This window comes from uncultured Rossellomorea sp., from assembly GCF_947488365.1.
Lineage (GTDB): Bacteria > Bacillota > Bacilli > Bacillales > Bacillaceae_B > Rossellomorea.
In genome coordinates, this window is sequence record NZ_CANKZT010000012.1 from 1 (window position 1) to 53,621 (window position 53,621).

Sequence of the window (53,621 nt, forward strand, 5' to 3'; positions counted from 1 at the left end):
TTGAATAGCTCTTTAAAAATAAATCTAGAATTAACGTTGACGTATTGTCTTGTTTTGTTCAGTTTTCAAGGTTCAATAATAAGGTTGAATTGGAGCGGGTGAAGGGAATCGAACCCTCATCATCAGCTTGGAAGGCTGAGGTTTTACCACTAAACTACACCCGCATATAAAATTATGATGGTCGGGAAGACAGGATTCGAACCTGCGACCCCTTGGTCCCAAACCAAGTGCTCTACCAAGCTGAGCTACTTCCCGCTAGAAAAGCATATGTATTACTTTGAGTATAAAAGACTCGCTTGTAGAAACAAGATGGCGCGCCCGAGAGGAGTCGAACCCCTAACCTTTTGATCCGTAGTCAAACGCTCTATCCAATTGAGCTACGGGCGCAATATATTTCAAAACTTTTTTTGGTGCGGCCGAGAGGACTTGAACCTCCACGGGGTCGCCCCCACTAGGCCCTCAACCTAGCGCGTCTGCCATTCCGCCACGACCGCGTTTTAAGCGACAAACATTATTATAACGAGGATGATCTATTGTGTCAATACTTTTTTAAAAGTTTCTTTTAGATGACTTTTAAAGTGCGGGTGAAGGGACTTGAACCCCCACGCCTTGCGGCGCCAGATCCTAAGTCTGGTGCGTCTGCCAATTCCGCCACACCCGCATGTATGATTGATATTTTGCTAATGCAAAATGGTAAGATATTTTGCTTCCGCAAAAATCTTTGGTGAGCCATGAAGGACTCGAACCTTCGACCCTCTGATTAAAAGTCAGATGCTCTACCAACTGAGCTAATGGCTCTTAAGTGGCTGGGCTAGCTGGATTCGAACCAACGCATGTCGCAGTCAAAGTGCGATGCCTTACCGCTTGGCTATAGCCCAATGTTTCGTCAAAAAGTGACGAGGTTTATATGATAACATGTCCAAAACATTAAAGTCAATAACTTTTAGAAGAAATAATCTGGCGGTCCGGACGGGACTCGAACCCGCGACCTCCTGCGTGACAGGCAGGCATTCTAACCAACTGAACTACCGGACCAGAGTTTTTCGCGTCAACAAAATAACTTTCATTACCTTGCGACAACAAAATGAGTTTCAAATACTAACAAAAATGACCCATACGGGATTCGAACCCGTGTTACCGCCGTGAAAGGGCGGTGTCTTAACCGCTTGACCAATGGGCCATGTTCTAAAAGTAATGGCGGAGAAGGAGGGATTTGAACCCTCGCGCCGGTTGCCCGACCTACACCCTTAGCAGGGGCGCCTCTTCAGCCACTTGAGTACTTCCCCATAAAAATGGCTCCGCAGGCAAGATTCGAACTTGCGACCGATCGGTTAACAGCCGATAGCTCTACCACTGAGCTACTGCGGAACGTAAAGTATTCTTTCGCTTAACTCGTCTTATCGACTCTTTAGATTATAATGACTCAGCTATTTATTGTCAACTACTTTCAGGCACTTTTTTTCAGAGTAAGATGATCATGATCGGGTGAATACCCACTCACGATTTGTCTTCCTTCATAATGACTTCCTTCACTAATTTAAGCTTCCCTTTACAACGTCCGCACACGTACTTTCTAGTATTGACCTTCCTTCTTCTTTTAAAATCCAACCCGCACTTCGAGCACACATAAACTAAAAATCTCTTCCTATTATTCACACTCGTTAATGTGGAACAATGTCTTGGACCTCCAACTTTATTAAGAAGTCTTTTAAAGTCTTCATCACCATGCTTATATCCCTTCCCTTCAATATGCAAGTGATAATGACACAACTCATGTTTAATGATTCCTATTAATTCATCCATACCATGCTCGTCTAAATATTTTCGATTAATATCGATATTATGACTACCTAACATATACCTTCCTCCGGTGGTTCTTAGTCTTGGGTTGAAATATGCCTTATGAAGAAATGGCTTATGGAAGGATTGAATTGAAATTTTCTCAACAAGAATTTGCAGCTCATCATTCGTCATATAAATCCTTCTTTCTTTTTAGAACATGACAACCTATTATAGCATAAACTAGATATCACCCTTACTGTTCAATCATGACAAACTACTCCAAGGAAGGTCATCTCATCGGTTTAGCTGGCACTTTCTTAGAGATAAGGAGGTTACCCCATTGCCTAACTGGCTTGTGAATCAATTGAGGAGAGCCTATTTTGAGAAGGATCGATATCAAATAAAACTCCTTAATCAATGCTGGTATTTCTACCGAAAGAAGAATTGCTCGTAAATATGGACATTTATAACACCCCTCATCATATATGGCAAAAAAAGAGCTGACCCAGGTAGCATTCACTACCCTACAGTCAGCTCTTCCTTGCTTATTGAATCATCGTCAATGCTACCCTGCCTTTTTGAACATCCACGCTATCAACCCAAACGGTCACGACGTCCCCTACAGACACCACATCTAATGGATGCTTAACGAATCCATTTTTCAGTTTTGAAATGTGGACAAGCCCATCTTGTTTTACACCTATATCAATAAATGCTCCGAAGTCCACTACATTTCTTACTGTCCCTTGCAATTCCATACCTTGTGTTAAATCTTCAAGTTTCAAGACATCCTTCTTAAGAAGAGGTTTAGGGAACTCATCCCGCGGATCCCGACCAGGTCGAATTAACGAATCTACAATATCTTTAAGCGTTAATTTCCCTATTCCCAACTCCTCAGAAACCTCTTCTAAGTTTAATTGGTTCAAAGACTGTTTCAGTTCCTCTGATCCAATGTCATTAACACTCAGCCCAACTTTAGCAAGAAGCTTTTTCACATCATTATAATTGTCTGGATGAATAGAGGTTCGATCAAGTACCTCTTTCCCATCCATTATCCTTAGGAATCCGATACATTGCTCGTACGTTTTCGCGCCAAGTCTTGGGATTTTCTTTAATTGGGACCTGGAAACAAACTTGCCTTCTTCCTCTCTCTTTTTCACAATATTAGTAGCCACCGTTTTCGAGAGTCCCGCTACATATTGCAATAGTGATGAGGAGGCAGTATTCACATTTACACCAACTTGGTTAACAGCCGTTTCCACTACAAAGGTTAGTGATTCATTTAGCTTCTTTTGTGAGACATCATGCTGGTATTGCCCAACTCCAACAGATTTAGGATCGATTTTAACTAATTCAGCTAACGGATCCTGCAATCTTCTTGCGATGGAGACGGCACTTCTTTCTTCAACCTGAAGGTCAGGGAACTCTTCTCTCGCCACATCTGATGCTGAATAAACACTTGCTCCGGCTTCGTTGACGATTAAATAGAAGATTGCTTCATCCATATCTTTTAAAACATTCACAACGAATTGTTCGGTTTCTCTGGATGCCGTTCCATTCCCAATCGCTACAACCTCAATCGAATATTTTGTCATAATCGCTTTGATTACTTCTTCCGCTTTAGAAAGTTGAGATTGGGATGAGTGTGGATAGATTACATTTATATCAAGAGTTTTTCCTGTTTCATCAATGACCGCCAGTTTGCAGCCTGTTCGGAAAGCTGGATCGACACCCAAGACCATCTTCCCTTTCATCGGAGGCTGAAGCAATAACTTCCTCAGGTTTTCAGAGAAGATATGAATGGCTTGATCCTCTGCTTTCTCTGTTAATTCATTGCGAATTTCTCTTTCCACCGATGGTTGTATGAGCCTTTTATAGCTATCCTCCACTGCTTCTTTTACAAGAGGCACGGAGATGGAGTGAACATTTTTAATGACCTGCTTTTGTAAATAGTTCACAATCCCTTCTGCATCAGCCTGAATATTCACCTTCAAAACATCTTCTTTTTCCCCACGGTTCATTGCTAAAACACGATGAGGGACTACTTTATGAATGGGTTCTTGATATGAGTAGTACATTTCAAAGACCTTTTTTTCGTCTCCCTCTTCTTTTTTCACCTTTGATTCAATTAACCCTTTTCGGAACGTATAACTTCTTATGTATTCTCGGTAAGAGGCTTCATCAGAAATGTACTCTGCAATAATATCTTTCGCTCCGTTCAAAGCCTCCTCGGTTGTCATTACTTCTTTTTCTTTAGATACGAAGTGAGACGCTTTTTCTTCAATGTCTCCTGATGTCGGGAATGTAAGGATCCATTCTGCCAGTGGTTCCAACCCTTTTTCTTTCGCTACGGTCGCTTTCGTTCTTCTTTTTTGCTTATATGGGCGGTACAAATCTTCTACCTTTTGCAGCTTATCCGCATTTTTAATGGCTTGGGTTAACTCTTCGGTCAGTTTCCCTTGTTCGTCGATTAGTCGGATAACTTCTTCTTTTCTTTGCTCTAGATTTTGCAGGTAATTCCATTTGTCCATAATATTACGAATCTGTACTTCGTCCAGTGCTCCAGTCTGTTCTTTCCGATACCGCGCGATGAAAGGGACTGTATTCCCTTCCTCCAGGAGTGAAATGACGTTTTTTACATTTTTTATTGATAGGTTTAATTCTTTTGATACTCTGTTAAGTAAAGGTTCTTGATTTGTTAATGTTGCTGTCAATTGTATTACCTCCATTGAAAGGTTTCTTGTTTATTTTACCATAACTGTCTTTGAGGATTGGAAAGGTGGATTAACATAAAGGAATAATCTGAAATTAAGCATTTGCCATCGCAATTCATTCTGCGAACATACCGTGGACCGTTCCTTTCCGCTTCAGGCACAACATTCCCCTGGAGGAAGTCGAGCCTCCTCGGGCTTATGCCCTGTGGGGTCTCGATCTTTCCTCTATTTCCCGCAGGAGTTAAGAGCCTTCCACTACAATCCACTATGTGCTACTATACCATTCAGCACACACCGATTGACGGAGCTTATAAAAACATCAATCTTTGTGAAAGAACCTAAATAAAAAAACTTACCCTAAGACTATTAGAGTAAGTTTCCTATAATGTATGTTGTATCATCTGATGTACCGTCGACTAGAGATTGAATATCACCTAAAGCGCCATGAAGCGTCGGATACCTTTGAAGGATATTCTTTACTCCGGATATACTCAGTCCATCAGAGTGAATAAGAAATCTCGAGTTGGAATCGTAATGAAAACGTTGCGTCTTATATGTTTGCGGCCTTCCGGATAAATACCCGGTAACCGGTAAAGGATAAGTCATCTTTCCTTCAGGTGCATACATATAAAACCTGATATTTCCTACACAGCTATACACAAACTCTTTAGAATGGTAATACGCTTTTATGATCGCCACTGCTGCACCACGTTTTTTCTGAAGAGCCTTGTTACAAAGACACATGAGGGTTTCAACATCCTCGTGGTGATGCTCTTCAACTATATCGACGACAACATGTGATGATTCATAAGCAAACTTACCGCTACCTAAACCGTCGGCCAAAACACAGATAAAGTAATCGTTTGTAGAGGTATAGAAATAACTGTCCCCACAATAAGGATTTCCATTTTTCGATACTTGTTCTGCATAAAGCTCTATTTCATTTTGTTGAAGATAAGCCATTAATAATGACTCTCCGAATCGCTCATCTCTTCCTGAATGGCTTCCCTAAGCTTTTTAATGGCTCTTCTTTGTAAACGGGAAACATGCATTTGGGAAATACCGAGCTTCTCGCCAGCTTCTTTTTGGCTTAGATTTTCTAAATAAGTGTGTTGTATTATAGCCTTTTCCCTATCGGAAAGCACATGAAGCACTTTCTCAAGGACCAGTCGCTGATTAACTTTCTCGTAGCCCTCATCCTGATCTCCCACAATATCCAGTATCGTTACTGTACTCCCCTCTGAATCCGCTTCAATCGAGTGATCCACAGATAATGCTTGATAACTCCTACCCATTTCCATCGCTTCCAGAACTTCTTCTTCACTAACTTCCAGATATTCAGCAATTTCATGGACTTGTGGAGAACGTTCCAATTTATTCGTTAATTCTTCAACGGTAGATTTGATTTTTGGTCCCAGCTCTTTTATTCTTCGTGGAACATGTACGCTCCACGTTTTATCTCTTAGAAACCTTTTGATTTCTCCAATGATAGTCGGAATCGCAAAAGCCTCGAATGATCTACCGAAAGATTCATCGTACCTTCTGATTGCACCAAGCAATCCAATCATCCCCACTTGGATAATGTCCTCGTGGAAAGATCTTCCCTTTGAATATTTCCTCGCAATGGACTCTACAAGATTTTGGTAGTGTAAGATCAGTTGACTTTGCGCATCATCATCTTGTCTATCCTGATAGTCTTTAATCCATTGAAGTACTTTTTCTTTTTGGGCCTGCTGGTTAGGTTGAGATAGTTTTTTCATCCCTCTCCACCTGCTCCCCTGATAGGAATTTAGTCATAAAGACTGTCACTCCCTCCTTGTGATGCACTTTTACATCATCCATCAGGCTCTCAATAAGGTAAAGGCCTAACCCACCTTCTCTTAAGAACTCGACTGAATGATCGGCATGATAAGGACCAACAGCACTGCGAATTTCTTTGAAATCAAAACTTTCACCGTGATCTGCTACCATAACCTCAAGACGATCATCATATAGTGCGAATCCGACAACCACTTCTCCGTCATTGTCTTTATACGCATGCTGAACCGCATTTGTGATAGCTTCACTAGTAGCAATCTTCAAATCCTCAATTGCATCGTAGTCAAATCCCATACGACTTGCAATTCCTGAAAGCGTCAAACGAATAACCCCGACATATTCCGGCTTTGCGGGGATCTTCATTTCGATGTAATCAAAAGCTTGCATCATTCCACGCCACCTTCTACCTTGGAATTAATATTCATAATATCCCCTAAACCTGTAATATCAAACAATCTTTGTAACCGATCTGAAAGTCCGATAAGGTTCAGCTGTCCGCCACGAGCCTTTACTGTTTTAAAAAGACCAACAAACACACCTAATCCAGTACTATCCATATATGATACTTCTGAAAGATCTATTGTCATATCTTTGTTATCATCCTCAGCAGAAGGCTGAAGCGTTTCTTTAAGCTTTGGTGCTGTATATGCATCAATTTCACCGGCTACTTTAACGAGTAGCTCGTTCTCTTTTTCTTTCATATCTATTGATAAGTTCATAAAAAGACCACCTTTTTTAGCAACATTATAATAAGTCTCTACACATTTACCCTATTTGTTATAAGAATAAACTTTATTTATGAATTTCTTTTTATGATGATCAGAGTGAAATCGTCTCTAAGCTCAAAGTGCTGGAGTTTCTCAAGTTGTTTGTATACGTTATTGACAATCTCTTGGGGAGGCAGGTGTTTATAACGGCTTATCAATTGTACTAAGTCTTCCCTTTCGATAAAGCCTTCTTCTGAACGACACTCCGTTACTCCATCAGAGAGCAGGATGATCATGTCTCCGACCTCAACCCGCCTTTCGTATTGTCGGTATTTCGCTTTTTTATCTACACCTAATAGAAGACCTTTTGCATCAAGATCCTCAAATTCATTGGTTGCCGCTCTATAAAAAAAGCCAGGTTCATGCCCAGCTGATGAGTATGAAAATAGATGTTTCTCAGTATTATATACACCATAAAACATTGTAATGAACATACTTGCATCGACGTTTTGTTCCACAACTCTGTTTAAACTTTCCAAGACAGCATTGGGTTCATTCCGGTATTCCGGTAGACTGTCCATCGCATATTTTATCATGGACATACAAAGAGCTGCAGGGATACCCTTACCAATTACATCGGCAATGGCAACACTTACGCTATCATTTTCATCTTGAACAAAGTGATAGTAATCCCCATTCATCTTTTTGGCGGGTACACTTACAGCTCCGATATCCAAACCTTCTACGTTGGGAATAACCGTTCCAAGCAGAGTTTGTTGCATATTGGATGCTACATCTATTTCGTTGTTTAATTCTTGTTGTTTTGTACGCAGACTCTGATGCTCCCTATAAGCGAAACCATAGCCTATCATTACTTCAAGCAGAATATCGAAAGAGTGCAGTACTTGATGTGGTATGTCAGGCTCCATATCTAATATTACACTCTTATGGAGACTAATGATCTCCTCTGGCGAAACATGATGCTCAATTGATTTACGACTAAATTTCTGTCCCAAATAAAGAGCTTTTTCATCTTGTTCGTTAAGATAATGCTCGATAATTTCTCTATATTTAGAATCCATTAAATCTCTGAAATTCATTTAACTCCCCCTAGCGGAGCCACTTAGTCGCCCTGATATCTGTCCCTTCTCCCGGTACAGACTCAACGTAAAACTCGTCCATTAAACGCTTTACTCCAGGCAAACCTGCTCCTAATCCGCCTGATGTGGAATATCCATCTTCCATTACTTTTCTAATATCTGCAATACCAGGACCTTCATCCAATGCGATAATTCGCACACCTTTTTTCCCGGAATCGAATAACTTTTCTATACAAATCTGACCATAGCCAGCATATAAATATATGTTCCGTGCTAATTCGCTGATAGCCGTAGTGATACGAGCTTGGTCAACGGTCCCGAATCCGAGCTCTTTCGCTACATTCCTCCCTAACTGGCGGGCAGCAACGATGTCCCATTCATTCGTGATCTTCACGCAGGATTGGCTATCCATACCTAGTCCCCCAGTTCCAATTGTAATTTCTCCAGACCTTTTTCCAGATCCAGAGCGGTTAGGACGTCCTCTAACCTGATACCCAGCTCGATCAACGTTATCGCTACAGCAGGCTGGATGCCGGTGATGACTACTTTAGCACCCATTAACCTTGACATATTTATAACATCTCCAAGAACTTTAGCAATGAATGAATCTATAAAATCTATGGAAGTAATATCGATTACTACTCCCCTTGCACTCGTTTCATGGATCTTGTGCAGAAGATCTTCTTGAAATTGAAGGGCTGTTTGATCATCAAGCTCCCACTGAATGGAAATCAACAAACAATCATGCAGCTTTAAAATTGGTATTCTCACTCTAATCCCTCCGCCGAAACTATTTTTCGATTTGTCATTTCAAGAGCTTTTTCAATCCCTTTTCGTAGCGTACTATTCGTACTGAATTGATTTAAATCAATTCCTAAGTTTACAATCGTTTGCGCGATTTCAGGTCTTATCCCCACTAACATACATTTAGCCCCAACCAAACGAACTGCTTCTGCTGCCTGAATGATATGATGAGCTACCATTGTGTCCACTACTGGTACACCGGTAATATCGATCAACACAACTTCCGCTCTATGCTTCACTACACCGTTTAGTAGATTTTCCATGATTAATCGTGCCCGCTCTGTATCAATCGTTCCCACAAGCGGCATCACTGAAATTTTTTCGAAAACGGGTATCAATGGTGCAGACAACTCCTGCAATGCTATCTTTTGAAGAGAAACGGTTCTTTCCCAGGATTCTGTATAAGCACTGATTACTTTATTATTCATTGGAGTTAACCATTTATCGAACTTCTCAACCTGTGCCACATAGTTTTGGTCTGTAATGATACCTTCTTTCATCATACCTTCGTAGACCACTTTACCAAAAGTATTTAAAGCCGACGTCACAAAAGTCAGCGGCCATCCTAACCTGACAACCTTTTCAGCGAAATCTTCCAACCGGCTATTGAACTCATTGGAATCCCTTAAGTTAGAAGCAATCATTTCTACAAACTCATGGCTTGTCTTAGTAAAAACTTGATCTGAAACTACTTGAAGAAACTTCTCATCCGCTTCGTTCCTCATTCGTTCCATCCAAATACTAGTGATATCTGATTTATTATTCTGAATATAATCCGTGACTTCACTAAACATTTAGTTCTCTCCATTCTATCATATGAAATTTATACTTAGTATTCATGCTGAATGATGTAACTCAAATTTAAAGTAGTTTACAACAGTGAACTAAAAAATGACGTAATTACTTTAATAGTAACAAATAAAGACAAAAATGAAAAAAACTATGCCTTTTCGGGTATTTTTATTGCTTACTTTTCCCATTATAAATTGTTAACGGTATTTTGTCATAAAATTGACTATATTTCTATTTCCATATTCTTCTTTTGCGGTTAAATTCACTATACTTTTCCTGTCGAAATAGAAAAAAGACAAAACAAAAAGGCTTAATGATCAAATATATTGTTGATCAGCAAGCCTTCTGGTTTGCAGTTATATTATCCTTATTGTATAACGTGATAAAAAGGATTCACACGATGAAAAAAATCGGGTTAAAATTGGATCAGACCCACACTGATTTGCAGGGCGTCATCCACTTTTTCCATCATCTCATCATCCAAGTGTGTAATCTTATCGGTAAGACGTTGTTTATCAATCGTTCGAATCTGTTCAAGCAAGATAACGGAATCACGTTCAAAGCCATAACGTTTTGCATCAATTTCAACATGAGTAGGCAGTTTCGCTTTTTGAATTTGAGCGGTAATGGCAGCTACAATAATTGTGGGACTAAACCTGTTCCCTATATCATTTTGAATAACAAGTACCGGCCGAACTCCGCCTTGTTCTGATCCTACAACAGGAGAAAGGTCTGCAAAATATACGTCACCACGCTTTACAATCAAAGGATTAACCCCCGCTTACTAAGCGTTCGACTGTATGTTCTGCCTCATATTCTGCTTGAATCGCCTCTGAAGCGATTGCGAGATTAATCTTAGCCATTTCCATATAGCCGCGTCTCATAGATTCACGTAATTGTCTCTTCTTACGCTCTCTTAAATACATTTTGGTTGCACGATAAATAAACTCATTGCGATTCACATTTTCTTGATCTGCAAAGCCGTCTAATTCTGTAACGAGCTGTTGCGGTAGACGAATTAAGATTTCTGTTGTTGCGCTGGATTCAGACACAAACTACACCTCCACCAATCACTACATACCGTTTCTGTTCATTAACATATTTATCATACCATCAATTAAGGGGAATGAAAAGTTAATTTATCAATCTCTTCTATTATCCACCATATAAAATACTAATTATTCATCAAAGTTGCGGTTATTTTCCTGTTGACTGTGAATACCAGTCGATAAGAGTTTATTCGATACTTCCGTCGGCTCCCCGTTTTTCATATAGATACGCGGCACCCTCGAGGAGATCATACAAGGGATCTCATAGTTAATGGTATCAAGCTTTCCAGCGATTTCATCCATTGTAATCGCTTCTTCACCCTGTTTGCCGATTAACGTCACGAGGGTACCCATATTAAGAAATTCAGGAAGCCTAATCATACATTGATCCATACAGACCCTTCCAACAATTGGAACTCTCTTACCGTTTATAATCACGTCCTGACCTTGTAATTTACGCAGCCAGCCATCAGCGTATCCAATCGGAACCGTTCCAATCCACTCTGCCTCACCCGTCTCATAAGTAGCCCCATAACTCACTTTCTCTCCAGCTGATAGTTCTTTAGTATGAATAAGCCTTGTATGAAGAGAAAACACTTCTTTCAAAGGAAAAGGAAGCTCGGGTTTCATCTCTTGAGATGGCGTGAGTCCGTACATAGCTATTCCCACCCGTACAGCATTAAAGAGAGTGTTTGTTTTCCTTAATGTAGCGGCGCTATTTGAAGAATGAATATAAGCAGGTAAGGAATCCAATTGGGCCAGCATGTGTTCAAATCGAGCTAACTGCTGGTCAAGATAGTCATCGTTCAACTCATCAGCCGTGGCAAAATGGGTAAAGATCCCTTCTAATTTAAACTGAGAATGATCTTGAATATACTCCTCGATACCCTTTAACTCTTCAGTAGTCCGAACACCTATCCGTCCCATCCCCGTGTCACACTTAATATGGAGGCTTAATCGATCTCCTTCTGAAAGCTGCTTTTCCGCTTCAACAAGCCACTCCTTATGGAAGATCGTTAACGAAATATCTAATTTGGCCGCGATCCTCACATCTTTCGGTCGTGTAGCTCCTAATACGTGGATGGGAGCTGTAATACCAGCATTTCTTAAAGAAATTGCTTCGTCTAAGAATGCGACTGACAAGCCGTGTGCCCCCGCAGAGAGAGCAGTAAGGGCGGTTTGCACATCCCCATGCCCATAAGCATTCGCCTTCACAACCGCAAACACTTTCACATCTTCAGGAATATGCGCTCTAATATTCTTTACATTTTCATATAGATGATCTAGATTGATTTCTGCCCATGTATCACGAAAAAATTGCGTCTGGGTTTCCACTTTGTTCACTTCCTCATATCTTTACACAAAACATTGTCATTCTATTCAAGAATACCATGGATTATTCATATTATCATTCATTGGGTGAAATGGATTTTTTCGAGAGGGGGTTAGGGATTCTGAAAACTTGGATATTGCACCAGCTATTATCGATTTTTCGAATGGTAAGGCGAGAGGGGACGATGTTTGATGGGGAATCTTGAGTTCCCCTTAGTGGTAGTAGATCCTATTATTGTTTTCTGCCGGTCTTGTACGGCTTTATGCGGTTTTCTTCCGTCTTGTTCCTTACGATATCAATTATTCATTGAGTTTGTACCATTTTATTATTGGCTTTAAGCTTTATATTATCGACTTTCCTGAATTTATTATCGACTTCGCTGCTTTTATTATCGACTTTCCACATTTATTATCGACTTCGCTGCTTTTATTATCGACCCTGTAATTTGTATTTCGCCTCCACCATCCCCTTTTATACTTTTGAACTTCCTACCACTTATCCGCACACCAAGAAAAGAGGCGAACCCAAAGGCCCGCCCTGTTTAATATTTTATTTATTTCACCATTGAACCCTGTACGGATTGTGCTACCATCACCATCTCAGAAGGAGTCAGGTCATTGGAGGCAAGCATATAATCCACTCCGTTATTGGTCCATCTGATAGATTGCTCTGTCATGGCTGCTACTGTGAAGCCAAGGTCCACTAATTCACCTTTTAGAGAAGTAGAGACCGTCATGGTAGGTACGACTGTTGTTTTCTCTTGAACGATTGTAAAAGATTTTTCACCATCGTAGGTTAAGATCACACGCTTTCCTGTATCGGTCGCGACTTCTTTTTCTTCTATTAATTCAGTACCCGTGATTTCTGACATTGGGTAAAGAACAGTAAATTCCGTATCTTCTACGGTTGCCGTGACGGGAACCTCAAGCTGGGCACCTGTCATGTTTTTCTTCATGTCGAAGTCTTTTTTATCAAATGCCGCTTTCATATCCATCTTGGAGAACTCTACTTTTACAAGCGGATTTTTATCTGAATCCAATACATTTACGGATGCCGGAGTCAGGTCTTTCTTGTTAAAGGCAATCTCTTGAGTGGGTAGCATCTGACTGTTTTGATAACGTGTCTTCGTGTTAAAGATGTAGTGATCTTTTGTTTCTTTGAAAGTAGCCTCTTTATCCTCTAGCACATCTTGAACAAGCGATTCATACAAGTACGCCTGACTGCTATTTTCAGGCCAGTTGCTTTGGAATCGGAAGCTTTTGTTCAGAGCCGGCGTAAGGACGAATACTCCCTCATCATTACGTAAGATCATTTGACTCTGATCTTTCGCAGCGTTCTTTAATGCCACTCGATAATAATTAGGGTCATTATGCCACACTTCCACATCATAGGTTTGAGGCTCGTCGCCCACCTGCAGGGTCATTTTCGCATCTGCTTTGTACCCCTTCATATCCTCTACTTTTGCCTTAAGGTCCTTGGTTACATCTTCTTTCGATTGCTCTCCACAAGCAGCCAGCATAAGCACCGCTAACATGGCCATCACTAGTATCACTAGCTTTTTCTTCATTTTTTCAACCCCTTTTGTCCCAGGATAAACGTAATTGAGAGAGGAGAAAGCCAGCCGTCTAAGAATGGACGATTCTTATAGAATGCCCCGTTCCTTAGTCCAATTGCAATTCGCCAAAGAACCGCGATTGTTAAACACCTGGCCTTGTCTCTCCTATTGCACTACTGAATATATGAGACAACCTAAGGGATTATGCTAGTGAAGATGACAAGCTTGAAATAATTTTACTCTTCGATGATCACCTGTGCAGCCGCAAATTCCCGGCTATGGGTGATGGATAGATGGGCATTCGCCCCCTCCGGCTTTGAAAAATATGGCTTTCCATTCGGGTCCTTACTGATTTCAATATCCTGAAAGGAGAGCGCTGTTCCGATCCCGGTTCCATTCGCCTTTGCAAAAGCTTCTTTGGCTGCAAATCGCCCTGCTGCAAACTCAACCTTCCGTTGTTCGCTTAAAGTATAGAATGCATCCTCCTCCTTAGCTGTTAAAATTCTCTTAACGAACTTTGGCTGCCGTTCAATCATCTTCTGAATGCGTCCTGTTTCAACGATGTCCAATCCTATTCCTTTTATCATATGCGGTTCCCCTTCTACTCTTGTCCTGTGTTGCATATTTGTATAATGAACTATACTCGTGATTTTCGACGTTTTCTTATACTATAATATTAACTGCGTTTTTTATAAAATCTGATTTAGTATTGATATAAAAAGAACAACCTACCTAGGAGGATACAATATGTTTGTCCGGACAGAAAGTTTTTCTCAATTTTTACGGTTCTATCCTATTATTTCCCTGATTGTATTCATTCATATCGCCTTATACTTTGTCAGTGCCCTTCCTATTTTTCCACAACTGTGGGTGTACGAGCAGCTGGCCGGTGTGAATTTATTTATAAGCGAGGGAGAATGGTGGAGACTTGTCACCCCTATCTTTGTACATTTGGGATTCGCTCATCTGCTATTCAACTCATTTTCCCTTGTACTGTTCGGCCCACCCCTGGAGAAACATCTTGGAAAAGCAAAGTTTGTCGGTCTTTATTTAGCAAGCGGTGTATTTGCTAATATCATTACGTATCTCATCAAGCCTCTTACGTATAGTCATGTGGGAGCATCGGGAGCAATTTTTGGTTTATTCGGCTTTTACATCGCCATGATTATTTTAAAGAATCATTTCATCACAAGAGAAAGCCGTCAAATCATCTTACCCATCGTCGTCATCGGGGTGGTCATGACCTTCATGCAGTCCGGAATCAACATAACTGCTCATATCTTTGGTTTAATCGGCGGCTTTGTGATCGGATGGATTGCAGGAAAAAAATAAGAACAAAACAAAAGTGACCCGTAGCAAATCCCGGGTCACTTTTATCGTTTACACACTATGAGAAAACCAAGTAACAATGGTTTGGATGTCCTTCTTTTCAAGATCCCGGATTGGGCTCGCATAACCAGTCTCTCCAGATTTTATCGTTGTCCTGAGACTGCCCAAGTCTTTTCTCGATTGGAACCAGCTTTCATGGGTGTCCAAAGATTGTATGCGACTTTTCTTTATATGCATCGTATTTTTCAATACGCCCCTATACTGTAATGATAATTGACCATCCGCAATCTTCCAGCCCCCGGCACGGTATTGGAAGTATCCAAGAATCCCGAATGGAATCATCAACAGGCCAACCCAAAGACCATATGGCCAGTAGAGAAAACAGGCAGCAGCGGTCGGAATCACTACCCATATCGACTGTCGGAACACATATCTTCTTAAGGAACGCCCGGGTAACCTCTTAAACTCATCATGGATGACGTAATCTGGAAATAAGTCTTTTAATAATTCAGGAATCCTCTTCTTTTTAACAATCGGGAATAATTTTATACTCGTACTGTCTTTCTCCAATACAGATCCACCTGCATTTTCAATATGGACGGTGCAATAACCCAATGGCTGCCTGATTGGATTTTCCACTACCCGGATGCCTTGAACACGATTTAATGGAACAGTCACCTGCTTCTTCTCCAGAAGCCCTCTTGTCATGACGATGTGATCATCTACAATTTTAATCCTGAAATCACCATAAATAATGAATGTCCAAGCAATCGATAATAGCCAGGCAACAAGCAACCCCAAGAAGGCCATCACCGAAACGACAAACACGCCGCTTTTCACAAAAACAGCCAGCTCATCATACACAGCTTCGTACGGAATGAACTCATTAAATTGGGATAAGAAAACAAACACCCCGGAAATAATGACGCCTATCCCTCCTGAAGTCGTAGCAAGTACCCAAATGTCTTTCGAACTGAGGTTGAAAAAGGGTTCTTCTTCTTTCAAAATCTCCGTACCTTCTTCAGAAAGATCCTCGGTTACATCATGCCCCTTCTTCTCCCGATAGATCATATCCTCTAACTCTAATGCTTCTTCTTTAAAAATAGCTGTCAGTTCCGCTTCTGATTCCCGCGGATTGGAAGACCCGGCCGTTTCGACCTTCACCTTGACCAACCCAAAAGGGCGATGCAGAATACCTTCAGAGAAATTCAAACTCTGAATCCGGTCAATAGGGATATACCTCTTCTTTTTAACGAATAGTCCGTATTCGATCCGAAGCTCTCCTTCTTCCACTCGATACGTAAATCGAAGCCACTTCACAATCCCTGTGACCAGAACGAACACAAGAACTACCGCCATCGATATAACAGGCATATAATCCCAAAAACCCGTCTTCTCTCCCCGGTTATTCAATACAAATAAAAAGACAAAAGGAACGATCAAATCCTTCAACTGTTTTACAAAATTCGCTACAGCTGAAATAGGGTGCAGTCTCTTGTGCTCAGACATCATCTTCCGCCACCCTCGCTAGTTGTGAAATGGAGTTTCTCAAACCATCCGCTTCCTCCATATCCAGTGCCGGAATCTCATGAACCGTCGCTGCAGTCGAAATCGTGATCGTCGCTAACCGATACTTTTTTAAAATTGGGCCCTGCACCGTATCAACATGTTGAACCCTCACCATCGGTACCAATGTGCGTTTCACGATAAATATCCCTCTTTGGAGCTCAATTTCCTGCTCCCTCACTTCATATCTCCATCTCTTCCATTTGATCGTCGGAATAAAGAAAACAAACAAATATGTAAATAGAATGAACATTCCCACTGCAACTGCAATGATCCATTGAGGCCAATCAAACAACACAGTAAGAACAATCGCTCCTGCTGCTACAGCTGCCACAACCAATGTTTCAAACACGCCATATATCTTCCAAACCTTTAAAGCCTTTGGCGATATTCTCTTTTGAGGCTCTCCAATCATCCCCATCCCCCTCACTTCTCTCTTTTACTAAATCTTACAGTATATTTACGATTTGGAACAGAGATGGTTTCAGATTAAGGAGAAAGCTTTGGGAGATTTGCCTATTTTAGATAAAACGAACTTTTATCCACCCACTCAATCCCATCAATCCCTTGCAGATCTTCCACTAACCGGAACAATGCGTCATCCTTTTTCTTCGCTTCTATCATACAATCAATTTCATCCACCGAACCCTTTATTCCTTGAAGAAAATCAAGAAACATCCTAGGGTCGATGAAATCGGCATGGGCTTTGAAATCTTCCTGGGAACGGGGACTTGAAATATGCATCTTTACAGGTAATGATGACTGGCTCCACGTTCCAACGATCCTCTCCCAATCCAACAACCAATCCCTTTCGTTATAAGCAAGGTGATGATGGTAATCAAATACTTGGGGAATCCCGAGCTTTTCACATAGATAGAGGGCATCAGCTGCACTGAAAACCGTATCATCATTTTCGAGAATGATCATTTGTTGAAGAGAAACGGGAGTCAGACCCCAATTATGGATGAATTGCTCAAGTGCCTTCTCTTTATCCTCATAAGCCCCGCCAACATGGAGAACACAGCGGTGAGTTGGATCGATTCCCATCCCTTTTAATAATGCCTCATGCATTTTTAACGTCTTCAGCGTATTTTTTAACACATCCACATCGCTGGAATTGAGCAAGACAAAATGATCAGGATGAAACCCCACCCTCATGGGATGAAGCTTCAGGTATTCTTCAATCGCTCTGAGCTCATCCTTTAACGGAGATATGAAATCCCATCCTTTCAATTCAGGATGATTCGCAAGGGGGATCAACCTTGAACTAAACCGGAAAAAATGAATTTCGTTCAATACATTATGCTTCAAAAGCCGCAAGCAATTTTCAAGATTCGATTTGGCGATCCGTTCAAGTTTATGAATAGCGGCCTCACGATCCTTGATCCCGGAAAACTGCTTATAGGTCATGGTTTGGGAAGGTGATGCATTCTGGAGGTTCATACTCATGGCAACATAGCCTAACTTTACGAGTGTCATGTGGGGTGGACTCCTTTTTGGGGTTAGTATGTGCGTAATGGGGGGATTTATCTCGTTGGTTTTGAATAGGTGACAGACTTTGTCCCTCCTTTTGTTTCTAATTGAAGGGTTTTCAATATTTTATAGGCGGTGTTTCGTGAGTTCAGATGCAAGAAACTCCTCAGTTCGCGATTGGTTATGCGATCACTTAGTAGTAAGAAATAATCCCGAACCGCTTCTAGATGAGCATATCTAGATGAACTACCACATTTAACGCAAGACCATGCTCCACTTACTCTAATCATTGGTATGTGATGGCAGTTTTCACATCGGACCCCAGTCACAATATCGCTTCGGGTAAGAGAATATGTCTCCATAAAGTCTAGCTCAGATTCTTCATGTTTTTTCAAAATGGTTTTCTTCATTTTGTTCATTTCTTTATCAGTCATGGCTTCTTTTACGTATATCTCATTTAAATCTTTGATATTGTCTATTATATTTTGGGCATGAATGATTTTTCTGTAAGGTGAGTCAGCTGGTGGGGTTTTGGTGAAATTTAAGATAGTTGATGGGTTGCTGAAAACAACGAGGTGTTCGATGGGAGGGTGCTTCAGCTTGTGGACACTGAACCATTTTTGCAGTAATAATTTTTGTCTTTGAACCTGGGAGATCGGGTCAGAGAATCCTTCTGATAATCCTTTATAAGTACGGGTAAGCTGTCTTATGAATGGATCAATGGTGACTATTCCTGAGATGTTCTTCACTTCGATAATTAAAATGTAGAATGGAGTGAGGATGAGGAAATCTATTTGGAAGTAGTTTGAGAATAGAGGAAGCCTTATATCATAAAAGATTTTATATTTCTTGTCTTTCAAGAAGCTGAGGTGGTAGTAGACGGTTGCTTCACCGTTGTAACCTGCTTTTCTTTTCTTTAAATCCTTATCTACGATGGGAATCTTTTGATGATTGAGAGGCAGGCGCCATAATAATGCTTGGCAATTTTCAATATTGATAGGGACTTTGAGTTCTTTACAGATCAATTGATCACTCTCCTTTAAGGTTCTGCTTACTCTAGTTCGCCACAGGCTTAAAAAACCCTTCTTTTCAATTAAAAAATCAACAGTTTTTCACTAATTGCGTCGTATTGGGGTTTAATTGCGTCGATATCTGAATAATTGCGTCTTTTCTCACCTTAATTGCGTCTTTTTTTAATTTATTGCGTCTTTTTTCACCTTAATTGCGTCGTTCCACACAATAATCGCGTCTTTTAGTAAAGATTGGAAACCAACAACGAACCTTGCCCTCATTCCGATACCTAATCTAACCAACAACAAAAAACACGACAACCCAAAGGTCATCGTGTTCCCATTCTCAATCAAAATCAAGAATTGTTATAAGATTTACGTTTGCTTGAAGATTGTGGTCTGCCGCCGCCAGTACGGTTACGATCTCCGCCACGGCTTCCGCCTCCGCGATTTCCACCGCCGCTGCGTGGTGATCCGCCACGACTTCCACCTTTACCGCTGCGTGCTCCACCTTTGTAGCCACCGCCGCGATTACCGCCGCCACGATTTCCGCCACCTCTTGATGGTAATGGACGCTCTTCAGTGATTTCAACTGGTGTTGTATCCGGCTCTTTCGTCAGGACACGGATCGCTGCTGCTACCGCTTGAACAGGATCATGATCTCCCAGGAATTCTTCTGCTAATGGATAGTAATCCTTAAGATCACTTTCTTTCGCCGCTTCAGCTAATTTTTCAAGAGCTAAGCGTTGTTGACCTTCAAGGGCTTCGTTTAAGCTAGGTGGCTTAAGAGCCGTCATTTTCTTCTTCGTTGTTTGTTCAACGATCTTCAGGTAACCCATTTCTCTTGGTGTTACAAAAGTGATGGACATACCCTTCTTACCTGCACGACCTGTACGTCCGATACGGTGAACGTAACTTTCAGGATCTTGAGGAATATCAAAGTTGTAAACATGCGTTACGCCGGAGATATCCAACCCACGAGCGGCAACGTCTGTAGCGATCAAGATGTCGATGCGTCCCTCTTTGAACTTCTTAAGAACCGTCATACGACGAGCTTGAGAAAGATCTCCGTGAATTCCTTCAGCCAGGTAGCCGCGGATGCTAAGAGCACGCGCTAATTCGTCTACTCTACGCTTTGTACGACCGAATACAATCGCAAGTTCCGGTGATTGAACGTCGATTAAACGGGAAAGAGTATCGAATTTTTCTTTTTCGCTTACTTTCGTGAAGTATTGTTCGATGTTCGAAACCGTTACTTCTTTGGATTTTACTTTGATTACTTCAGGCTCTGTCATGAAACGGTTTGCAATGCGTCGGATCGGATCCGGCATTGTGGCAGAGAACAGAAGTGTTTGTCTTGTGCTTGGAACAGTCTCAAGAATGCTTTCGATGTCTTCGATGAAGCCCATGTTCAGCATTTCGTCTGCTTCGTCAAGTACTAAGGTTTCAACGTTTTCAAGGTTGAGTGTTTTACGTTTGATATGGTCAAGAAGACGACCTGGTGTACCTACGATGATATGAGGGTTCTTTTTCATCGCGCGGATTTGACGTTGGATGTCCTGTCCTCCGTAGACAGATAACACGCGGGCACGCTTGTCAGCTCCGATACGATATAACTCTTCAGAAACTTGGATGGCAAGTTCACGAGTTGGTGCAATGATAAGAGCTTGAACGTTTGGATTTTTCACATCGATCTTCTCGATCATAGGGATACCAAATGCTGTTGTTTTACCTGTTCCAGTTTGTGCCTGACCGATAATATCCTTACCTTCTAAACCGACTGGAATCGTACTTGCCTGAATTGGTGTTGCTTCTTCAAAGCCCATACGTTTAATTGATTTTAACGTAGATGCGCTTAAGTTTAAATCTGCAAACTTAGTCAATGTTACATTCTCCTTTAATTTACATCTTTTATAACTAATCAATATCTGATTATATTTTTAGGTCGGAACGAAATCTTACCCACCGAAAGACTTCGGTATCTAATCTAAAACCGTCTATATGAGATGTTTAGTTTTATGTTTGGTACAAAAAAATACACTCTTCAAAATAGAAGAGCTAGCACGTCCAACAAAATAAGAACTATGTTGTAGCTATGTTACCACTTCTAGAAACGAATTTCAATCTAATGTCAAATAGTCAATCTATTCATTTAGTAGGAATTGGTAGATCCCTTCAAAAAGTTCATGCTTATCTTCACTATGACATATCAAGTGTTTTGCTTTAGGGGAATAAAATAGGTTTTTTTCTTGGGAAGAAATAGTCTCGTATATATATTTTGCAGCTTTAGGGGGGACTATTCCATCAATCTCTCCTTGGGCAATAAAGGTTGGGATGTTAACCTTTTTCAGGAGTGGACGAGCAATACGAACGACTTTTCTAAATTCGTATGTGGACAGAATTGGGGTTTTTGTCACCTTCCATTTGTACCGGTTGTAAAGCTCGTTTTCAAGTATGTTTCCTTGGATTCCTTCTTTGATCATATTTCCAATATCTTTCAGTAACTGTTTCACATTTACATAGTAAGCTGCCGCACTTAAAAGCACAAGCTTACTGACTTCATATTTCACTGAAAGATACGAAGCAATCAATCCACCCATGGAGAAGCCGATTACATAAACCTCATCGCATTTCTCTATAAGCGTTTGAAGCTCATCCTCAGCATGCTCAATCCATTCAATATGTTTAACCCCTTTCAGCTCAAGGGTTTCACCATGACCAGGCAGAGTTGGCACAACGATTTCCCAGTCTGTCCTCTCTTGAAGAAAATCTGCCAGAGGCTCTACTTCAAAAGGGCTCCCAGTAAATCCATGGATTAGTAAACAACCGATCATGTTATCCCCTCTTACTTTTCTAAAGGTGGGGAGCGAGCCAATCTCCCATCAACTACAAGCTCATTTTGTTCATTTCTATAAAGGTTTAAACTTGGAAGTCAGAATAAATTTAGGCTCTTAATCCATCGATGACTTCTTCAAGTTTCATTCCCCTGGATGCCTTAAATAAAACCAGCTCATCCCCTTTAATAAGGGAGGACAACTCTTTTGTCAGGCTCTCTTTATCTGTAAAAGAGTGCACACGATCAACAGAGAAATTCTCAAGGACACCCTTACCTATAAAGTTTCCTAAATGTCCAAATGTAAATACATGTTGTATTTTATCCGGATCAATCAATCGTCCAATCTGCTGATGAAATTCTTCTTCCTGATCGCCAAGTTCAAGCATATCACCAAGCACCAGGATTTTTGTCTTATAGCCCTCAAGCTCTGATACAAGCTGGATCGCAGCTTTCATGGAGGTAGGGCTGGCATTATAGGCATCGTTAATGATGCTTTCGCCTTTCTTTCCTTCCACCATTTCCATTCTCATTTGAGTCAGCTTTAACGACTGTAAACCTTCTTTCATTTCATCCACACTGAGGCCAAATTTACGGGCGATCAGAAGCCCGGCTAGAGCGTTGTGGATATTATGAATCCCTAATACTGGTAGAAAGAAGGTTTCTCCTTCAGCTAGCGAAGTTTCAAAATAACTTCCCTGGTTATTCATCTCGATTTTCGTCGGGTAAATCGTATTGTTTCCGCTTCTTCCGAAGGTCTCCACATGCTTCAGGTTGAGTTCCTTAACACCATCCTGCAGAAGTGGTTCATCTCCATAATAAGCAAATAAACCATCCGACTTTAGTCCCTTCACAATCTCAAGCTTGGCCTTGGCAATTCCTTCTCGTGAGCCTAGATCCTGAAGATGTGATTCACCAATGTTCGTGATGATGGCAGCATCAGGCTGGGAAATCTCTGATAGAAGTTCAATCTCGCCGAATCCACTCATTCCCATTTCAAGTACAGCCACTTCAGAATCCTGCTGCAGAGAAAGGATCGTTAATGGAAGTCCGATGTGGTTATTATAGTTCCCTTGTGTTTTATGAACTCGATATTTCACTGATAAAAGGTTTGCCACAATATCCTTGGTAGTTGTTTTTCCATTGCTTCCTGTAATGCCGACTACCTTTAAATCCAGTTCATGACGATATTGATTCGCCAAGGACTGAAGGGCAAGCAGTGGATCTTCCACCACTATTACGGGAATATCCTCAGGTGGATTAGGAACATTGATATCCCAAAGAGAGGCAGACGCACCATTTTCAATTGCCTGTCGGACAAACTGATGACCATCTACGTTTTCCCCTTTAAAAGGTACGAACAGATTAGCGTCCTCAATCTTTCTCGTATCGATGGAAACACCTTTTATCACAACCGATTCAAATTTGGAAAGATTGTTTTTAACATCAAGCATGTTGCATATATCTTTCATTTTTTTCTCAAACATTCGCTTTCTCCTTTTACTCTTTTTAATGAAAACAGAGCAGGGACTGCCTTTAGACGGTAAATCTTCTGGTCAGTCCCAAGTATCGCGTATTACATCGTATGTTTAATTGTTTGTTTGTCTTGATATCGTTCTAAACCAAGCTCCACTAATTTACCGATCAAAGTAGGATAGTCAACCCCTGTGTGCTTCCAAAGAAGCGGGAACATACTGAATGGCGTGAAGCCAGGCATCGTGTTGACTTCATTCATATAAATTTGACCATCTTCTGTTAAGAAGAAGTCTGCACGCACAAGTCCTGAACAATCAAGGGCTTTATACGATTGAATCGCGATTTTCTTCATTTCATTGTAAATGCTTCCCTCTATTTCTGCAGGGATGATGAGGGCAGTATCTCCATCCTCATATTTCGCCTTATAATCATAGAAGTCTTTTTTAGGTACGATCTCACCTGCGACTGAGCATTCAGGTTGATCATTCCCAAGTACGCCAAGCTCGATTTCACGCGCTTTCACGCCTTCTTCAATGATAATTTTACGGTCGAACTGGAATGCTTCCTCAAAAGCCGTTTGCAGTTCTTCACGAGACGTACATTTGCTGATTCCCACTGATGAACCTAAGTTAGCAGGCTTCACAAAACAAGGGTAGCCAATCTCATCTTCCACTTGTTTGTATGCGGACTCAGGATTTCCTTTCCATGTGCTGCGGATGAACCATGTGTAATTCACTTGCGGAATGCCCGCTTGTGCAAAAAGATTCTTCATGATGACTTTATCCATACCTGCTGATGAAGCAAGGACACCGTTTCCTACATATGGAAGATTCAATAGTTCAAGCATCCCTTGAACCGTTCCATCTTCCCCATTCGGTCCGTGAAGTAACGGGAAGATCATGTCGTAGCCTTCTGATTCTGAAGGAGCGATGGATGTACTTAAGGCATTGGGGGCAATCTCTTCCCCATCCTTAAATTGTAGTGCCTTCACATCTTCAACGGGAGCATTCAGTTGTGGACCTTTGATCCATCGGCCTTCCGTTGAAATGAAAACAGGGTGAATTTCATATTTATTTAAGTCCAAAGCACCGATCACGGCCTTGGCTGTTTGCAGGGATACATTATGTTCAGCAGATTTACCGCCGTACAGCAAGCATAACTTCGTTTTCATGTATGAGTTACCTCCAATATTCACAATAGATGTTTCTATTTTATCACTTTCATGGGAAAGGGAAAGAATGATTCCTATGGAAAATAAAAATTACCACATTTGTCTTGATTCGAAAGACATTTAAGTCAAAGCCCATTATATATGTATGCAAAGGAAAACTAGTCCTGCGACAGGGAGTCAACAACATTATTCTGAATACACTTAAGATTTCGCCTATTTAAAAAGCTATTAAAATATCCCCCTATAAGGTGTACAATCTTTCTATTAAAAACATTTGTATTTTCAAGGAGGACACCAGGATGAGAAAGCTAGGTTTACTGCCTAAGATCCTCTTAGGTATTGCATTAGGTATTGTCATTGGAGCGTATGCACCAGAGTCGTTCGTTAAAATTTTCGTTACGTTTAATGGATTATTCGGTAATTTCCTCGGATTCGCTATTCCATTAATCATTATAGGATTTATTGCTCCAGGAATCGGATCCATGGGGAAAGGAGCAGGAAAGCTGCTCGGTTTAACCACAGCTCTCGCCTATGGTTCCACGGTGTTAGCCGGCTTACTCGCCTTTACGGTTGCGAAGTCTATTTACCCAACTTTGTTAGCAAATCAAACGTCTCAATCATTCGAAAATCCCGAAGAAGCACTTCTCAAAGGGTTCTTCACAGTGGAAATGCCACCTATCATGGGCGTTATGACGGCTTTACTCATCGCCTTCACCATTGGTCTTGGAATGGCTGCCATTAAGGGAGACGCTCTTCAAAAGGGCATGAATGAATTCAGAAACATCATTGAACTTGTGATTGAAAAAATCATTATTCCGCTCTTACCGGTTCATATTCTTGGAATTTTCGCGAACATGACTCAAGGTGGACAAGTCAGTGCCATCATGTCTGTATTCGCTAAAGTATTTGTTATGATCATTCTTTTACATGTAGTCTTTTTAATTTTACAATATACAACGGCTGGAACGTTAAGAAAACAAAACCCGCTATCTATGATGAAAAGCATGCTGCCAGCTTACTTTACGGCACTGGGGACTCAATCTTCCGCGTCTACGATTCCCGTAACGCTTGAGCGCTCAAAGAAAATCGGTTCCAGGGAACGTATTGCAGATTTCTCTGTACCTCTTTTGGCAACGATCCATCTATCAGGTAGTACGATTACCCTTGTCAGCTGTGCCATGGCCGTCATGTTCATTCAAGGTGAAGCCTTACAGTTCACTCAGTTATTCCCATTCATTCTGATGCTTGGAATCACGATGATTGCGGCACCTGGTGTTCCTGGTGGAGCTGTCATGGCTGCCCTGGGTTTACTTGAATCAATGTTAGGGTTCGGACCAACGATGACATCCCTCATGATTGCCCTTTACCTTGCACAAGACAGCTTTGGAACTGCGTGTAACGTAACGGGTGATGGTGCGATCACATCGATTGTGGACAAACTGACACTGAAAAAAAAAGTACCTCTCTCTAAAATAAAAGCAAGCTGATTTAAGGAGGTCCGTCCCTATATAAGGGACGGACCTCTGTTTTCTTGTTGAAAGGCTACGACTACTTATCCCCCGCAAGTATCCGTTTGACGAGGTGACCACTAAATCCATCGAACTGCTTCCTTCTACAGTGATTCGTTCATATCTGGCACCCATTCTTTTTTTTCGATTAAACGAGCTTTCCTCATGAAAACGCTATTTTCTGTATAATGGAAATATTGACATATTAAAGGAGTGCTCATGAATTGAAAATAACAAGTCAGCGTGTAACACTTAGAAAAATAGAAGAAAGAGATCTTTCTACTCTATGGGACTATATTTATGGAGATCCTTCTCCCGAATGGAAGAAATGGGATGCCCCTTATTTTGAACATAAACGCTTAACACGTGAAGAGTACATGGAATCCTCCATAAAGAATAAAAGTCGCAGCGATGAATTTCAACGCATCATTGAAGTAAACGGAAAGACAATCGGAACCGTCGGATACTATTGGGAATTCGAACCCACAAGATGGCTTGAAGCCGGCATCGTGATTTATGACCCCTCTTATTGGAACGGCGGCTACGGAACAGAAGCGCTATCCCTCTGGGTGGACCACTTGTTTCAAACAAAGGAAATCGGCCGTGTTGGCATCACCACCTGGTCAGGGAATGAACGGATGATGAAGGCCGCTGAAAAAATCGGGATGAAACTCGAAGGAAGAATGAGAAAATGCCGTTATTACAATGGAGTATACTACGACTCTATCCGTATGGGCTTGATTCGAGAAGAATGGGAGGAACAACGTCCTCTATAAAGGAGATTCATTATGAAAACAATCATCTTAGTCGGTGGCGGACACAGTCACCTGCATTGCTTAAAAAAACGGAGAGAAAATCAGGATGATAACGTGAAGTGGGTCCTCATTTCCCCTTCACGTTATCAATATTATTCAGGAATGTTCTCCGGATATACGGAAGGGATCTATTCTTTAGAGGAAACGCGAATCGATTTAAAGCGATTGTGTGAGAGCGCTGAGTGTGAATTCGTCGAAAGGACCGTTCTATCGATCGACCCTGATCAGCAAAATCTTCTAACGGACAAAGGGGACATCTTCACTTACGACTTTGTTTCCTTCGACATTGGATCCCGCAATGACTCATTGGAAATCGAGGGCTTACATGAACACAATCTTCCGATCAAACCAAACTATCAATTCCCTGAGCAAATAGAGAAGTTGTATAACAGCAGGAAAACCGTCTTTATCGGAGGCGGGGCGGCGAGTATTGAAATGGCATTGTCATTGAAGGCATGGAAGGTGGACAACGGCTTTAAGGAACATATGGTAACGGTTGTTCATTCCTCCCCCCTCTTAGAAAAAGCCGGTTCCCATTCTTCGAAAAAAATAACAGGGCTTACTCTTTCAAATGAGGTTGAGCTACATCAGGGGCGCGTTGAAAAAGTAGATGATACTCGCGTATATGCAGATAACGGCACAAGCATCGACTACGATGAAGTGATTTTTTTAGGAGGACCTAAAGCACCTCCCCTATTCGGGAGCAGCATTTTACCGACAGATGAAAAAGGTTTTCTGCTGGTGAACAGCTATCTTCAATCAGTGGAATATCCCAACGTATTTGGAACCGGGGATTGCGCGACTTTAAAGGACTTTCCGGATATTCCGAAAAATGGGGTGACAGCTGTACGCCAAGGACCTGTTCTGTGGAAAAACCTGAACGGAGCTGCGGCAACCGGAACAATCATTCCTTTTGAGCCCCAGGAACGCTACCTTGCGATTATGTCGGTGGGTGATAAGAGAGGCTTTTTGACATACGGATCGTTTTCGTTAGTCAGTGGATGGGCTTGGCGTATGAAGAATTGGATTGATGAGCGGTTTGTTCGTCGGTATGGTGGGTGATGTAGTAGGTTATGTTGTTTGTAGTACCGGTTGAGGGGAGATTCATGGACTGGAGTATTTTGAGAGCCGTCTTTCTGGATTCCAAGTGGAGAAATTTTCTTAGCTGTTTATTCGTAATTTCGTCTCCCAGCAACAAAGAATAGTCCAATAGGGCTGTTTTATGTGCGTTCTTTGATTTCCCCCCGCATTTCAGACACTGCCAATGACCATATTTTCTTAACATGGGCAAGTGCCGACATTCTGGACATTGTACTCCTGTAATGATTTCCTCTCGGGAGATACCATAGATTTCTTCGGGGAATGCTATGAGAGGTTCATGCTTTTTTACTAATAAGGCGGACGCTTTTCTAACTTGTTTAAAGGAAGGATGTTCTTTTCTATATGCTGTGAGCAGGGATAGGATTCTTTCCTCTACATTTTCCACCCTGATTACATTAGTATACTTTTCGTGAGGAGAGAATGTATTTATGACAGTCGAGCGATTTGTCATGACGACCAGAGTTGTGATAGGGATTGAGGGGATTTTCATTTTTGTCAACCAACGGAGCAACTGCTTTTTCTGGCGTTCTACCTGGGTGACAGGATGGCTGAAAGCTTCTTCTTTATCTTCAAACTTTCGGATAGCTTGATCGAACCTTGAATCTAAGGTGTATATACCAGCTATGTGTTTAACTTCCAGGAGTATCACGACATATGGAGTCAGGATGAGGCTGTCGATTTGGAAGTAACGGTCATCTATTTCTAAGCGTAGATCATGCAAGATCATCATATTTTTATCTTGAGATATAAACTTCAGATGGTAATCTAATTGCAACTCTCCCCGATAACCGGCCTTTCGCTTTGCCAAATCTGTTTTAATGATCTCCCAGAGAGAATGGGTGGGCCGTCATCTTTCTAATAATACTTCATTCATTAAGATTCTCCGCGGGATTTCTCTGTTTTTAGCGATCAATTTATCAACTCCTCCTATTTCTTAATCTATCTATTCGACATAGAATCGAAAAACCCTTTATTTTTCCAAATATAATATGTATTTTGAGAGGATAAGCTCGTGTGTTGTGCCACTTTCGAGCAAACTTGTGCCGCTTTTGCGGTTTATTGTGCCACTTTCATACAAACTTGTGCCACTTTTAGCGTTTGTTGTGCCAAATTGTGAACACGCGTCATACCACACCCCACACCTTACCCTCACCGCAATCCGCACATTCACCAACAAAAAACGCAACCACCTCCCAGCAGTCGCGCTTTCTATATCTATCATCTGAAAATTTCAACAAACTTCTTACTAATCACCGGCAGTACACCATCAAACAACTTCTCTCTCCAATAGAGATCCGCTACCTGCTGGACGGCTGCAGCGTGATTCGGGTAAGGATAGACCATATTGGACAGTGCGCCGATTTTGCTTCCTTTTTCCATGGCAAACACGATAGGCTGCATCCAGTCTCCTGCACCGGATCCGACTGCGTGGGCGCCGAGGATCTTCCCGCTCCCGTCTGTGATGATTTTTATGAGACCTTCTGTTCGATGGTCTGCGACGAATCGATCGACTTCGTCCAATGTTTTCTTATAGACTTTGTATTCTAATCCTTGTTCAAGAGCCTCTTCCTCGGTCAGCCCAATATGAAAGATCTCAGGTGTCGTATAGGTTGTCCACGGCAGTTTGTTATAGGAAACCTTGCGTTTCAAGCCAAACACTGCATTTTGGACGACAAGCTTCCCTTCCATTCCTGCACTGTGGGTGAATGGATATCGACCATTGACGTCTCCAATCGCGAATATATGAGAATGGTTGGTTCTTAGTTCGTCATTCACTTTGATGAAGCCCCGATTGTCCACTTCTACTCCGGCAGCAGATAGGTTCAAAGAATCCGTACCAGGTTTCCGTCCGGCAGCCAGAAACAATAAATCCCCTTCCACCGTATGCTCTACACCGTCTTGCACATAGTGGACCACTTTCTCCCCGTCCCTCTCGGATACACGTTCGATTTCCGCTCCATAAACAAACTGAATATCCTTTTCTAATAGGTCTGTGGCTACTTCACGGATTTCTTTATCCTCTTTCCCTAATATCTCATCATTTTTTTCAAGGACGACTGCTTCTGATCCAAGGTGAGAAAATGCTTGTGCCAGTTCTAAACCAATCGGGCCCCCTCCGATAAATACGACTCGGCGGGGCAGCTCATCTACTTCAAATACCGTTTCATTCGTATGATACTCAACGTCTTCCAAGCCTTGGATTCCAGGAATGAGAGGACTTGACCCTGTTGCAACGACTATTCTCTTCCCGGATATCCGGTCCTCTTTTTCCACTAAAATCGTATGAGGATCAAGAAACTCTGCTCCCCCGAAGTAAATATCGACCCCTAATTGCAGGAATCGATCGGGATCGTCATGTTGTTGAATATGGGCAATGGCTTCTTTGACCCTCGCCCTTACCTTTTTCATATCGACTGAACCCTTTGTATCGAAACCATAATCATTGCTTGCCCGGATCGCAGCCACTTCTCTCGCCGATTGGATGAATGCCTTGGATGGAACGCACCCAAAGTGAAGGCAGTCTCCGCCCAAAAGGCCGCTTTTTTCGATGAGTGCCACTTTTGCTCCCAGAGAAGCGGCTCCTGATGCAACGGTCAGTCCACCCGCTCCTCCCCCTATTACTATCAAATCGTATTGATCCATCTTCATCTCTCCTCCTTATGAAAGTAAACGTTTCGCTTCTAGAAATCGCTGTAAGCCCGTGAACAATTCTACTGCAAAAAACAATAAGGTGGTCCACAGGACGATGGACGGAAATATCATCATGGCACTGAACAGAATGAATCCTTCCGTCCTCTCAGCAAGTCCTGCCTGATAATAAAAGGATTTCATTCCCTGTTTCTCTGATACGGCTCCTACTGTCAGGAAAATCGTCATGGAAATAATGATGGATACGCTCAGTAACAGAAGCGCCCACATAATCTCAGGGTGTATGAAAGCAACGCCCAGAATGACACTGATCTCGACGATTCGATCAAAAGTGACATCCATGACGGTTCCAAAGGGGGAGGGCTTCGTTAATCGGGCCATGGTACCATCGACTGCGTCCAAAAAGCCGGATAACCATAATAAGAGTACGGCTAAGATCGGGAATCCAAAATAATAGACCAGACCTGTAGCTGAACCTACTATAAAAGCAATCAACGTCACCTGATTGGCTGATAATCCCCTTTTCAAAAACAAACGTGCTGTCCCCTCAATACTTGGCTGCACCCACTTACGGGCATGCGTATCTAACATGTATTTCCCATCCTTTACTTGTCATCTTTACTCGATAATCCCAGCCAGTCTTTCATTTTTTTCTTAAAGATTAAAGGCACGATGATCATCATCAAGAAAAAGCCGATAGCGATATATAAATTCGTTCGATCTTCTCCTACCAAGCTTGACCCCAGAAATACATACCCAAACGTACCAGGTAAAATCCCGATGGCTGTAGCGAAAATGAATGAAATGTATCTCACCTTCCCCATGCCGGCAAGGTAACTGATGAGATCGAAGTTTAAAAACGGAACGAGCCGTAATAGTAATACATACACAAAACCGTTCTCCTCCATCTTCTCGCGGATCTTGATCATACGTGGAGACGGTCTTTTTAATAGTTTCGCACCAAGGAAGCTCGCAGTATAATAGGCTACCGTTGCACCACCTAAAGCTCCGATCAAAATGTATATGAAGCCTCCAAATGCACCGAAAGCAAGACCTGCAGCCAATGAAAGGATGGAAGCCGGAAAAAGAATCAGCGGGCGAATCGTATAGACGACAATAAAAACAATAGGAGCCCAAATACCGAAGGACACTATCCAATCTCTGATGTCATGTGGCTTTACGTTAAAGAAATTCCGGCTCAGCCACATGAGGATCAGTAATATGGTAATGAACAACAGGATCTTACCGATCTCCTTCTTCTTCATTCTTCTTCCCTCCTATTCCTCTTTCTCAAACGTTTGGATGCTCTCTTCCTCTGCATAAAGCCAGATGTCTTCAGTAGAAGCGTCTTGTTCAATGGGTAGGTTTAGCTTTTGCTCCAGTTCATCCACCCATACTTCATAGAGATTCGTGCCGGCTAAAAATAATTTTTGCCTCACTGTTCCTTTCCATCTTAGCAGGGACGTGTCGGCAGAGCTGCAACTTACTTTTATGTTGGAGGCGTGAATGAATTGCTGCTGATTCAGGGTGAGTCCATCACTCATGAAAGAAGCCACAAATGGAGTGTGTGGCCGATAATAGATATCCTCCGGTGTTCCTATCTGCAAGAATCTGCCACTCTGTAAAACAGCCACTCGATCTCCAAGTTCATACGCTTCATCGCGATCATGCGTGACGAATATGACGGTTGTTTCTTCTTCTTTAAAAATGTGCCGTACCCATTGCCTCAGTTCCTTCCTTAGCTGCAAATCCAGACTGCTGAAAGGTTCGTCTAAAAGTAAAAGCTTCGGCTTTAAAATCAAAGATCGTATCAGGGATACCCGTTGCTGCTGACCACCGGAAAGCTCAGAAGGATAATGATGCATTACTTCATCGAGGCCTACTCGTTCAATATAGTTCATGGCTTTTTTCTTGTTTTTCCCTTTGTTTCGTTCTTTCATTTCCAGCCCGTACATGACATTTTCCAGGACATTCATATGAGGGAATAATAATGGCTGTTGAAAGACCATCCCAATGGGGCGTTTTTGAGGCTTTAAAGAGGAGATATCTTTCCCATCAATATACGTATTCCCTTCTGTCGCAGACTCTAACCCGGAGAGAATGCGAAGGAATGTTGATTTACCAGACCCGGATGCTCCAACCAATGTGAGGATCTCGCCTTTGTTTAATGAGAACGTAACGTTGGTTAGTACCTCTTTATCTTTAAATGTTTTGGTTAACTGATTAATTTCTATGAATGAACTCAAAGGTTCTTCCTCCCTCTTGGATGTTGATAAGGGAGTATGAATTTCAAACACCCTTCCAGAATGATGTACAGCATGGCGGGAATGAGGGCGAACACGATGGAGAAGGCTGCCATTACCGCTTCATCTGCCGTATCGGTAAAAGGATAATAGACCATCGCCAGCGTCACGACATTGCCTCCGCCTATAATCGCTGTAAGGACGTATTGACTTAAGCTGATTACAATCGTCAAAAACAGAACACTTCGTATACTTGGAAGAAGTAAGGGCAGTTCAATATGGTAAAAACGTTGAAAGGCTCTCCCCCCAAGTAAGGCTGATTGCTCGATTAATTTCGTGCCGATCCGTTCATAACCTGTTTTGAACATTTTGATACTATATGGAATGGTAGGCACTAAGTGGACGAGTGCGACTCCCGTCCAGTGATCAGCAAGTCCATATCGTATGAACGTAATATGAAGCCCGATTGCCACCACTAACACGGGAAGGAATAGCGGCAGCATAAGAAATGCTTCAATGATGGATTTACCTCTGAACGACGATAAGGAAAACACTCTTCCTGAAGTAACGCCAATCAGAAGGTTTACCGCCAATACAATAATGGCAATCCAGATGGAGACACCGATCGAATCCAGGAATTCCCCCTCGTTCATTAACACCTTCCATGCCCTTAAACTAGGTTCAAAAGGAAGAGGGCTCCCCCATCTCCAAACACCGAAAAAGCTTTTATACACTAGAAATAAGAGGGGGAACACAAAAAGAACGAGTGATATGCTGTAGAATAACGATTTTCTCATGTGAACACCTCTAATTTCCAATCCCTTTTGTAATGTGCAGGCGTTTCTTGTTTGTGATGTAAATAAGGAGCCACATCGCAACCCCAATGCCCAGTCCCACAAATACGAGTGAGGCAAACGCCAATGGCCGGTCACTCCAGCTGCCACTGTAAAACCAGTCGTAAGCAAGGATGGCCATCATCTGTGGTGAAGTCACTCCCAGAAGCTGAGGCACTTCAAATGCTGTAAAAATGAAAGCGAACAAAATGGCTCCGGTTTCTACGAGAACGGGAAGGATAAATGGCCATTCTGCTACCCAAAACGCTTTAAAGAAATTCGCTCCCAATAAAGAAGCTACCTCGTTATACTTTTTAGAAAGCGTGGTATAAACGGGTAACAGCATCAGGGTAACAAAAGGGACCTCCTTCCAGACATACGTCATAATGATTCCAATCCCATTTCGGTCCTGGACCAGAATCGGGAATTGACCCCGGTCATCGATCCAACCGGTTAACCCGAGTACATTGGAGAAAAAACCACTTTGATTAAAGAGTAAGTAGATGAGATAAGCCCATACAAAATGGGGAACCAGCATCGGAATCCAGACAAGGAGTTTATGTTTATTTTCCTTTAGTAAAGGGGAAAATGCCTTTACGATCCCCAAGCCAATGATTAAGGACAGGATGGTTGAGATGGAGGTCACGATCAAACTGAAGAGAAAGGATGTCATAAATCGCTTCCCCTCAAACAAATTCACATAATGCTGGAATGTGATGGTTTCTCCACTCCTGACACTCTCAAGTATTGCAAGTACGATCCCAAGTCCCGGAATAAGGATGAAAAAAAGAATGGCTGGAATGAGGAGAAATGTGTTATTGACTCTCTGCCACTTCACGAATCCAGTTATCCTTTAACCATTCCACATATTCCGCATCCAGCTCTCCCTTAAAGCTCTCTTCGAGTACAGAAGCCTCCAGTACACTCTCTCCCCGATCGATGCTTTTAAATTTATTTCTCCATTCCTCATCCAGCTTTTCATAGGAAATGGGTGAACTTTCTCCCCAATAGTCAGGCTTTAGTTTCTCATACTGAGCCTCAGGAGAGAGGAGTTCATTGATGGTCACCAGCGCTCCCTCTTTGTTGGGGCTATTGAACGGAATTGCCAGAAAATGAGTATTCCCGATAGATCCAACATCGTTTAAAATAAATGACTTTGTGTTTTCCGGGAACACTCCATCCTTGATCAGATGCTCTGCCCTTGCTTCGTTGTATCCCATCGTCATCCAAACCTCTTCCCCGCTATATAACTTATCAAGGTCTGTTAATGTTGCGGGGTACGTTTCTCCTTCTCGCCACAAGAATGGCTTCATTTCATTCAGCTCTTTCCATACCTCTTCCCCCATCTTATCTGCTGTTCCTTCGTTGAATGAAGACTGAGCTAAATCCGAGTCAGATGTAGCATAAAGAAGATGTCGAAGAAATGCATTCCCGGTGAAATCAGCCGGATTGGGATAGGTGAACTTCCCCGGATGCTCTTTCATGAATGCTTTTAATTCATCGAAGCTGGAGGGGGGATTTTTCACTTTTTCACTGTTATAGAAGAAGACAAATTGAACTTTCCCCCACGGTGCTTCATACCCTTCCGTTTCCGTTCCAAAATCATATTGATACGCTGCTTTTTCAGTCTCGTAGAATTTTGTATAGTTCGGCAGCTTATCTGTAAAAGGCCCTGCCAGTAAATCATTTTCCTTTGCGTTTTTAAAGTTTTCTCCGTTTATCCACACGATATCGATCGTTCCTTTATCTTTGCCAGCCCGTTTCTCTGTTTGTAGTTTTTGAAGAATTTCTTGTGTGTCTAAAGGTACCCGATTTAACTCGATATTATTTTTTTCTTTCAGCATGGGAGCAACTACGTCATCAATATAACGGTTAATTCCATCGTCTCCGCCCCACATAAACATATTCACTTTTGTTCCTTCTGCTTTCGATGAAATGATTTCCCAATTTTCATCAGGAAGTTCCCCGCTATCGGTTGCATTTGAAGGACCGCAAGCAGATACTAGTAGTAAGGAAATGAACCCAATAATCGCTAACCATTTTTTCATATACCTTGCTCCTCTGCTCTTTTTCTATAATTCTATTGTACTGAACCTCCTGATTTTAAAAAGTAATCTGCCTTACATATATAAATCTTTGCCCATATAAAGGAAGAAAGAAACACGTTCAGCACATCCCCGTGTGTCTTCGTGCTCATATTCGGGAACACTTGTAACCTTTTGGGATAAACCCTGTCTAATACGGTAAGGAGGTGGATTTGGCATGAAGCGATTGATTATGTTATTGATAATACTTATGGCAGGAATAGCAGGCTGTGGAACGGCTGGTGAGGAGAACGGCAGTCAATCCGAAGAGAATCAGAACTCAGGAGCTGGTGAAGACATTTCTGTACAGAAAGGGATTGTTGCAGGCGAAATGGAACCTTCATTAACGAAACAAGAGGAAAGCGGTCAGATTGTCTATGTATATTCAATTAAGAACCAAACAGAGCAAGAGAAGACCTTCGTTTTTTCATCAGGACAAACCATTGACTTTGAACTTCGAAACGATAAAGGTGAAGTAGTGTATAAGGACTCAAAAAATAAGATGTATACCCAGGCGATCCAGGAAATCACCGTAAAACAGGGTGAAGAGTTCTCCCAGAAAGTTGTTCTTCCAAAGGTCGAGGGCGGTACCTATACGTTGACCGTTTGGTTAACGGCAAAAGGAGACCAGAACTATAAAGCAAAAACAAAAGTACAGGTGAATTAGATATAACAAAAAAGGATTAATCTTCACATGCTAAAGACGGCCGTGAAGGTAATCCTTTTTTGGGTATACAGGTATAGGTCCATTCAAGATGATACGTTCTGGCGTAACAATGCAGCTTCTTCCGAAAAAACGGACACCCTGATCTTCGGCTTCTTCCATGATCCGGGCAAAATGAGGATCAATTTCTGGAGCGGAAGTGATCCCGGTCAAATCGGTTCGCTGAGCAATAAACAGGACTGCTGATTGATAGCTTCCATCCATCTGTAAATGCGTCAGCTCCTCCACATGCCTTGCTCCTCTTGCCGTGACCGCATCCGGGAATTTCCCCATTCCGTCCTCTACCATGGTGACACTTTTTACTTCGAGCAATAATTTTTGTTCATTTTGTCTATGAGTGAGTAAGAAGTCAAAGCGTGAGCTTCCTACTTTATACTCGGCTTTTTCCAACTGCCACTCCTTTAACTCCTCCATCATTTCCAGCTGCAAGGCTTCAAGGACCAACCGATTTGGATATTGAGTATTTAAAGACACATACATACCGTTAGAAGCATCATACGTCATCACGGCTGACCATTTTGTCTTCCTTTTAGGATCTGTTGATGCTTGAAGCCAGATCGGGTTTCCCCGTACCAATAATTCTTTTAATCTGCCTGGATCAGGTAAATGGACTTTTTCAATAGAACCTGACGGAATCTGACACTCCAGGACAAACCGATTGAGGCGCTCAAGAAATACCCCTTGAACCAGATTGTCATGAAATTGAATTTCTACCAAGGTTTCACGCTCCTTGCTTCCTGCTTATCGTAGTAAAGCACTCCAGCTTTTCGTTTTACGATCATAGGATAATAATCCGTTGGCAGGTGATTTGCGGATTGCCTTATAATCTTCCGCCATCTCGTCCATATCGTAATAATCACCGATCACCCAGATCGGGATCTCTATCTTCCCTCTCGTTAGTATGGCTTTTTCTAAAGAAATGACCATTCCTTCTTTTAGTTTGTCTCTAAAGGAATCAATGACTTCCTTCCCGATGATTGGATAGGCTTTCTCCTTCTTCATACCAAATAAGCCCTTTCCACCTTTAACCGTGCTCAATTTCGAAGATACCGTTGCCCCTAACATATGATAGAAGTCCTCAAAATCCCGATAATAAATCTTGTTAAACCATCCATCATCATGAGATAGGTACGCGTATCGATTGTTCAGCTTTGAATAAAAAGGAGGGTTTAAAGGCTGCTTAGTATGACCCATATAAAGCAGTTCAGCGATTTCTTGACCGTTCAGTTCATTGACTCCCACTTCTTCTTCGAAGTCAATCCAACAGAAATCACCATAGCTCTGTACTCCGTCATTCATAATCTTCTTCATTTCATCCTGTTCCACATACTCCATATGCGTATGTATATTAAATGCACCATGCTCGTACTGATGTTTAATAAGGAGTAAATTCTTCAATGGTTTACGGGCATTTGAAGCAAACTCGTTGAAATGAATTCCGTAAGATACGACATACTGACGATCCGTATTCTTGTGAACATAGATGATATCTTTAACCTGATTATTTGCCTTCAAGAACATTCCCTCCATCTGATTAACACGATGCCGATTCATACTTTCTATTTTAGCAAATTTGTATGGTACTTGTTCTTTTCTATTTCATTTCAAAATGATGACAAAAGTCGCAGGTAATTGTCGAAAATAGTCATATTGCAGGACCACAGGCTTTATATATTTGTTCTATTACTATTATGAATGGGATTAATGGCTGCCAAACGTTAGGAAACGGCACTTTCTTCTTATCTTCCAGGGATAAGAAACGATTACAATCATGTAAAAAATGGAATTTAATCCCGGTATCCCTTTATAGAATCCCACTCCTATCAGCTTTTTCTTTGATTTTATTTCGACAAATATCATGTAATGACTGTCACATCCCGACAGAACTTCCGTAATTTCTCTGGTCATGAGTAGAAATTTCCCTTCATTTCTATTAGACTAGGAATGTGAAATCTTTAGAAATTCAGGTGAATAGATTATGGAAACTCGCCAGCGATTTGCTGATAAGATCGATTGGGGTCTTCTCTTTTTATTGATGTTGTTTTTTATCGTTAGTGCTATGGGAATAAGTAGTGCCCAGACGTCAGGTCAGTATGGAACGAACTTTGTGATCAGACAAGCTTTTTGGTATGTCGTGGGTGGAATTATTATTGTAGGGGCCTTATTCCTTGATTCTGATCAGTATAAGCGTCTTGCCTGGTACATATATGGTGCAGGAATCTTCCTGCTTCTTGTATTACTCATTTCACCGGAAAGCATCGCACCGTATAGAAACGGAGCCAAAAGCTGGTTCATGCTGGGACCGCTTGGTTCTATTCAGCCTTCAGAATTCATGAAGACGTTTTTAATTCTTGCTCTTGCACGAATCATTACCAATCATCATGAGCTTAATCCCAGAAAAACACTGCAGTCGGATTTTCAGTTATTAGTGAAGATCGGGCTTACGACCCTCCTTCCCCTTGCTTTTATTATGCAGCAGCCGGATTTAGGGACTTCCCTTGTTATTTTAGCCATCATGACCGGAATCATCTTAGTTTCAGGGATTACGTGGAAGCTGATCGTTCCTATATATGCTTCTATCGGAGTACTCGGGGGAATCGTCCTATCACTTGTGGTGTGGGCTCCTGAGCTCCTTGAAAAATATTTAAATGTAAAGCCTTATCAGTTTGGACGTATTTATGCTTGGCTTGATCCGTACAACTACGCTAAATTAGAGGGGTTTCACTTAATTAACTCCCTTAACGCCATCGGATCCGGGCAGATCTTTGGGAAAGGGTACAGTGGAGGCGAAGTATACATTCCTGAGAACCACACCGATTTTATTTTCAGTGTGATCGGTGAGGAATACGGCTTTATTGGCGCAAGTGTCGTCATCAGTTTATACTTCCTGCTCATTTACCATTTAACCAAAACGGCTTTAGACACAAAGGAACCATTCAATGCCTATGTATGTGCAGGGATTATTAGTATGATTACATTCCACGTGTTCCAGAACATTGGAATGACGATACAATTGCTGCCGATCACAGGGATCCCACTTCCTTTCATCAGTTATGGAGGAAGCTCTCTAATGGGGAATATGCTGGCCCTTGGACTTGTGTTCAGCATGAGATTTCACCATAAAACGTATATGTTTTCATCAGAAGATTCTTAATTACAGGTTGCAATCAGCCCCAGAATGTGTAAAATAATAGTAATTATATACGAATATTCTATGATGAAGAGAGTAATTCTGACGTGGATCGAAAGCGAGCCGGGGATGGTGGGAGCCTGGTGAGAAGCCTGGAATGAAACGCACTTCTGAGATGTTTTTCTTGAAGTTAGTAGAGAAAAACCGGGATCTCCCGTTATACAATGAGCGCCCTTTAAGGGAATAAGAGTGGTACCGCGAGCTAAACTCGTCTCTATGTTATATAGAGACGAGTTTTTTTGTGTTTGATTTTATCAGGAGGTGTAGATGATGGATTTGAAATCGATCGTTACTGACGTACTAAAGTCACAGGTGTTGAATGATTGGAGCAAACAAGAGCTGTATGAATTGCTTGAAACCCCAAAGCATACTCATTTGGGGGACCTGGCCTTTCCATGCTTCCAGCTGGCCAAAGCATGGAAGAAGGCACCTCACACAATTGCCGATGAGATTGCTGACACTCTCTCCTCTCCCTTTTTCAGCAACGTTGAATCAGCAGGTGCTTATGTTAATTTCCGATTTGACAGATTGAAAGCAGGAAAAGAAATCGTGTCAGCCATCTTGGAAAAAGGGTCAGATTACGGGAGCCATGCATTTGGTGAGCAAAAGACGATTGTATTGGATATGTCCTCACCTAATATCGCCAAACCTTTTTCCATGGGGCATTTACGATCGACTGTCATCGGGAATTCCATCGCCACTATTGCAGAAAAATGCGGCTACACAACAGAAAAAATCAACTATATCGGGGACTGGGGGACTCAATTCGGAAAATTAATCGTCGCTTTCAAAAAGTGGGGAGATCACCAAAAGGTTAAAGATAACCCCATATCTGAATTGTTCGTTCTTTATAAGAAGTTTCATCAGGAAGCAGAATCAGATCCCTCACTCGAGGAAGAAGGAAGAAGAGCCTTTAAGCTTCTTGAAGACGGAGATAAAGAAGTAACGGAGCTTTGGAGATGGTTTAAAGACGAATCACTTGAAGCCTTTAAAACGATTTACTCGTTGCTCGGAGTTGAATTTGATTCCTATAATGGCGAAGCGTTCTTCAATGACAAGATGGCAGAGGTCGTAACATTGCTTCAAAACCATCATCTCCTGGAAACATCACAAGGAGCGCAAGTGGTTCGTTTAGAAGAAGAGAATCTTCCGCCTTGTCTCATCAAAAAGTCAGATGGAGCTACCCTTTATGCCACGAGAGACCTGGCAGCTGCCCTGTATCGCCATCGCCAGTATGCCTTTGATGAAGCCTTGTATGTCGTTGGCCAGGAACAAACCGTTCACTTCAAACAAGTGATGGAAGTATTGAAGAAGCTCGGGTTTAACTGGGCGAATGATATGAAACATATCCCTTTTGGTCTTTATCTAAAGGATGGGAAGAAAATGTCCACCAGAAAAGGCCGAGTCATTTTACTCCAAGAGGTTCTTCAGGAAGCAATCAAAATGGCTGAAGAAAATATCAAACAGAAGAATCCCGACTTAATAAATGCAACAGAAGTGGCAAAAGATGTTGGGGTTGGGGCCATTATCTTTCATGATTTGAAAAATGACCGGGTTAACGATATAGAATTTTCCCTGGAACATATGCTGACCTTCGAAGGAGAAACAGGTCCATATATTCAATATACTTATGCCAGAGCCCAATCCATTCTGAGAAAAACGGATGCTGACCTTCCACTGACATTTAAGGGGCTTGACGATGCTGAGAGCTGGGAAGTGGTGAAGCAGCTACGATTATTTCCAGAAATGGTTGAGAAAGCATGGAACCACTATGCTCCTTCGGTTATTGCCAAGTATTTAGTCGATACCGCACAAAGCTTTAACCGTTATTACGGGAAAACTAAAATCATTTCCGAGGATCTAGAGCAAACCTCCCGCTTAGCACTAGTTCATGCTGTTTCGACAGTCCTTGCTGAAGGAATACGATTATTAGGAATGAAGTCTCCTTCTGAAATGTAGAATAAATTAGATTTCTGTCACTATTTCCCGAGAAATAGATTATTTTCGATTAAAGCTTTTTTCAAACTTTGTTAAGAGTATCATCAACTGCATATGTGACGAAACTTCCGTGAAGTGGTTTCAACCATACGGGATATTTCATGACTCCTTTTGTAAAAAGTGATATACTTTCTTATGTTCAATTAAAATCAAAAATGACGTTTTATCAATAAAGGAGAATACTGAACTTATGTCTGAACTACTTCACGCTTTCGAAGCTTGGTTACTGGATTATGGTGTATGGGGTCTGATTCTTGTTTCATTCGCCGATTCATCATTCTTCCCTATACCACCTGATGTACTACTGATTCCATTAGCGATAGCCAATCCGGATAGCGCATTGCTGTATGCACTTTATACGACTATCGCTTCCGTTGTCGGAGCCCTTTTTGGCTGGTTGATCGGAAAAAAACTTGGACGGCCGATCCTTGTATATTTCTTCTCTGAAAAGAGGATTCAAAAAGTAGAGGAATACTTTACTAAATATGGGGCAATGGCTCTTTTAATTGCAGGACTGACACCTGTCCCTTATAAGATCTTTACGATTTTCGCAGGGGTTTCCGGTGTTAAGATCAGGGTATTGGTGATCTGGTCTATTATCGGGAGAGGAATTCGTTTCTTCCTTGAAGGTGCGATTATTTTAGCACTGGGAGCTAAAGCTAAGCCCTTTATTGAGGAGAACTTTACACTTCTTACACTTGCAGCTGGTGGCGTTCTAATCGCCGTTTATCTTGTATACTTGGTCATAAAGAAGAGAAAGAAAACTGTATAATCATAGCAAAAGAGAGCAAGGGGAAAAATGCACCCCCTTGCTCTCTTTTTATTCTGAGCTGCCAACGACAAATCGCAAATGCTTATTTAATACTCGAAGGGACTGCCCGGTTCCTTCATATAATTCTCCATCCATATCAAGCTTCTCATTCTGACCTAGTTCTATATGGGCTTCTCTTGCTTGGATATGCATAATATCATCATATTGCTCGCTGATATTGCCTGTACTTTTGATAACCAAAAATTCCTTTAATAATGGGAAACCGCTTTTTTTGACGACGTAAATATCCATCAGTCCATCTTCCATATCAATGGAGGTGGGCAGTGGATTAGAGCCAATGGAACGGCCATTTGCAACCAATAGCATCACCACTTCCTCTTCAATTACGTCATTTTCCGTTGTGACCTTCACATCTAAGATCGGCGATTCCTGGATGGATTGAAACGCACTTATATAATAGCTTAGTTTACCGAGGACACTCTTAGATCCTACATCTATATTATCGCTCGTCTGAGAGACCAGCCCCGTTCCCCAGAAATTGCTGAAATACCGATCGTCTGCCTTGACGATATCGATATCCTTTTCAAGAGGCCGTTCAGTTATAAGGCGGACAGCTTGTCCAATGTTCATGGGAATATGCAACGAACGGGCAAAGTCATTACACGTCCCTCCAGGGATAATCCCTACCAATGGCCGTTTTTCTAAGGCTGACAATCCGTTGATGGCCTCATGAATCGTTCCATCACCACCCATAATGACAACCAGCTCATATTGATTACCTGTCTCCTTACAAATTCTTTCAGCATCGCCTTTCTCTTTCGTTTTATGAATAATTAAGTTCGTGCAGATGTCTAATAAGGGAGGCACAGCATCTTTTAACAGAACTTCCAGCGTTCCTTGACCTGCCTTCCCATTACAGACCAACAATATATCCGAAAACACCGTCATGAATATCGTCACCTAACTTTTAGATTAGAATAGTAAATAAAAAGAGGCTGACCCAAAACGATGAGTTAGTATCATCCTTACAGGACCAGTCCTTATGCTTTCAGAGTTACTTATATATGTCTGTGATTTGATTTTAGAACCCCTTGGATCTTGGGTCAACCTCTTTCGCTATGCTGTATTGGAATCTTCTTGAGGAACTTTGAGTACAGATCGATAGGCAATTCCCAGCCGGCCTTTAATATAGCTCTGTGGGTCATAGGGGATAGGATGATTCTGCATGCGATGAATTTCCATTTCTGCAAACATCGCAAGGGCACGACATACTTGATCTAACGCCATGCTTACACGATGAGGATCCGGTTGATCCCGGCTCATACAGTGGTATGAAATTTCATCTGCCTTCTTTCTGATTTCCTTTAATGCTTGTAAATCAAACATCATTCTCTCCATACCTAACCCTCCTCTTCACTACTATTTAGTATATCGTGAGAAAAGGGGAAATATGTCTGTCCAACGTTTCTAAGATGTGAGCTTAAGAGTCTTGGGTTAACGTCTTAGGTAATGGCTGATACTGCTTTAGTGAATGAAGAATTTCCCGTCTTGATTTCGTTTTTGAAATATTTACGCCCACGTTTGACAATTTCGTTATCACTTTTTTAAAGCGATCGTTCTCCTTTACCACGTTATTCACCTCTTTTATAAAATATCGTTACCTATTTGTACGATTGGTTTCGCAAAAAGTTTCACTTTATGTTTAATAGTTTTTCTTTTCCCTAAAAATGAAACAATAATCCTATTTTTGAACTTTTTCTTAGAATATTTTGTCCATAATTACACATTTTATAGTCATGAAAACTAAACTCGCTCTTATCATTGTTGCACTATCCATTATCATTAGTCTATTTGGTCTAAATGAAACCTCTGCAGCAAGTGCCTATACAGTCAAGAAAGGAGATACTCTTTGGAAAATTTCAAAAAAGTTGCGGATTGGACTGTCTGAAATCATAAAAGCTAATCCTCAATTGTCGAATCCAGATTTAATTTATCCAAGTCAAGAAATCTACATCCCGGGGATTAAAGGTTCAATAACGATTGAAAGCCAGGTCATTGACCTGACGAATCAAGAAAGACAAAAGAATGGACTTTCTGTTCTTCAGCTTGATTGGCAGCTTTCAAGGGTGGCCCGTTACAAGTCTCGAAATATGAGGGACATTGGATACTTCTCTCACAGAAGCCCGACATACGGATCTCCTTTTGATATGATGAAGAGCTTTAATGTCAGCTACATCAAAGCTGCAGAAAATATTGCAGCCGGTCAAACGAGTCCCCGGCAGGTTGTGAGGGAATGGATGGAGAGTCCTCCACACAGAAAGAATATCCTGACGGGATCCTACACTCATATTGGCGTGGGATATGCGGAAGGTGGAACGTACGGTACGTATTGGACTCAAATGTTCATTGAAAAGTAGTATTCAATTCCCCACCTATGAAGTCCGTCCCCCTCATTTGAAAATACTGGCTGAACGCATTAAGAATAATTCAGTGGAATTGTCGAATAATAATGGTGTACTGCCAATTTGATTAAGGGGGAATTTACATGCAAGTACGTGATATTATGTCGACAAATGTGGAAGCAGCTTCTAACCAGGATTCACTTCAGAGCGTCGCATCTAAAATGAGTTCTAAAAATGTTGGTTCCGTTCCCGTTGTTGAAAACGGGCAAGTTGTCGGTATGGTAACAGACCGTGATATTGCTACTCGTGGACTGACTCAAGGTACACAAGGAAATGTCTCTCAAGTTATGTCACAGCATGTTGTGACAATCTCTCCGGATGCCTCTGCTGAAGAAGCTTCAGCTTTAATGTCCCAGCACCAGGTTCGTCGATTACCTGTTGTGGAAAATGGGCAGCTTGTCGGGATGTTGGCTCTGGGAGATTTGGCAGTACAGCAGAAATCGGATCAAAGTGCAGGAAGTGCCCTTAGCGAAATCTCAGAAAATCACCTCCGCTAACAAAGGCAACTGGCACGCTACTGTAAGCTTTCTTTATTAGAGTAAGAGGCTATCCTAGTATAGCCTCTTACTTTATTTTGGACTCTAGACACAAGGAAGGTCCGTCCCTCTATTCGACTGAATTAGACGGAGTTACAGGGAAGTCGTCAAATATTTCACTTTCAGGAAGGATTTTCTTATTTTGTGGTGAATATGTTTAGTATTAATGATGTTTATGGAGGAGGAGGTTTTTGTATGAGTCGTGCTGCACGATCGTATCGTAAGGAAGTACGTCATTTTAAACGTGAGAACCGCAAAAGAGTCTTCGCTGACAGCATTCTTGATTTCTTATTTATGTTATTTGGTATTTCAATGATTACGGGAATTTTATTATTCGCTTTAGGATTTTGGAATTACTATTGATCTCTATCTCTCCTTCTTTATAAAAAATCCAATTCATCTCTATTTCATCTATTTCAAATGAGAGAGCAAGTTGTTGCCATGGATTTCTATGGCATTTTTTTGTGAACCATGCTTCTCAAACCCCCCCATTCTTTCCTTCAACTCCAATTATATTCTGTATTGAACAAAGATTAGCACTTATTAAAATTCTAATTAGTAACCGTTTTCAATGTTATAGTAAACCTTGTTATCGATTTTTAAGGAGGTTTTACTATGTGGTGGCGTTTTGACACTATCTTAATTCAAGAACCTATGGCAATCTTTTCTTACTTAGCTGCCTTAGTTGGTCTTGTATTCATTCTTGGAGAGTCGAAGAATCCTTTCCTACAGAAGTTCTTTCACTATGCTCCCCCATTAATCTGGACTTATTTCCTTCCGATGTTATCTACAACGTTTGGAATCATCCCGGATCAGTCATCTTTATATGACTTTACATCAGCTTACATATTGCCAGTGGGATTATTATTGCTGCTTCTTTCTGCGAATGTTCCCGCAACATTAAAGCTAGGTCCGAAAGCGATTACGATGTTCCTTGCAGGGACACTTGGTGTCGTGATCGGAGGACCCATCGCTTTAGCCATCTTCCAGCCGTTTCTTCCTGAGGACGCTTGGACTGGTGTAGCGGCTCTCGCTGGAAGCTGGATTGGCGGAAGTGCCAATATGGCAGCCATGATTGAAGCTACTGGTACACCTAAAGAAATTCTTTCGCCTATTATTGTCGTTGATACCGTTGTCGGATATAGTTGGATGGGAATCATGATCGCCCTTGCAGGATTTCAGCATAAATTCGATAAGTGGAACAAAGCGGATAACTCGATCATCCGTAAAGTGAATGAGGATATGGGGGAAATACAACGTAAAAATGCCCGTCCTATTGAAGTTCCTTATCTGGCTGCCATCATTGGTTTAGGATTCGGAGTCGCTTACGTTGTACGAAAGTTCTCGGAAACGTTACCGGTCACGAATGTACTCTCTGCCGGAACGTGGACGATTATGATCATTTCAGCGGTCGGGATCATCTTCTCCTTTACTAAAATTCGCACCCTGGAAAACTACGGGGCAAGTAAAATCGGATATGCAGGAATTTATCTATTGCTTGCAACAATTGGAGCAAAAGCCGACCTAGCATATGTATGGGATTCTCCTCAGTACGTCGCAATGGGAATTGTATGGTTAGCCATTCATGTGATGATTATTTTCTTAGTGGCACGCCTACTAAGAGCTCCTCTATTCTTCGTAGCTGTAGGTTCTCAAGGGAATATTGGCGGGACAAGCTCGGCACCTGTTGTAGCTTCTGTGTTCCAACCTTCACTTGCTCCTGTAGGACTGTTGATGGGGATACTGGGCAATGTAGTGGGAACTTACGCTGCCGTTGCCTGCGCCTGGATTGCCGAATGGGTAAGCAGGACACTTTAACCAATCTAAAACGGATCACTGTTCATCAGCAGTGATCCGTTTTTTTCATTTCACTTCAAGTTCGTCATACCCAAATAAAAAAACATTATCCGAATAGACCGAAATATATTATTTCAGAATAATTTAATTAACTCTACTTTATACCCGCCTCATTGAAAAAACCCTTAATTATTATGACAAAATAGTTCGCCCTCCTAAATACCTAACTGGTAATATTTTAATATTCAGATAATAACTTGACTTTTATTTTAAATTTTCAGATAATGTTAAGCGTAACCGACACAAATTTCTGAGGGGGTTATCATGGATATTTTAAACAATTTAGTCACGGAAGCAAATTCAATATTATGGGGATATATTTTAATAGGCGTACTCCTCATTTTAGGATTATACTTCACAATCGGATCTAAATTCGTTCAAATTCGCCACTTTGGTGAAATGCTTCGACTATTAGGTGATAAAGACGTGGTAGAGGCGGAAGGGGAAAAGCAAATATCATCCCTGCAAGCATTCTTTATTGGAGCAGGTACTCGAATTGGTACAGGTAATTTAGCAGGAGTAGCCATTGCCTTAGCAATTGGGGGACCTGGAGCGGTCTTCTGGATGTGGCTTGTTGCCATTCTGGGAGGAGCCAGCGCCTTTGTCGAAAGTACATTGGCCCAGATTTATAAAGAAAAAGATAAAGTTGGATTCAAGGGCGGCCCTGGCTACTATATGAAGAAACAACTGGGCAAGCCCTGGATGAGTTCGATCTTTGCTGTCACCATCATCCTTTCCTTTGGGACAACCTTTAACGCCGTTCAAAGTAACACCATCGCAACAGCTTTCAGTAACTCATTCGGAATCAATACGTTTGTTATCGGAATTGTGTTAGCTGGTTTGACTGCACTCATCATCTTCGGGGGCGTTAAACGTATAGCGACCTTTTCTTCCATTATTGTTCCGATCATGGCGGTCTTCTATATTGTTTTAGCCTTGTTTGTAGTCATTACGAATATTACGGAAATGCCGGGAGTCATTGCACTTATTTTTAAAAGTGCCTTTGGATTTGAACAAGTGGTCGGTGGTGGAATTGGTGCCGCGATTATGAACGGTGTAAAGCGCGGACTATTCTCCAATGAAGCCGGTATGGGTAGCGCGCCGAATGCTGCCGCTACAGCATCTGTTTCTCACCCGGTCAAACAAGGGTTCATTCAAGCACTTGGGGTATTCTTTGATACGCTGCTCGTTTGTTCTGCAACCGCGTTTATCATCTTAACTTCAGATGCGTACGGTTCCGGGCTGACGGGTATCGAGCTATCTCAAGCAGCCATGTCTGAGCACTTTAACTCATGGGCTGGTATTTTCTTAGCGATTGCCATTTTCACCTTTGCCTTTAGTTCCATCATTGGAAGCTATTACTACGGGGAAGCCAATCTTCCATTCATTAATAATAGTAAGACTGGACTTCTGATTTATCGCCTCATTGCTTTAGGAATGGTGATCTTCGGTTCTGTTGCAAGCCTTGATATTGTTTGGAGCTTAGCGGACTTTTCCATGGCATTGATGGCTCTTACCAACTTGATTGCCATCGGTATTTTAGCACCAATTGCCTTTAAAGCATTGGACAACTATATGAGTCAGCGTCGACAAGGATTGGACCCGATCTTCTATGCAGATGACATCCCAGGTTTAAAGGGTGTCGAAAGCTGGCCTACCCGTGGGCGCGAGATGACTAAAAAAGCTGTGAATGAATAAAGATTCCCACCGAACAGAGCAGGCTGACAGTCTGCTCTGTTTTTCTTTGTCATTTTTTTCTATTCCATTCTCAGGTATACTACTTATAGAAAGCTAGTTAAAGGAGCCTTACATATTATGAGTATCCTATCTACTCTTCTAGGGGTTTTATTTGTTCTTAACCTGGTCCTCGCGGGCGTCATCATCTTCCTCGAACGAAAAGATGCCGGTGCGACATGGGCCTGGCTTATGGTTCTGTTTTTCATTCCCCTTCTCGGCTTTATTCTCTATTTAATCTTCGGTCAGAACTTAAGCAGAAAGCGATTATTCGACTGGGAAGATATGAAGAAAATCGGCATTGATGATTTAATTCAAAAGCAAATACATTCTCTGAAAGAACACCGCTTCCCTTTTATAAATGAGACGTCCGCTCATTATCAGGACCTTATTTATATGCATCTCCTGAATAATGAAGCTCTTTTGACTCAGGATAACGAAGTACAAATGTTCACCCATGGGGAGGACAAATTTGAATCCTTATTAGAAGACATGGAAGCAGCACAGGATCATATTCATCTTCAGTATTATATCTTTAAGAAAGATCACTTAGGTAAGCGCATCCTGGAGAAACTTACTGAAAAAGCAAAACAAGATGTTAAGATCCGGGTTTTATATGATGAAATGGGCTCCCGGCGGACAAGAAGAAGCTTCTTTAAAGAACTTCTCGCTGCAGGCGGGGAAGTGGCTGTGTTTTTCCCTTCGAAAATTCCCTTTATCAATCTCCGACTAAACTATCGTAACCATCGAAAGCTCGTGATTATCGATGGGAAGATCGGGTACGTAGGCGGTTTTAACATTGGGGATGAATATCTGGGCTTGAATCCTAAGTTCGGTTATTGGCGGGATACTCACTTGCGGATTGTCGGGAGCTCTTCACTTGCCATGCAAACCCGGTTTATTCTTGATTGGAATCAAGCCAGCCGTTCGAAGAAGATTGCCTATGATTTACGATACTTTCCACAGTCTTCCTTTACCGGTCATGCCGGTGTCCAAATTGTGACATGCGGTCCTGACTCTGAATGGGAGCAGATAAAAAATGGATATATTAAGATGATTTCTTCAGCGAAGAAGTCCATTTATATTCAAACCCCTTATTTCATCCCGGACGTGAGCCTGTTGGATTCATTAAGGATTGCCGCGCTTACGGGGGTGGATGTACGCATTATGATTCCAAACAAGCCTGACCATTTATTTGTCTATTGGGCGACTTATTCCTATATCGGGGAATTACTGAAGGCAGGAGTGAGGATTTATATTTATGATAATGGCTTCATACATGCCAAAACCATTGTAGTGGATGACACCATTTCTTCTGTCGGTACAGCCAATATCGATGTACGAAGCTTTCGCCTGAACTTTGAGGTTAATGCCTTTTTATATGACCAGGCACTTTCTGAAAAATTGAGCGTTGTGTTTTGCAAGGATATTGATAATAGTAGGGAATTGACGCTCAAGGAGTATAACGAAAGACCTATAAAGATCAAAGTGAAAGAATCGGTTTCAAGGCTCCTTTCCCCAATCTTATAGAAGTGGTATTTGGACATTGCCATGAGTACGTTGAAGAAGGCATAATAGAGGGTATAATGCGTCAAATCAGAGAGGGATGAAATCATGAGTGTACACAAAGACATTACAAAGCATTCAAGTAAACAAAATCAATTGGTACAACAGTTTATGATATTAGATGAGCGTAGAGAAAAAGCGATCGACGAAGCTGTTGAGCTGTGTTTGGCTGAACAACCGTTTACAACGGATAAGATTAATCAGGTGACCAATGAAATCAACGCCCTTGCCCGTCAAGGTGTCGTGCCGCAGAGAAAGCTTGTCACCACTGGAATGGTTGAGGAATATGTAAACAGCAAATTAAAATAAAAAAGATCCTAATACGTCTTTAGCCATGCTACTGGTCTAGGCGTGTTAGGATCTTTTTCTTTGCAGATGAAGTTTAGGCTTTTAATGCGCTATTCCACCCATCATATACAAATACAGGTTGTGAATCATTTTCAGCTCTTTCAATGACGACATAGTTTTTATGTGCCACTACGGTTTGATCATCTGGTAAATCCAGCTTTTTTGCCACATTTTTATCCATTTTGACGATGACCGTATTTTCTCTAAGAGTGGTCACCACACCATTGATGACATTCTTCTTTCTTTTAAATTGCACGGTATCTCCAAGGTTAGCATTATCTTTTGAGTAGACGAATGTATTCTCCATTTTAAAATCCCCTTTTCTATAGATTAGACGCTATTTTTATTGGTATTTTACAATTGTCGTATATGAATTGATGCATTTATGAGATTGCTTTTGAATATCTTATCCTACTTGTACCACAATTCAAGATGATCAAAACCTTTTAATGTTACTTTTTTGAAGACTGATGTTCTCTGCCGTTTCGTTTTTCAGGTTTTTTATTCTGTTGATTGCAAAGCCTCCCGGTCGGTTACCGTGACTTTGAATACATACGCTTTGTCTGCTTCCAGGATTCCTCCTGAAGGCTTACCATTTTCATCAAGGGATAACCCTGAAATTTGACCATCTTGCGTTCCGGCAATCGCATACAAATATATGGGCTGCCCTTTTTCTAAAGTGGTTTTTGTTGAAAGAAGACTAGCAAAGGTATAACCACCAGAAACGAAATCATTCATCATGGTAAACGTTCCACCTTCACTGCCATGTATAAACTTTAACTTTTCCTCATCATCTGAAGTAAATCCAAAGGATAAGAGAGAATGCTTGAATAGGTGCTCCATTTGATTAGAAGAAAAAGGCTCGTTCTCCACTTGTTTGCCATTTTCATATACCTCAATCGTTTTTTGCAGATCATCCTCTTCTCCAAGACTTCCGTCTAACTCAAAATATTGAATATCCTGAATCCCGGTGAACATAATCAGCTCTTTTTCTTTTGCATTTAATTTATAAGGTTTAATCGTGAGTTCTGTCTTGTTTGATCGGTCTTTTTGATATGTCTGCTCAGGTGTACATGCTGTAAGTAAAAGGAAAATTCCTATTATGAAAACCCCTGTGATCCTCATTATGTCATCACCCACAAAATTTTCTGCTTCTATATACTATTACACGCAGACATAGGTAAATCCTTCCTTTATTTTAATTTATTTAAATTTTCTAACAAATAAAAAAGGCATCTAGGAGAGAGACTCTCATTAGACGCCTTGAAATAACATATTAATATGCAAGTGCATTCTTCTTTTCTTCTTTCATGAGAACGAAGCAAAGGAAAATACCTAATAGGGATAGGACTGCGAAGAATAAGTACACCGTGTAAATGGAGTACGTTTCATAGATAAAACCGCCAACAAAGGTACTGAACCAATTCCCCAGTCCGTTTCCGATTGCTGAATATACCGTAACGGCTGTTGCTGTAATGTGGGAAGGCGTGATTTCTTTAATGTAACGTAAGCCCGCCGGAATGAATAACCCAATGGCAAGTCCTTGCATCACAGCCGATGAATAGACCAGCCAAAGACTAGGTTCCGTAAAGTAAAAGAGCCAGCGGAGCATGGACGCAGCACCTGCTAACGCAGCCACCGTTAATAGTCCGAATTTATCAATCCATCCCCCGGCAATCCTCATAAAGGGCACTTCTGATAAAACGGCGATTAAAAACGCAAGACCGATTCCGGCATACGTCCCCCCAGAATCCTCAACAAATAAGCCGAAGTAAACATTATTGGCCAGGTTTGGACCGAATACTAAGAAGGTTACAGCTAAGAAAATGAGGAATTTCTTCATTGTAAATAATTCTTTCATCCCTGCTTTTAAATCAAGCTTTGCTGCCGCTCTCTCCTTAGGAAACCGAAAGGAAAGGAATCCTGAAAGTACCAGACAGATAAAGAAAGAGTAAAAGATGATGGTGGGTCCGATGAAACCTTCCGAAAGTTTCCCCATTATAAAGACAGCAATCCCGAAGCCCAATGAACCGAACAGACGGATATTTCCGTAGTTATACCGGACTTTACTTGTATACTTCAAGCTAATACTATCGGAAACCGGAATGATTGCACTTTGAAAGATTGCAACTAAAATGGCCACGATAAGCAGACCATAGTAAAAGTCCATAAACAAATAACCGAGTGCAAAGATCCCAGCCACTAAAGAGGTTAAACCAAGAACCAAGGTGGGACAATTGGTCGTGTCACTCACCATTCCCCAAATCGGCTGGAAGAAAATCATCATGATCGGACCTACAGACATGATCGTTCCAATCTGATATCCGTTTAATCCAACGCTTTCACTCAAATACACACTGAGTAAGGGATATAAACTACCAACACCGAAGAACGTTAATAAATAAAATCCTTGTAAGGTAAAAATTTGATTTCGTACAGTTCTTTCCACTACCGTATCCCCCAGATGTTTTTTGTCTTCCTTATAGTAGACCTTGAACGTTCAATTGTCTATGAGTTTATACCTTATTATGGATAAAGTCATGCATTTTTAGAGCTTTGAATGTTTCGTCCAGCTACGGCGGCTAGCCCCTCGAGGTCATAAGCCAATAACGCCATAAAGGCAAAAGGCGCCTTTCCGGCGTTCTCGTCTTATGCTTGTCGGGCCTGAGCAAGCCGCCTCCGCTTTTGT

55 protein-coding genes, 11 tRNA genes and 1 other annotated feature are annotated in these 53,621 nt (G+C 41.6%); of the genes, 16 read left to right on the forward strand and 50 right to left on the reverse strand.

Annotated features, from left to right (window positions below; genetic code table 11):
- Positions 1-90: 90 nt before the first annotated feature.
- From Q1B03_RS21205 to Q1B03_RS21260, 12 genes are all read right to left on the reverse strand, one after another.
- Positions 91-164, reverse strand: a tRNA-Gly gene (locus Q1B03_RS21205).
- A gap of 14 nt (positions 165-178) precedes the next feature.
- A tRNA-Pro gene (locus Q1B03_RS21210) sits at positions 179-255 on the reverse strand.
- A gap of 55 nt (positions 256-310) precedes the next feature.
- Positions 311-387, reverse strand: a tRNA-Arg gene (locus tag Q1B03_RS21215).
- A 21-nt stretch (positions 388-408) separates the two neighbouring features.
- Positions 409-494 (reverse strand) — tRNA-Leu (locus Q1B03_RS21220).
- Between the two features lie 85 nt (positions 495-579).
- Positions 580-661 (reverse strand) — tRNA-Leu (locus Q1B03_RS21225).
- A 61-nt stretch (positions 662-722) separates the two neighbouring features.
- Positions 723-798, reverse strand: a tRNA-Lys gene (locus Q1B03_RS21230).
- 5 nt (positions 799-803) lie between these two features.
- Positions 804-878 (reverse strand) — tRNA-Gln (locus tag Q1B03_RS21235).
- An 80-nt stretch (positions 879-958) separates the two neighbouring features.
- Positions 959-1,035: transfer RNA gene (locus Q1B03_RS21240), tRNA-Asp, on the reverse strand.
- A gap of 73 nt (positions 1,036-1,108) precedes the next feature.
- Positions 1,109-1,180: transfer RNA gene (locus Q1B03_RS21245), tRNA-Glu, on the reverse strand.
- Between the two features lie 15 nt (positions 1,181-1,195).
- Positions 1,196-1,286, reverse strand: a tRNA-Ser gene (locus tag Q1B03_RS21250).
- Positions 1,287-1,293: 7 nt separating this feature from the next.
- Positions 1,294-1,368, reverse strand: a tRNA-Asn gene (locus Q1B03_RS21255).
- A gap of 129 nt (positions 1,369-1,497) precedes the next feature.
- On the reverse strand, positions 1,498-1,974 hold the full coding sequence (locus Q1B03_RS21260) for a SprT family protein (protein ID WP_299746585.1): 477 nt from the start codon (positions 1,972-1,974) through the stop codon (positions 1,498-1,500).
- A 148-nt stretch (positions 1,975-2,122) separates the two neighbouring features.
- Between Q1B03_RS21260 and cmpA the strand changes: the two genes are divergently transcribed.
- Positions 2,123-2,236 (forward strand): cortex morphogenetic protein CmpA, encoded by a 114-nt coding sequence (cmpA, locus tag Q1B03_RS21265; RefSeq protein ID WP_156142545.1) that lies wholly within the window; start codon positions 2,123-2,125, stop codon positions 2,234-2,236.
- A 91-nt stretch (positions 2,237-2,327) separates the two neighbouring features.
- Here cmpA and Q1B03_RS21270 read toward each other — a convergent pair whose 3' ends face one another.
- The 14 genes from Q1B03_RS21270 to acpS all read right to left on the reverse strand — a co-directional run bounded on the left by Q1B03_RS21270 (position 2,328) and on the right by acpS (position 14,241).
- Entirely contained in the window at positions 2,328-4,496 is a 2,169-nt protein-coding gene (locus tag Q1B03_RS21270; protein WP_299746596.1) for a Tex family protein, read from the reverse strand.
- Positions 4,497-4,862: 366 nt separating this feature from the next.
- Positions 4,863-5,459, reverse strand: coding sequence for a PP2C family serine/threonine-protein phosphatase (locus Q1B03_RS21275; RefSeq protein WP_299746599.1), 597 nt, complete (start codon positions 5,457-5,459; stop codon positions 4,863-4,865).
- Positions 5,459-6,256, reverse strand: a complete 798-nt coding sequence (sigB, locus tag Q1B03_RS21280; RefSeq protein ID WP_299746602.1) for an RNA polymerase sigma factor SigB — start codon at positions 6,254-6,256, stop codon at positions 5,459-5,461. The genes Q1B03_RS21275 and sigB overlap by 1 nt, the downstream gene beginning before the upstream one ends.
- A complete protein-coding gene (gene rsbW, locus Q1B03_RS21285; protein ID WP_299746751.1) occupies positions 6,234-6,701 on the reverse strand; it encodes an anti-sigma B factor RsbW in 468 nt (155 codons plus the stop codon). Before rsbW ends, sigB begins: the two co-directional genes overlap by 23 nt.
- Positions 6,701-7,033, reverse strand: a complete 333-nt coding sequence (locus Q1B03_RS21290; protein ID WP_299746604.1) for an anti-sigma factor antagonist — start codon at positions 7,031-7,033, stop codon at positions 6,701-6,703. The genes rsbW and Q1B03_RS21290 overlap by 1 nt, the downstream gene beginning before the upstream one ends.
- A 77-nt stretch (positions 7,034-7,110) precedes the next feature.
- Positions 7,111-8,121: a PP2C family protein-serine/threonine phosphatase gene (locus Q1B03_RS21295; protein WP_299746606.1), complete on the reverse strand. Its 1,011-nt coding sequence runs from the start codon at positions 8,119-8,121 to the stop codon at positions 7,111-7,113.
- Positions 8,122-8,131: 10 nt separating this feature from the next.
- Complete coding sequence (locus Q1B03_RS21300; RefSeq protein WP_299746609.1) at positions 8,132-8,533, reverse strand: anti-sigma regulatory factor; 402 nt, start codon at positions 8,531-8,533, stop codon at positions 8,132-8,134.
- A gap of 2 nt (positions 8,534-8,535) precedes the next feature.
- Entirely contained in the window at positions 8,536-8,898 is a 363-nt protein-coding gene (locus Q1B03_RS21305; protein WP_156142543.1) for an STAS domain-containing protein, read from the reverse strand.
- Positions 8,889-9,719, reverse strand: coding sequence for an RsbT co-antagonist protein RsbRA (locus tag Q1B03_RS21310; RefSeq protein ID WP_299746612.1), 831 nt, complete (start codon positions 9,717-9,719; stop codon positions 8,889-8,891). The genes Q1B03_RS21305 and Q1B03_RS21310 overlap by 10 nt, the downstream gene beginning before the upstream one ends.
- 413 nt (positions 9,720-10,132) lie before the next feature.
- Positions 10,133-10,483 carry a type II toxin-antitoxin system endoribonuclease NdoA gene (gene ndoA, locus Q1B03_RS21315; protein WP_034763063.1) on the reverse strand — a complete coding sequence of 117 codons (351 nt, stop codon included), beginning with the start codon at positions 10,481-10,483 and terminating at the stop codon, positions 10,133-10,135.
- A gap of 4 nt (positions 10,484-10,487) precedes the next feature.
- Positions 10,488-10,769, reverse strand: a complete 282-nt coding sequence (locus tag Q1B03_RS21320; RefSeq protein WP_032085355.1) for a CopG family ribbon-helix-helix protein — start codon at positions 10,767-10,769, stop codon at positions 10,488-10,490.
- A 126-nt stretch (positions 10,770-10,895) separates the two neighbouring features.
- A complete protein-coding gene (gene alr / locus Q1B03_RS21325; RefSeq protein WP_299746628.1) occupies positions 10,896-12,101 on the reverse strand; it encodes an alanine racemase in 1,206 nt (401 codons plus the stop codon).
- Positions 12,102-12,652: 551 nt separating this feature from the next.
- Complete coding sequence (locus Q1B03_RS21330; RefSeq protein WP_299746630.1) at positions 12,653-13,666, reverse strand: outer membrane lipoprotein carrier protein LolA; 1,014 nt, start codon at positions 13,664-13,666, stop codon at positions 12,653-12,655.
- 224 nt (positions 13,667-13,890) lie between these two features.
- On the reverse strand, positions 13,891-14,241 hold the full coding sequence (gene acpS, locus Q1B03_RS21335; protein WP_299746633.1) for a holo-ACP synthase: 351 nt from the start codon (positions 14,239-14,241) through the stop codon (positions 13,891-13,893).
- 160 nt (positions 14,242-14,401) lie between these two features.
- Here acpS and Q1B03_RS21340 point away from each other — a divergent pair, with 160 nt between their 5' ends.
- Positions 14,402-14,986, forward strand: coding sequence for a rhomboid family intramembrane serine protease (locus Q1B03_RS21340; protein WP_299746636.1), 585 nt, complete (start codon positions 14,402-14,404; stop codon positions 14,984-14,986).
- A gap of 48 nt (positions 14,987-15,034) precedes the next feature.
- Here the strand turns inward: Q1B03_RS21340 and Q1B03_RS21345 are convergent, their stop codons facing one another.
- From Q1B03_RS21345 to Q1B03_RS21380, 8 genes are all read right to left on the reverse strand, one after another.
- On the reverse strand, positions 15,035-16,495 hold the full coding sequence (locus Q1B03_RS21345) for a PH domain-containing protein (protein ID WP_299746639.1): 1,461 nt from the start codon (positions 16,493-16,495) through the stop codon (positions 15,035-15,037).
- Positions 16,485-16,964 (reverse strand): PH domain-containing protein, encoded by a 480-nt coding sequence (locus Q1B03_RS21350; protein WP_299746642.1) that lies wholly within the window; start codon positions 16,962-16,964, stop codon positions 16,485-16,487. Before Q1B03_RS21350 ends, Q1B03_RS21345 begins: the two co-directional genes overlap by 11 nt.
- Positions 16,965-17,065: 101 nt before the next feature.
- Positions 17,066-18,028, reverse strand: a complete 963-nt coding sequence (uvsE, locus tag Q1B03_RS21355; RefSeq protein WP_299746645.1) for a UV DNA damage repair endonuclease UvsE — start codon at positions 18,026-18,028, stop codon at positions 17,066-17,068.
- Between the two features lie 47 nt (positions 18,029-18,075).
- On the reverse strand, positions 18,076-19,047 hold the full coding sequence (locus Q1B03_RS21360) for a nuclease-related domain-containing protein (RefSeq protein ID WP_299746648.1): 972 nt from the start codon (positions 19,045-19,047) through the stop codon (positions 18,076-18,078).
- Between the two features lie 341 nt (positions 19,048-19,388).
- On the reverse strand, positions 19,389-20,915 hold the full coding sequence (locus tag Q1B03_RS21365; protein WP_299746651.1) for a DEAD/DEAH box helicase: 1,527 nt from the start codon (positions 20,913-20,915) through the stop codon (positions 19,389-19,391).
- Between the two features lie 261 nt (positions 20,916-21,176).
- Complete coding sequence (locus Q1B03_RS21370) at positions 21,177-21,866, reverse strand: carboxylesterase (RefSeq protein WP_299746653.1); 690 nt, start codon at positions 21,864-21,866, stop codon at positions 21,177-21,179.
- 109 nt (positions 21,867-21,975) lie between these two features.
- Positions 21,976-23,352: a UDP-N-acetylmuramoyl-tripeptide--D-alanyl-D-alanine ligase gene (murF, locus tag Q1B03_RS21375; RefSeq protein ID WP_299746656.1), complete on the reverse strand. Its 1,377-nt coding sequence runs from the start codon at positions 23,350-23,352 to the stop codon at positions 21,976-21,978.
- Between the two features lie 89 nt (positions 23,353-23,441).
- A complete protein-coding gene (locus Q1B03_RS21380) occupies positions 23,442-24,512 on the reverse strand; it encodes a D-alanine--D-alanine ligase (RefSeq protein ID WP_299746659.1) in 1,071 nt (356 codons plus the stop codon).
- Between the two features lie 299 nt (positions 24,513-24,811).
- Here Q1B03_RS21380 and Q1B03_RS21385 point away from each other — a divergent pair, with 299 nt between their 5' ends.
- The 3 genes from Q1B03_RS21385 (at position 24,812) to Q1B03_RS21395 (ending at position 27,897) form a co-directional block, all read left to right on the forward strand.
- Positions 24,812-25,999 (forward strand): dicarboxylate/amino acid:cation symporter, encoded by a 1,188-nt coding sequence (locus Q1B03_RS21385; protein ID WP_299746662.1) that lies wholly within the window; start codon positions 24,812-24,814, stop codon positions 25,997-25,999.
- 245 nt (positions 26,000-26,244) lie between these two features.
- Positions 26,245-26,796 (forward strand): GNAT family N-acetyltransferase, encoded by a 552-nt coding sequence (locus tag Q1B03_RS21390; protein ID WP_299746665.1) that lies wholly within the window; start codon positions 26,245-26,247, stop codon positions 26,794-26,796.
- A 12-nt stretch (positions 26,797-26,808) separates the two neighbouring features.
- Positions 26,809-27,897 carry an NAD(P)/FAD-dependent oxidoreductase gene (locus Q1B03_RS21395; RefSeq protein ID WP_299746668.1) on the forward strand — a complete coding sequence of 363 codons (1,089 nt, stop codon included), beginning with the start codon at positions 26,809-26,811 and terminating at the stop codon, positions 27,895-27,897.
- On the opposite strand, the gene Q1B03_RS21400 is transcribed toward Q1B03_RS21395, so the two are convergent.
- The 8 genes from Q1B03_RS21400 to Q1B03_RS21435 all read right to left on the reverse strand — a co-directional run bounded on the left by Q1B03_RS21400 (position 27,830) and on the right by Q1B03_RS21435 (position 35,709).
- Positions 27,830-28,744 (reverse strand): nuclease-related domain-containing protein, encoded by a 915-nt coding sequence (locus Q1B03_RS21400; RefSeq protein WP_299746671.1) that lies wholly within the window; start codon positions 28,742-28,744, stop codon positions 27,830-27,832. The two genes, Q1B03_RS21395 and Q1B03_RS21400, sit on opposite strands and share 68 nt — an antisense overlap.
- A gap of 410 nt (positions 28,745-29,154) precedes the next feature.
- Complete coding sequence (locus Q1B03_RS21405; RefSeq protein WP_366141315.1) at positions 29,155-30,585, reverse strand: FAD-dependent oxidoreductase; 1,431 nt, start codon at positions 30,583-30,585, stop codon at positions 29,155-29,157.
- 9 nt (positions 30,586-30,594) lie between these two features.
- Positions 30,595-31,176, reverse strand: coding sequence for a CDP-alcohol phosphatidyltransferase family protein (locus Q1B03_RS21410; protein WP_299746674.1), 582 nt, complete (start codon positions 31,174-31,176; stop codon positions 30,595-30,597).
- Between the two features lie 14 nt (positions 31,177-31,190).
- The gene (locus tag Q1B03_RS21415) at positions 31,191-31,850 is read right to left on the reverse strand and encodes a TVP38/TMEM64 family protein (RefSeq protein WP_299746677.1); all 660 of its coding nucleotides are present in this window, start codon (positions 31,848-31,850) and stop codon (positions 31,191-31,193) included.
- Positions 31,851-31,862: 12 nt separating this feature from the next.
- Entirely contained in the window at positions 31,863-32,831 is a 969-nt protein-coding gene (locus Q1B03_RS21420) for an ABC transporter ATP-binding protein (protein WP_299746680.1), read from the reverse strand.
- A complete protein-coding gene (locus tag Q1B03_RS21425) occupies positions 32,828-33,625 on the reverse strand; it encodes an ABC transporter permease (protein WP_299746682.1) in 798 nt (265 codons plus the stop codon). The genes Q1B03_RS21420 and Q1B03_RS21425 overlap by 4 nt, the downstream gene beginning before the upstream one ends.
- 10 nt (positions 33,626-33,635) lie before the next feature.
- Positions 33,636-34,499 carry an ABC transporter permease gene (locus tag Q1B03_RS21430; RefSeq protein ID WP_299746685.1) on the reverse strand — a complete coding sequence of 288 codons (864 nt, stop codon included), beginning with the start codon at positions 34,497-34,499 and terminating at the stop codon, positions 33,636-33,638.
- On the reverse strand, positions 34,477-35,709 hold the full coding sequence (locus tag Q1B03_RS21435) for an ABC transporter substrate-binding protein (RefSeq protein ID WP_299746688.1): 1,233 nt from the start codon (positions 35,707-35,709) through the stop codon (positions 34,477-34,479). The genes Q1B03_RS21430 and Q1B03_RS21435 overlap by 23 nt, the downstream gene beginning before the upstream one ends.
- A gap of 214 nt (positions 35,710-35,923) precedes the next feature.
- On the opposite strand from Q1B03_RS21435, the gene Q1B03_RS21440 reads away from it, so the two are divergent.
- Entirely contained in the window at positions 35,924-36,412 is a 489-nt protein-coding gene (locus tag Q1B03_RS21440) for a BsuPI-related putative proteinase inhibitor (RefSeq protein WP_299746691.1), read from the forward strand.
- A 30-nt stretch (positions 36,413-36,442) separates the two neighbouring features.
- Here Q1B03_RS21440 and sfsA read toward each other — a convergent pair whose 3' ends face one another.
- Together sfsA and Q1B03_RS21450 are read right to left on the reverse strand one after the other, a co-directional pair.
- Positions 36,443-37,186 carry a DNA/RNA nuclease SfsA gene (gene sfsA, locus Q1B03_RS21445; RefSeq protein WP_299746694.1) on the reverse strand — a complete coding sequence of 248 codons (744 nt, stop codon included), beginning with the start codon at positions 37,184-37,186 and terminating at the stop codon, positions 36,443-36,445.
- Positions 37,187-37,210: 24 nt separating this feature from the next.
- Entirely contained in the window at positions 37,211-37,984 is a 774-nt protein-coding gene (locus tag Q1B03_RS21450; RefSeq protein ID WP_299746697.1) for a hypothetical protein, read from the reverse strand.
- A gap of 463 nt (positions 37,985-38,447) precedes the next feature.
- Between Q1B03_RS21450 and Q1B03_RS21455 the strand changes: the two genes are divergently transcribed.
- The 3 genes from Q1B03_RS21455 (at position 38,448) to Q1B03_RS21465 (ending at position 42,429) form a co-directional block, all read left to right on the forward strand.
- On the forward strand, positions 38,448-39,623 hold the full coding sequence (locus Q1B03_RS21455) for an FtsW/RodA/SpoVE family cell cycle protein (RefSeq protein WP_299746700.1): 1,176 nt from the start codon (positions 38,448-38,450) through the stop codon (positions 39,621-39,623).
- A 51-nt stretch (positions 39,624-39,674) separates the two neighbouring features.
- Positions 39,675-39,878 (forward strand) — a binding site (T-box leader).
- Positions 39,879-39,929: 51 nt separating this feature from the next.
- Positions 39,930-41,618, forward strand: a complete 1,689-nt coding sequence (gene argS, locus Q1B03_RS21460; RefSeq protein WP_299746764.1) for an arginine--tRNA ligase — start codon at positions 39,930-39,932, stop codon at positions 41,616-41,618.
- A gap of 229 nt (positions 41,619-41,847) precedes the next feature.
- Positions 41,848-42,429 carry a YqaA family protein gene (locus tag Q1B03_RS21465; RefSeq protein WP_299746703.1) on the forward strand — a complete coding sequence of 194 codons (582 nt, stop codon included), beginning with the start codon at positions 41,848-41,850 and terminating at the stop codon, positions 42,427-42,429.
- Positions 42,430-42,477: 48 nt separating this feature from the next.
- Here Q1B03_RS21465 and Q1B03_RS21470 read toward each other — a convergent pair whose 3' ends face one another.
- The 3 genes from Q1B03_RS21470 to Q1B03_RS21480 form a co-directional block, all read right to left on the reverse strand.
- On the reverse strand, positions 42,478-43,377 hold the full coding sequence (locus Q1B03_RS21470; protein ID WP_299746706.1) for a diacylglycerol kinase family protein: 900 nt from the start codon (positions 43,375-43,377) through the stop codon (positions 42,478-42,480).
- A gap of 168 nt (positions 43,378-43,545) precedes the next feature.
- Positions 43,546-43,827, reverse strand: coding sequence for a hypothetical protein (locus Q1B03_RS21475; RefSeq protein ID WP_299746709.1), 282 nt, complete (start codon positions 43,825-43,827; stop codon positions 43,546-43,548).
- A gap of 82 nt (positions 43,828-43,909) precedes the next feature.
- A complete protein-coding gene (locus Q1B03_RS21480) occupies positions 43,910-44,068 on the reverse strand; it encodes an Lmo0850 family protein (RefSeq protein ID WP_306471845.1) in 159 nt (52 codons plus the stop codon).
- A 157-nt stretch (positions 44,069-44,225) separates the two neighbouring features.
- On the opposite strand from Q1B03_RS21480, the gene safA reads away from it, so the two are divergent.
- From safA to Q1B03_RS21515, 7 genes are all read left to right on the forward strand, one after another.
- Entirely contained in the window at positions 44,226-44,846 is a 621-nt protein-coding gene (safA, locus tag Q1B03_RS21485; protein WP_299746715.1) for a SafA/ExsA family spore coat assembly protein, read from the forward strand.
- Between the two features lie 128 nt (positions 44,847-44,974).
- Positions 44,975-45,388, forward strand: coding sequence for a CBS domain-containing protein (locus Q1B03_RS21490; protein WP_299746718.1), 414 nt, complete (start codon positions 44,975-44,977; stop codon positions 45,386-45,388).
- A gap of 234 nt (positions 45,389-45,622) precedes the next feature.
- Positions 45,623-45,790 (forward strand): hypothetical protein, encoded by a 168-nt coding sequence (locus tag Q1B03_RS21495; RefSeq protein WP_156142539.1) that lies wholly within the window; start codon positions 45,623-45,625, stop codon positions 45,788-45,790.
- Positions 45,791-46,042: 252 nt separating this feature from the next.
- On the forward strand, positions 46,043-47,245 hold the full coding sequence (locus tag Q1B03_RS21500) for a DUF819 domain-containing protein (protein WP_299746732.1): 1,203 nt from the start codon (positions 46,043-46,045) through the stop codon (positions 47,243-47,245).
- A gap of 303 nt (positions 47,246-47,548) precedes the next feature.
- Positions 47,549-48,982: a sodium:alanine symporter family protein gene (locus Q1B03_RS21505; RefSeq protein WP_299746734.1), complete on the forward strand. Its 1,434-nt coding sequence runs from the start codon at positions 47,549-47,551 to the stop codon at positions 48,980-48,982.
- 117 nt (positions 48,983-49,099) lie between these two features.
- Entirely contained in the window at positions 49,100-50,548 is a 1,449-nt protein-coding gene (gene cls, locus Q1B03_RS21510) for a cardiolipin synthase (protein WP_299746737.1), read from the forward strand.
- Between the two features lie 84 nt (positions 50,549-50,632).
- The gene (locus Q1B03_RS21515) at positions 50,633-50,893 is read left to right on the forward strand and encodes a YpbS family protein (RefSeq protein WP_299746740.1); all 261 of its coding nucleotides are present in this window, start codon (positions 50,633-50,635) and stop codon (positions 50,891-50,893) included.
- A gap of 73 nt (positions 50,894-50,966) precedes the next feature.
- On the opposite strand, the gene Q1B03_RS21520 is transcribed toward Q1B03_RS21515, so the two are convergent.
- The 3 genes from Q1B03_RS21520 to Q1B03_RS21530 form a co-directional block, all read right to left on the reverse strand.
- A complete protein-coding gene (locus tag Q1B03_RS21520; protein WP_299746742.1) occupies positions 50,967-51,239 on the reverse strand; it encodes a DUF2187 family protein in 273 nt (90 codons plus the stop codon).
- Positions 51,240-51,433: 194 nt separating this feature from the next.
- Entirely contained in the window at positions 51,434-52,057 is a 624-nt protein-coding gene (locus Q1B03_RS21525) for a hypothetical protein (protein ID WP_299746745.1), read from the reverse strand.
- 151 nt (positions 52,058-52,208) lie between these two features.
- Positions 52,209-53,381, reverse strand: coding sequence for an MFS transporter (locus Q1B03_RS21530; protein WP_299746748.1), 1,173 nt, complete (start codon positions 53,379-53,381; stop codon positions 52,209-52,211).
- Between the last annotated feature and the right edge of the window lie 240 nt (positions 53,382-53,621).

What these genes read in the sequence shown, in the direction of transcription:
- Q1B03_RS21260 (WP_299746585.1), bottom strand. Translation starts at nt 1,974, where the DNA reads ATGACGAATGATGAGCTGCAAATTCTTGTTGAGAAAATTTCAATTCAA.
- Q1B03_RS21275 (WP_299746599.1), bottom strand. Translation starts at nt 5,459, where the DNA reads ATGGCTTATCTTCAACAAAATGAAATAGAGCTTTATGCAGAACAAGTA.
- sigB (WP_299746602.1), bottom strand. Translation starts at nt 6,256, where the DNA reads ATGAAAAAACTATCTCAACCTAACCAGCAGGCCCAAAAAGAAAAAGTA.
- rsbW (WP_299746751.1), bottom strand. Translation starts at nt 6,701, where the DNA reads ATGCAAGCTTTTGATTACATCGAAATGAAGATCCCCGCAAAGCCGGAA.
- Q1B03_RS21290 (WP_299746604.1), bottom strand. Translation starts at nt 7,033, where the DNA reads ATGAACTTATCAATAGATATGAAAGAAAAAGAGAACGAGCTACTCGTT.
- Q1B03_RS21295 (WP_299746606.1), bottom strand. Translation starts at nt 8,121, where the DNA reads ATGAATTTCAGAGATTTAATGGATTCTAAATATAGAGAAATTATCGAG.
- Q1B03_RS21300 (WP_299746609.1), bottom strand. Translation starts at nt 8,533, where the DNA reads ATGGATAGCCAATCCTGCGTGAAGATCACGAATGAATGGGACATCGTT.
- Q1B03_RS21310 (WP_299746612.1), bottom strand. Translation starts at nt 9,719, where the DNA reads ATGTTTAGTGAAGTCACGGATTATATTCAGAATAATAAATCAGATATC.
- Q1B03_RS21330 (WP_299746630.1), bottom strand. Translation starts at nt 13,666, where the DNA reads ATGAAGAAAAAGCTAGTGATACTAGTGATGGCCATGTTAGCGGTGCTT.
- acpS (WP_299746633.1), bottom strand. Translation starts at nt 14,241, where the DNA reads ATGATAAAAGGAATAGGATTGGACATCGTTGAAACAGGACGCATTCAG.
- Q1B03_RS21340 (WP_299746636.1), top strand. Translation starts at nt 14,402, where the DNA reads ATGTTTGTCCGGACAGAAAGTTTTTCTCAATTTTTACGGTTCTATCCT.
- Q1B03_RS21345 (WP_299746639.1), bottom strand. Translation starts at nt 16,495, where the DNA reads ATGATGTCTGAGCACAAGAGACTGCACCCTATTTCAGCTGTAGCGAAT.
- Q1B03_RS21350 (WP_299746642.1), bottom strand. Translation starts at nt 16,964, where the DNA reads ATGATTGGAGAGCCTCAAAAGAGAATATCGCCAAAGGCTTTAAAGGTT.
- uvsE (WP_299746645.1), bottom strand. Translation starts at nt 18,028, where the DNA reads ATGACACTCGTAAAGTTAGGCTATGTTGCCATGAGTATGAACCTCCAG.
- Q1B03_RS21370 (WP_299746653.1), bottom strand. Translation starts at nt 21,866, where the DNA reads ATGATCGGTTGTTTACTAATCCATGGATTTACTGGGAGCCCTTTTGAA.
- murF (WP_299746656.1), bottom strand. Translation starts at nt 23,352, where the DNA reads ATGTTTGAGAAAAAAATGAAAGATATATGCAACATGCTTGATGTTAAA.
- Q1B03_RS21380 (WP_299746659.1), bottom strand. Translation starts at nt 24,512, where the DNA reads ATGAAAACGAAGTTATGCTTGCTGTACGGCGGTAAATCTGCTGAACAT.
- Q1B03_RS21385 (WP_299746662.1), top strand. Translation starts at nt 24,812, where the DNA reads ATGAGAAAGCTAGGTTTACTGCCTAAGATCCTCTTAGGTATTGCATTA.
- Q1B03_RS21395 (WP_299746668.1), top strand. Translation starts at nt 26,809, where the DNA reads ATGAAAACAATCATCTTAGTCGGTGGCGGACACAGTCACCTGCATTGC.
- Q1B03_RS21405 (WP_366141315.1), bottom strand. Translation starts at nt 30,585, where the DNA reads ATGAAGATGGATCAATACGATTTGATAGTAATAGGGGGAGGAGCGGGT.
- Q1B03_RS21410 (WP_299746674.1), bottom strand. Translation starts at nt 31,176, where the DNA reads ATGTTAGATACGCATGCCCGTAAGTGGGTGCAGCCAAGTATTGAGGGG.
- Q1B03_RS21415 (WP_299746677.1), bottom strand. Translation starts at nt 31,850, where the DNA reads ATGAAGAAGAAGGAGATCGGTAAGATCCTGTTGTTCATTACCATATTA.
- Q1B03_RS21425 (WP_299746682.1), bottom strand. Translation starts at nt 33,625, where the DNA reads ATGAGAAAATCGTTATTCTACAGCATATCACTCGTTCTTTTTGTGTTC.
- Q1B03_RS21435 (WP_299746688.1), bottom strand. Translation starts at nt 35,709, where the DNA reads ATGAAAAAATGGTTAGCGATTATTGGGTTCATTTCCTTACTACTAGTA.
- Q1B03_RS21440 (WP_299746691.1), top strand. Translation starts at nt 35,924, where the DNA reads ATGAAGCGATTGATTATGTTATTGATAATACTTATGGCAGGAATAGCA.
- Q1B03_RS21455 (WP_299746700.1), top strand. Translation starts at nt 38,448, where the DNA reads ATGGAAACTCGCCAGCGATTTGCTGATAAGATCGATTGGGGTCTTCTC.
- argS (WP_299746764.1), top strand. Translation starts at nt 39,930, where the DNA reads ATGGATTTGAAATCGATCGTTACTGACGTACTAAAGTCACAGGTGTTG.
- Q1B03_RS21465 (WP_299746703.1), top strand. Translation starts at nt 41,848, where the DNA reads ATGTCTGAACTACTTCACGCTTTCGAAGCTTGGTTACTGGATTATGGT.
- Q1B03_RS21470 (WP_299746706.1), bottom strand. Translation starts at nt 43,377, where the DNA reads ATGACGGTGTTTTCGGATATATTGTTGGTCTGTAATGGGAAGGCAGGT.
- Q1B03_RS21475 (WP_299746709.1), bottom strand. Translation starts at nt 43,827, where the DNA reads ATGGAGAGAATGATGTTTGATTTACAAGCATTAAAGGAAATCAGAAAG.
- safA (WP_299746715.1), top strand. Translation starts at nt 44,226, where the DNA reads ATGAAAACTAAACTCGCTCTTATCATTGTTGCACTATCCATTATCATT.
- Q1B03_RS21490 (WP_299746718.1), top strand. Translation starts at nt 44,975, where the DNA reads ATGCAAGTACGTGATATTATGTCGACAAATGTGGAAGCAGCTTCTAAC.
- Q1B03_RS21495 (WP_156142539.1), top strand. Translation starts at nt 45,623, where the DNA reads ATGAGTCGTGCTGCACGATCGTATCGTAAGGAAGTACGTCATTTTAAA.
- Q1B03_RS21500 (WP_299746732.1), top strand. Translation starts at nt 46,043, where the DNA reads ATGTGGTGGCGTTTTGACACTATCTTAATTCAAGAACCTATGGCAATC.
- Q1B03_RS21505 (WP_299746734.1), top strand. Translation starts at nt 47,549, where the DNA reads ATGGATATTTTAAACAATTTAGTCACGGAAGCAAATTCAATATTATGG.
- cls (WP_299746737.1), top strand. Translation starts at nt 49,100, where the DNA reads ATGAGTATCCTATCTACTCTTCTAGGGGTTTTATTTGTTCTTAACCTG.
- Q1B03_RS21515 (WP_299746740.1), top strand. Translation starts at nt 50,633, where the DNA reads ATGAGTGTACACAAAGACATTACAAAGCATTCAAGTAAACAAAATCAA.
- Q1B03_RS21520 (WP_299746742.1), bottom strand. Translation starts at nt 51,239, where the DNA reads ATGGAGAATACATTCGTCTACTCAAAAGATAATGCTAACCTTGGAGAT.
- Q1B03_RS21525 (WP_299746745.1), bottom strand. Translation starts at nt 52,057, where the DNA reads ATGAGGATCACAGGGGTTTTCATAATAGGAATTTTCCTTTTACTTACA.